Below are 47,181 nucleotides of genomic sequence, written 5' to 3'. Positions count from 1 at the left end.
TTCAGACGTGTGCTCTTCCGATCTCCGCAGACGCTGATTGCGGCCGGCTTCGTCCTGCTTGTGACCTCGCTTGACCGGGAGGAGTTTCCCGCCGATACGATCCTCAAGCTCTACCGCATGCGCTGGCGCATCGAACTCGCCCTCAAGCGTCTGAAGAGCCTGATCGGGCTGCGCTCTCCTCCCGCAAAAGACCCAAGGATCGCAAAGCCTTGGATCCTTGCCCACTTCCTCATCGCGCTTGTGACCGAACCCCTCTCGCAGGAGTTGGGTGTCTCTCCCCCTTGAGCGACGGGCGCCCGCTNAATCTCCATGCCTTGCGATATCGCTGGCGCGAACCACCACGAAAGCGCAAATTTCAGTCCATGCCAAAGCTATCTTAGCGCCTATGCCCTTTACGGGCCGCCGAACATGGAGAGCCTGTTCCAGAGCGTCCAGAACGAAGCTGGTTGCGCCGTCCGGCTCACCCACAGCCGACGATCCTTCGCGCATAGGTGTCGATGACAAAGGCGACATAGACGGAGCAAGCTCAGACGCTCACGTGACGTGATCGTGCGGGCGCTGAAGAACTAACGGGCGCATGGCTTCCTCGACTGGCTGCGGCGCTACGTGCCGACCGGCAACGAGGCGCGCCCCAGGGCGCGGCCCCCAGGTGCAGCAGACGAGCAATGCCTATCGTCTGTCGCTCCCGGCTCGCGCCAGGCAGTTTCTTGGCCGCTTCGGCATGATCCCTCCCCCGCCCGACGATCACGTACAGGCCGAGGCCGAGCGCATGGCCGAGACCGAGGCGCACCGCGCAAGCCTTCCGATGGACGAACTGGCCCTGTTCGACGTGGGCGATAACCCCTTGGGACAGGCGCTTGCCCGCGTTGCGAGATCGATGAAACAACATGAGTCCGCCAAGCAGACTGAATCCCCATCTGGTTTTATAAAAGATAGGAAAGAATAAGCGGACGCCGCTATTCGGGCCGCTATCGCGTCCCTGCGGCGGTTCCGGCCCGCGTTAAGTGCGGGGCCGGCGCGGCACTCTCACAGCCAAAATTCAAACGCCCAGCGTACGATCCAAAGAGAGGCCTCCATGTCTCCCGCCAATCCGGCCGAAAAAATCTATGCCGCGCTACATCGAGCGTTCGATTTCTTCAACGATCTGCTGTTTGGTGGCGAGCTGCCGCCCTGCCTGGTGACCTTGCAGCGCAAGAACAAAAGCCTATGGCTATTTCGCCGGCAGCCGGTTCGGATCGAAGGACGGCACGGAGATCACCGACGAAATCGCGTTGTATCCGTCACACTTCAAAAACCGCACCGACGAGCAAAGCCTTTCCACCCTCGCCCATGAGATGACGCACCTTTGGCAGCACCATTTCGGCAAGCCCTCGCGGGCTGGCTACCACAACAAGGAATGGGCGGCGAAAATGCATGCGATCGGCCGGCATCCGTCCGACACCGGCCGCCCAGGTGGAAAGGAAACCGGACAATCGTGCAGCCGCGCTCGATGATGTAATGGCTATGCCCGCGCTTTTGCCGAGCTGGCCGCGCAGTCAGACTTTTCCACTCTCTATATCGAGCTTTGCAACGATGCCGAGGCGCGGAAGAAGCGCAAGGCAAAGTCCGCCAGCAATCCCGCTACACCTGCCCCTCATGTGATCAGCACGCTTGGGCAAAACTCGGCGCGAAGCTGATTTGCGGTGACTGCGACGAGCCGATGTCGGCCGATTAGGAGAGGATGCTTAATATCTTATCAATGCATACATGCTTTCATGTTGTCACGAAAGCATGTATGCTTATATGATGCATGAAAAAGGATGCAAACATAATTATAGTAGCATTCTGCACACAAAAGGGCGGGACCGGGAAAACGACAAACGCCACGTCGCTTGCCGTCGCAGCTAACTGCCGGCAAGAAATCCGCGTTGCTCGACCTCGACCCACAGACGAACGCCGTCAATTGGTTTGACCGGCGGGAAGGAGAAGGGCCGGACGTTGCCTCGATCCAACCCGGCGCTATCCGCCGATCACTCGACGCCTATCGCAGCCTTGGCATGAAGTGGGTGTTTATCGACCCCCCCGGCAAGATGGACAGCGCCTCGACCGAAGCGGCCAAGCATGCTGAAATGGTGCTGATCCCGACCCAGGCGCAGATATATGCGATCGACACCTTGGAGCCGTTAAAGCGGCTTCTCGACATGGCCGGCAACCCACCCACTTTCGTGGTGCTGAATCTCGTGCATCCGAACGCCGGAGGCCGGGCGGCCGATGATGCCGCCGCGATCGCGGAGCGATTCAATCTATCGGTCGCGTCCATCCATCAATCGCGCCTTAACAGGCTGCTGCAAAAGTCTGATCGTTGCTGATCTCGATTTTTTGACGGAAGTTTTCTGTTGTCTGCGCGATTTTCGCGGCGGGTTGCAGCGCTGAGATTGCTGCGCGAGTTGCGGTCCTTTCTGCTGACGGTTATGCGATCTGCCCTTTCAGGAGCTTTGGGAAGCGATCAGATTGTAGGCGATGACCGCAAAGGTGAAGACGGCCTCCACTCTTGGCTGCCCTCGCAATTTGGTTTTGGCCAATCCGCCCGGCTTCTTCACCCAGCCGAATATCTCCTCGATGCGTTTGCGGATGCGCTGGCTGATCACATAGCCGGCATGGCGCGTGGTGCGCCCGTCGATAGCGGTCTTGCGCACCGTGCCCGCGCTTGAGACCGTGCCTTGTATGGCGATGTGCGGAGTGACTTGGCGCTGGCGCAGGTCGCCAACGAAATCCATGACGTCATAGGCCTTGTCGGCGCCCAGCGTGATGCGATGTTTGCCTTGCCGCCGGTCGAGCATGACAAGCGTGGCTTCCCGCTCGGCCTTGCCGGTGGCGTGCGTCAACGTTGCATCGACCGCCAGCCCGTTGCGGTTCTCCATCAGCACATGGCCCATGAAGCACAGGCGGCTCGGATGGCCGTCCGCCTTGCGGTAGAGCCGGGCGTCGGGATCGGTCCGTGGAGGCATGTGTCTGATCGAGCGCTTCTCCTTGCGGAAGTTGCGCTCGCCATTGCGCCCTGGCCCTGGCGGATTGCCCGAACCATCCTTCGGGCGGAAGCTCTTCATCGAAGCCCAGGCATCGATCAGCGTGCCGTCCACCGAAAAATGCTCGCAGCCTGTTAAAGCCTATGAGGACGACATCCAGACGACCAAGCACTTCATCGCACAACTGCCGGATCGCCCGCAGAGGATGATCCAAACGGAATGCGCTTCTCTAACGGAACATATTGAAAAGGCTTCCCGGTCCTTCACTACGACCCCGCATCGCAAATCACTCCCGTTGTCAGACGAAAGTGAATCATAAAACAAAGCCAAATGCGACTTTTGCAGCGAACTGATGGGCCTCAAGCGGGTGAGCAAGCTTCTGTCGAGCGTTCTCTACGCGTTCGCCAAGAGCGAACGCGACAGCATCGACGATGCGGAGTTGGAGGCCCTGCGCACTATCGGGGCGAACTGGCTTGCTGCATCGAGCGAGCTGGTCGGGCAAGCCATTGAGGAAGGTGATTTTGAAGGAGATCGAGCATGACGACGACGAAGCCTAGCCGCCTTGCGCGCGAAATTGCGGAAATGGCGAGCGCGCAGCATCGCCTCGGGATCATGGACGAGGCGATCTATGAGAAGATCACGGCGCGGCACCTTAGAGAGAAGGCCCTGCCGACCGAAACGCCGATTACGGGTGCGGAGGTGCGGGCCGTGCGCGAGCGGGCACACCTTAGCCAAGCTGCGTTCGGACGTTATCTCAATGTGACGCCCGGCTATGTGTCTCAGTTCGAGCGTGGCGAGGCACAGGCCAAGGGCCGGCGCTGGCCTTGTTGAACGTCATTCGCCGGCGAGGCATTGAGGCGCTGCATTAATAGAGCGATGAAAACATGCTTGCAGGCAAGCATGTAACCATCAGCCCCCGGCCGCCCCTACGGCCCCAGATTGAGAGAGCGGGCCGGCCGGGGGCTAGTCGTCGCGCAAGCGACCCGCCCGAGCGCGCCGTAGAGAGCCGCACTCAGAAGTCCCGGCGCTAGCCGGGCCGCGTCTATCCGCAAACTGCCCGCACGATCCGGCCGGTTGCGGGTTCGGGTTCGACGGTGAGACGCGCGTTGCTGTAATTTTGGATGACGGGTTGACCTGGTGCGATCTGGCGCACGATAGCGGCCCCGGTCAGCCGCTTGGCCTCGTCGTCCGTTAACCTGGGCCGGCCGACGAGGCGTTGTGCTGCCTCGGGATTGCAGATGCCCGTTTCGGCCGTGACTGTAGGGCTGGGCCGGAGTGCAGGCCGTCAGCGCCAGAGCGACAAGGGCAGGTGACAGGGCCCTCAAGCAGCATCGAACAGCCCCCTGAATTCGGGATCGGCGTAATAGGCGAGCTTGCCGGCGACGATCGGGCGTTGCCCGGCGAGGAACAGCAGCTCGATGCCTTGGTGCAGGTTGCGGATCTCATCGGGCGTCAGCAGCGGGCGGCCGACATGCTGTTCGGCGTAGGAGATCCCCGTCTTTTCGGCATCGAGGGCGCGGCCCATGCTTTCAAAGGCGACGGTCGTGGAACGCAGCCTGGCACGCGGGCGCAGCCAGAGCATGGGGATGGAACGATAGGAGACGCCATGACGGACAACGACGACAGGAAAGGGATTCGAGCCGAAGGCATCACCCGACGACGCCGTCGATCCCGCCCAAGCGTTCGAGGCGTTGCGGCAGACGGTCGAAGACCTCGCCGGCGATCTCACGCGGGAAATGACCACGATCCGCAAGGGCGTGGAAGCGGCGTTCGAGGAGTTTGAGCGATTCCAGCAGCCGACCGACTACGGCCCGGACCTGGGCCGCATCGTGCAGCAGCTCGCCGTTGTCGGTGAACACCTAAAGGCGGTCGAGCAGTCGCCTATTCTCAAGCGCAGCGCGGAGCATTATGCGGCAATGCTCGAGCGCAGCGGCGAGAGCCTGATCCGCACGGCCGCACAGCAGCTCGAGCGCCAGGCAACCGACCTCGAGCGCACGGCCAACAATCTCGCCCGTCATGTCGCCGACGCGCGCGAGCGCCAGCAACAGGATCGTTGGTTATGGGGCGTGGGAGCTGCCGCCTTGGTCTCCGGCGTGCTGTTGACGCTGTTCGCCCCGCGTATACTCCCCGGATCAACGGATATGGCCGTGGCCTCAACCGTCATGAACGCGGAGCGCTGGCAAGCCGGAATCTCCCTGATGCAGTCAGGAAACCCCGGAGGCTGGCGCAGCATTGTCGATGCCAGCAACCTCGTGCGCACCAATCAGGAGGCGCTTGCTGCGTGCGCTGAAGCGGTCGCCAAGGGGAAGAAGGATCAGAAATGCACGATCACTGTTTCAGCGCTGAAACAGTGATCGTGGCCGCAGAAAATTGGATTGGCGGGCAAGGGCATGATCTGCTCGGGCCGCAGTGATCCCCGCACCTTGGGACACGATGGCCCGTGGTTTTTGCGTGTCCGATCGATCCCGTTGATCGTTTGATCACCGTAGAACGACAAATCTTTCACCAACCAGCAAATCCCTATTGTTGTGCGTAGTCAGCGAGAAAATGCCAATTCCTGCGTTGATAGACGGATGATTAGCGCAAAGCATCCCGTTGACTGGTGGCCGATTTGTCTGACCGGATGCATCATCCGGCGACTTGCTCCAAGCCCGACTTGAACAATAGCGGCGGAACAAGCTGGCAACTGGCTCTGTAAGCTTTTGCTTTTTTGATGCGGGTGTTCTTCGTGCAGGATTTGTAGCGAAAACATCCACGGTTTACTTATTGTTTCGATCGATCATCTTTAGTGATTCTCTCTGTACAATCCCGGCATGTTCGTCGTGGAGAAAGCGCGCGAGGCCATCGCTACCTATATCTCGCCGAAAGCGTGCGCGAGGGCGGCCGGGTGCGCCGCGGCTGATCCGGCCGCTGGGACGGAAGGATCAGCTGCAGGCCAGCGGCGAGCTCCTCACCGAGCTGCGCGACAAGATCTGGGCATGCTACGCCGTCGACATCCAGCAGGAGATCCAAAACCTCAATGCCCCGATCGATTAAACGAAATCAGCAGCGATGACCTCGCAGGAACCCCTAAACAACCCACGGCACCGAATACGCGCACTTTCTGGCGACCGCTAACAAACGCCAGGATCACGCCCCTGCAGGAGGCAAGCGCATCACCACCCGAACCCACGTGAAAGGTCAAGTCGGGTCCGTCTTCCAAGCCGCCGGCGTCGCCCTGCCGCAAAACATCCGCGAAAAGGCCGTTTGAGCGGCGGCCAAAACCCGCAAAAGTAGTGCAAACACCCGTTCGCGCTCCTGCAACGCATTGAGCCCACAGTGCTTTTAAGAATCTCACTGTTGAAGTGAAGTAGGGCCAAGGACCGGGGGGGGGGTCCATGAGGCCGATCCGCCGAAGCGAAGATCTCGAGCTGTTCGGGCGTCAGCCTGGCGTGCAGCGCGGCGATCGCCTCCTTCAGCTTGCCGGCCGACACCGCGCGTCTGGTGATGTCGTCGGCCAGCTTTTCCTGGAAGGCGAGGGGATCGCGCGGTGGGTGGTTGGCGTTGCCATCGGGGCCAAGCTTTCCGGCATCGGGGCCGGCCGCGCCGGGACTACCCGAGCCATGATCGGGCCGTGGCGGCGTCAGCGTTGCCTGTTATAGTCCGCGCCAGGCGTCGAGTTGCTCGGCCCTGATCCCGATGCGGGTCTGCCGGATCTACGCCGCACGGCGTGCCGTCTTGAGGAGATAAAAAGCATCGTTGATAACAAATCCGTCGAGACCTGTGGCCCGGGCATACGTCAGCAAATCGCTTGCACGATTGATGAAGCCGGTGCCATTGAAGTTCAGTGACGTGTTGCAAAGAACACCGACCCCGCTTTTCGCCTTGAACGAGGTCAGCAGCTGAAAGAGGCGCGAGTTCTGCTCCCGAGAAACTGTCTGGGCCCGTGCTGTTCCATCGACATGCGTGACGGCTTTCAACCTGCTATCGAGAACTTTCTGGAAAAAAAGCATGTACGGCGACGGGCGTGCCAAGTCGAAGTGGAGCGCGACGTCCTGCTCCAGGCAAACCGGTGCGATCGGGCGGAAACCCTCCCGGTTCTTGATGCAGTTTAAGCGCTCATGGGTTTCTTTTGAGAAAGGCGCGGCGAGAATTGACCGGTTGCCGAGCGCCCGTGGCCCGATTTCGCAATTCCCCTGTACCCAGCCGATAACCTTATCGTCGAGCAACGCCGAGACGACTTGGCCGTAGTCCAGCGGATGGACCTCTAGTTCGGTCTGGTCGAGCTCGTCAAATATGAAAGGCTGGCCTGAATAGACGTTCCATTTGATTTTAGCATTGCCGGTGAAATGCCGCATCGCGTCGACTGCGGTCCCGATTGCTGAGCCCGCATCATTTGTGCATGGAGAAATGAATACATCGGAAAAAAGGTTTGTTTCGACCCATCGGCGGTTCCACTCACAATTTAACCCGCACCCGCCGGCAATCAGCAGCGGGAATCCCTTTGTCAGGTTCTTTTTCGCAAAGGTGTAGAACGAATCGAAGATGGCGTCCGAAAATCGCTTAGCCAGGGTGGTGAACTTCTGATGGGTTACGCCAATATCGTAGTAGGGCGAATTCCGCAATTCCTCCTTGCTCAGCCACTGCGTAATATGGTCGCGCGGAAGCAAGAAGTCGATCAGAGCCTGCTCGTCCAGGTCGGGCTTTCCGGTCTGCCCGTAGGCGCAAAGCGCCATTACTTTACCAGGGTCTTCATAGCGCAATCGTCCTTTAGGCAATGTGAATTTCGGATCTGCCAGCGCATAGAGGAAAGAATATTTGTCGCCAGGGCCCGGCATCACTTTTCCTAAATGCACGACCTGCAGGCGCTCATCAATTTCGTAGAAATCGCCGAGCACCCCTTCCCAGATCAGCACATAACAGGCCATTCCGGCGGGAAATGGCGACATGCCGTAGGCGCCCCAGAGGTGGGAGCGCTCGTGCGTAGAGGAATAGAAATGCACCCTCGTGCCGAAGATTGTCTTCTCACCGACAATCTCCGATCCTGCGGCTATCCCGCAGTAGTCTGCCGCATCGGAGACGTGGCGCGCGAATCCTGTCCTCTCCCACCCACCGACAGCAAACACATCCGGAATGGCGTCCAGCCTGCCAGCGGCGTCGAGGACCGTTGTCGGGGTGATGGTCGAAAATCTGGGAAAGCTATCCTTCTCAGCCTCGTATGAATAGATGAGTTCTGCGGATGATGCATCCAGTACTGCAATCGTGCCATCATGGTGCGGTTTGAAAGAAATTATCCTCATGCATCAAACTCCTACGAACTAGGCAAAACTATACGGGTTAAGACAAGATATTCTTCCTTCACAAGATCACCATAGCACATATTTCCATTTTGATAAAAAAGTTGTATTAAGATACGACTTTAAATATAAAGAGTGTATGTTTCGAATATAACAGGAACATTTCCATTAATTGACAATTTCGAATTCTTTTGCCTCTGACTCAAAGGGGAAGCGTTTCGAATATCCTGTTGCACGCGTGCTGCACGCGCAGCTTTTGCCTCTGTTAAGAGCCTGAATCAAAAAGGTGGGAGCAAAATCATGGCTTTGGCAAGTGGCATTGGGAGCGCGCGCATGTGGGCGACGAGAATCTAGCGGCTTCGAATCAGGTCTGAATTTAGTTTCGGTTCAATCAGCAACTACCAATTGTTGTAGGTGCAACTGGAAAAATCTAGGCGCCGCAACAGCTTCAGGATACATAAACGATGGTGTCTCGCCCCACACCGCCCGCTTCTGACTCTCTCCGGCCCGATTACAAATCCAAAAGCTGGAACGGCATTTCAGTCTAGTATACCGATAGCCTAGATGGTGGTGGCCTCGATTTTGCTGACGATTACCTCGACCTTTTCAATTGCTTCAAAGACAGACCTCGCCTTCAGCGTATGTTTTAATGGTGTAGTGGTCCTGGATTTATTGGATATTAGATGTTGGCTAACAATATTTGCAAGAGTCTGTGTCTTGCCGGTTTTCATCAGCCTGCCATTGATATGCCGCACAATATACTACCCGCACGAGTAACATCGAAGATCGTGTGACAGTTTATCAAGGAGACGGTCTTCTGGCATTGCCAGAGTGGGTGAAATTTGACCTCGTCGTTGGCAATCCGCCCCAATATGTTGAGCGCAATATGGCTGAGTACAGCATTAACATGGAGCCGCGTATATAATAGACGACAAGTGGCTTTTGCATCGTGAATTTTTTTCGGGAATACGCAAGCATCTTGAGCGTGATGGCCTCATAGTTTTGTTTCAAAATGGCAAGGGCTCACATGTCGGTACTTTCAGACCTATGATCGAATCGTCGGGGCTTAAGATATCCGGACGGCACAGTGGTCGCGGCAATTTAACGCCCTATACTGGTATGTATTCATCATGCGCGATGATTCGAAAGCGCAGTTGCGGATGCGCACTAGGGCAACGATTCTGAACTAAAATTGGGGTGACAGGCTGCCCTTCCCAAATCTTCTGTTCGAGTGGCGACTGCAGCGACCCAGGCCGGGACGAACTCTTCGATCACTGTCACAAAGGGAGGCAACGGCCGCGCGCTCACCACGTGCTTGTCGAGAGCGCCTGGGCCTATAGGCATCCGCCCAAGATCGGCAAGCCGAAGCTATACCGGTTGGAGCAGGCGCCGCTGAAGGTGCGAGAGATCGCATGGAAGGCCTAGCTATAGCTAAGCTAGACCGTGCCGACGATCAGGCCGAGGCCGCCCGCCGCCGTCGCCACGCCTGCCAGTCGCACAGGCCAGCGAAAACGCTGGCCCGACAACAACCCAAGCCAATACCGGCGCCGTGCAGGAGTGCCGTAGCAAGGGCAAAGCCGGCGAGATATTCGAGGCCGCCCGCCGTCTCCGGGATCTCGGTGCCATGCGCGTGACCGTGGAAAACCGCAAAGAGGCCGATGATGCCCGCCCCTGTAGCCACAGGCAAGTCTACCGCAGCGGCGATCAGCAGGCCTAGCGCCACGATCGAGGCGAGGATGGCGGGCTCGGCGAAGGGAACGGGCACACCGGCAACCCCCATCACGCCGCCCGCAAGCATCAAGCCGACGAAGGCCGCCGGCCAGGCCCATAGCGCACGTCCGCCCTTCAGCGCCGCCCACAGACCGACCGCGACCATCACCGTGACGTGGTCAAGCCCGAAGAGCGGATGCGCAAAGCCGGCCGCCAACGAATTAGTTGAGCCGACCCCGATATGGGACAATGCCGGCTTGCATGCAGCTGTAAGCATAATTGCCACGAAGGCTAGTCCGTTGGATTTGCTTCTGGTCATCGGATTTTCCATGGATGTTACAAACCTGTGCGCACTTGTCGTAAGCTTTTTAACTAATCATGCTCGGAATGGTGCGTGCCAGGGGTATGCGGATGATGGTAGCCCATTTGATGCATTTGATTGTGGAGGCGCCGATAAGCCGATTGGAGCATGAGCCGCATCTCCTTGTAGCGCTTGGCCTCGGCGCGGGTTCCGATTGTGTCGATGTAGGCAATCGAGCCTTCGATCTGGTCCAGGATTGTGAGCGCGTCGGCTGCGGCAAATAACCGAGAGCCCTCGACATCGATCATGACTGCCGACGAGTGAGCGGCGATCATCTCCGGTTTGTCGTCGTATTTCGCGCGAACAAGCAACGCGATCCAGGAGCTTTTCTCAAAACGCACCGACCAACTTCCGGCATCCTGCCACGGTTTGAGGGTACGGCTTTCTCTGACCTCGCCATTGACGATGAGGTCGATCCTGGTCATCGGCACGATCACACTTGCGAGATTCCAACTGATGTTGACCGTTCCACCCGACGAGGAAAGGCCAATGCGGCCGCCCATGGGTTTTCCGTCAACATTAAGATCCAGCAGAGGGCCATATGTCACAAACGTATGGCCTGCTCGAACAGCGTCCATCCACGTTTCGTGGGAAAACTCCCGATGACCGGGGATTCTTGCGTAGGTACGGGTCAATCCTACGGCAAACTCAGCCGACATCTTGTCTGTGCCAGCCACCGCTGGGATATGGTAACCGTTGTTCAGGTAGCGATACCAGTCGGAGAGAGAGTAGGCGTCGATGCCACTGTAATAGTCAATAAACGACATCATTTCGACGGCGTCCGCTTCCCCCAGCACGATCGTTGCGGCGCCTTCCATCCGAGGATCGGGAAAGTGGGGCAGGACGACGAGGCCGCCCTGCTTCTTACATTGCCGCGCCCATTCAGTGATGAGAACATTGACCGTGTCGCCGACGGCTGATTCATCAGGGCCGCCCGCGGCAAGGGGAACAATCATGTTGCCGGAATAGCCGAGCAGGGAGATGTGACCAAGAACGCGTTGTCGGTTCTCGGTGCCGATGCGGACAAGAAACTCGCCGTCACCACCGGCGGCTCTGCTTCCAAAGGTTGTCCTGCCGTCAAAATCCCCGACATTGGACATCATCTCTCCCCATTGGCTCGCCAAGAGATTAATGACGTTTACGCCTTCAGCGGCGCCCTCCAGCATGGCCGTTGCGGGAGCCAGAAAATGGACGTGCGTATCGGCGGTGACCCAGCCTTCTTCGCGCCAATGAAGGACCTTCTCGAGCTCTACGGTAATAAGCTCTGTTTCTCGAGTGATATGGAACTTCCTTCGGATCGGCTTGACTTCAAATCCCTTCGTGATCTCCATGTAAACGTCACCCAGCGGCAATTCGATCGTCGTCTGTCCTGAGATGTAGGTCGACAGATGCAGGCCTTGCCAATGCTCGGTGCTGTAGTTCTCGAACCATCGCGGATTTGGGTTGCGGTTCCCATTTGTCGGAGCAAGGTACTCACCCGCCGGGCCATGCACGTGAAGCTTTACGGGGACGGGCTTATTCGTTCGCTCCTCGACGACGCGCAGGATCACGGATTGATTGGCCGGCAGGATACTCTGCAGAATTGGTTCGTTCTGCAACACACTGTCTTCAACGTCAGAAATGGAAATAGTTCTATCCGCAAGGTGGAAACATGCATCGGGATGCGCCGCATATTCGACGACTATTTCGGTCGGGCTCGCTTCCGGTTGCAGGTTTTGACGCGTCTTTTCCCAATGCTCCATAGGATAGACGAGCCGTGGGCTTGCGGAGATAACCTGCCCGAGATCGAGTTGGATCTGACTGAAGAGACCATGCTGATCGAGCGTCGAATCGAAGCTCGCTTCGGGTGGCATGGTGAGCAGCGCTTTCTTGCGCTTTTCCCAACGGAGCGGCATTGAACGGCTATCGCCTGCGGAAACTCCGGAGATAATCAGACTGCCGGAGACAGGCTCGAACCTGATGGCCTCCACGGCTTTATCCGAATGCGGATTTTCGAAGGCCCAGACGAAATTCATCCATGGTCCCTCTTCGAACAGCGCCTGCTGCTGGCGTATCCCCCACCCGATGGGCCACCGATAATCAGCCGCATTGCTTATCGGCTTTGGCTGGTCGGCCTCACTGAGTGCAAGCGGGCGAGGTTTTCTAGCCGCAACGGCCTGAGTGCAATGCTCGCCCCACCGAAAGAGCAGCGATCCGACCTGATGTCGCCGCCGGATCTCCACCCTTTCCTCGGAGCCATCATCATAGATCAGGACGTAGTTCGCCGCGTGCTCGTTTAGCTGGCCGATTCCTCGCATGGGAGAGATCAGCCCATTTTGATCGGGGGAAAGCCGACGAACATCAGAGGCGTGCATGAATACGAACCATCGAGCTGCAGTCGGCGAGATCTTGACTGTAAGCGGCTGATCCTTGAGAAGAACCGGGCGTCCGATTTCAAACGGAATGCCCCAGGCGACGCACGAGCCGGAATGCGCGAACGGAGCTGCCTGCGCCAGCTCGGCCGATACGTCTTGATGGGCTGCAAGCTCCTCGAATGTGAAGTTGCCATCAAAGCTGACGGGCCGGAACAGCGGCGAAGCTGGGCCGTCTCGATGCATGCTCATAGTTGATCCTCTAGATGCCCGGTAACGACCAGCTAAGCCCCTAAAAGATTTTTCTTTAATTCTTTACGCGGTCGCTGAGTGTTACCAATTGTGCGATTAATATGTGTCTTCGATTCGAAGTTAATCATATCGATATTGCTAGCTGCCCCTCGACAGCGGACCAGCTCAGAACCCCATCGTAAAGGTAGTAGATGTCAATGAGTGGCTTGCGCTAATAATGCGAATTGGCCGCGGAAAATCGGCGTTTTCTCGTTCTTTGCGCACATTTTCCCCAATTTTCGCCGTGATGCTGAGATGCTGTCGCGCAATTCCTGAAACCTGCGACGGATCGGTGACCCTGAAAATCAGGGGGGGTTTGGTGTCGCATGTCTTTGTCGCAAGTGGTAACTATTCTGTGACATAACTTGCGACAGGAATCCCCCGCCATGATAATCGGCTATGCTCGCGTCTCCACCCAGGGCCAAGACCTCGACCAGCAGCGCGCGGCGCTTTGGCGCGGCCGGCTGCATTCGCCTCTTTGAGGAAAAGGTTTCGGGGGCGAAGCGCGATCGGCCCGAGCTGTTGAAGATGCTCGATCATTTGCGCGCCGGCGACGTGGTGACGGTCACCATGCTAGACCGCCTCGCCCGATCGACGCGCGATCTTCTCGACATTGCCGAGCGCATCAGGGAGGCCGAGGCCGAGTTGCGATCCTTGGCCGAGCCGTGGGCCGATACGACCACGCCGGCCGGCCGCATGGTGTTGACCGTGTTCGCTGGCATTGCGGATTTTGAGCGATCCTTGATCGCGGAGCGCACCAGCGCCGGCCGGATCGCGGCCAGGGCGCGCGGGGTGCGGTTCGGCCCCTCCCCTGCCCTATCGGCTGATCAGGTTGCGCATGCTCGCCAGCTCATCGCCCAGGACAAGCCCGTGGCCGAGGTTGCGCGGCTCCTGAAGGTGCATCGCGCGACCCTCTATCGGGCAATTGCTGACGCGGCGGCCGCGCCTCTCTGATTTTCCGAGGGAAGGACCGTCGAGCCGTCACGATTCGGACGGTTTTTGTTTGTTTCCGACATCCAAACAGCCGAGACCACCGCCAAAGCCATGGGATTTCAGTCCTTTGGCGATATGGGGTTGAAGAATCGGAGAAAACGAAGATTCTTCTAACCCATGAGTCGCCAAGTCTTGCCAGTTAAAGAGAAGGTTGCTGCCCATAGGGCGCGCCACGTCGCGGCTGGCCGGCAGTTGGTGAACACCTACCTTCCCGCCGAGCTGATCGAACAGATCGATCAGACAAAGGAAGCTGAGGGGGTGCGTGGCCGCACTCCCATCATCGAGGCTGCATTGAGGTTCTATTTCGAGAAAAAGCACGAGGGCATAAAATGAAAAACCCCTAGCCGTTAGCAGCGGCGAGGGGTTTTCGGATTCCGGAAAAGGCCATGTTGGGACCGCCTGAACAGCCCCAACATAGTCGAGAGCGAGCCACCCTGCAAGACTTGCGTCTTGCAGGAACGTCGAATCTTTGTCCGCTGTCCGTGCCCTCCTAGACGGAGGACGAAGGAACGATGTTTGAACAAATTGGGGCGGTGCTCGCAGGGGCACCGGCCGAACGGGAGCGCACGCCCGTTCGGCGGCATTCCCGCGCGGTTGCGAAGGGGTATTCTGGCGACGGACGAACCGCCAGGAGGTGCGCACAATCCTCTTGGCCGTCAAGCGTTACGAGCTGGCCCAGCGCCAGCCAGGCGCGCGCAGCGGGCCGCTCGGATCGGTGGCGATCGAAGTGCTAGAGCTGTTCGCCAATCTGGTAGATTTCAGGACCGGCCGGCTCGATCCGGCGATAGACACGCTCATGGGCCAGTCCAGGTCGCGACGTAGGTGAAGTCGGAGACCCACAGCATATTCGGCGCCGGGGCATGGAACTGGCGATTAACGTGATCGAGAGGGCAAGGTGCGGCCTGACCTGCGCACTGACAATTTCCTCCATCTGAGATTAGAGTCCGAGCCTTGATTGAAGGACGGACTGATGAAGAGAAAGCGGTTTACAGAAGAGCAGATCATCACGGTTCTGCGCGAGCATGAGGCGGGTGCAAAGGCGGGCGACCTGGCGCGCAAGCATCGGATCGCCGAGGCACGCTGTATAACTGGAAGGCCAAGTATGGCGGGATGGACGTCTCTGACGCCAAGCGGCTGAAGGCTCTGGAAGACGAGAACGCCAAGCTGAAGAAGCTGCTCGCCGACCAGTTGCTCGAAGCCTCGGCATTGCGCGAGCTTCTGTCAAAAAATGTATGGTCCGCCCCGTCCGTGCAAGGGTTCGCGACATCGCCGATGACGATTCCAGTTGCATAAATGTATCCGGCCTCTCGCGAGTGGGCTGCTGTTGCAGCCAGGCCATGATGAGATCCGCGCACGCCGTTCCCAATAAATGGTTCGGGCACGAAGCCCGCTTTTCTGCACAGGGCTTACGGCATGCTGATCCACTGTTTCGTCATCATTATTCCCGAGCCTTGCAATCGAGCCGGAAGTGTCAGGCGAATGCAGGATCCCTGCGTTCGTAGAGCGCTCCCGGCTTGGTCAGAACAACCCAGACAATACGTGCCATCTTGGCGGCGAGTGCGACAACGGCCTTGTTCGGATGCATTCGGCTCTGCAGCCCATCGAGCCAGCTTCCAAGGCGACCCCGGGTTCGATCCAGATGTCTGAAGCAGGATCGCGCGCCATGAACGAGGAGCTTGCGGACGTAGCGGTTCCCGCGCTTGCTGATGCCGAGGAGCTTCTGCTTGCCCCCGGTCGAGTGTTCCCGCGGGACAAGGCCCAGCCATGCAGCCAGATCGCGGGCCTTCTGGAACTGGCGTCCGTTGCCGACGGCCGCAAGAAGGGCGGTGGCGCCCAGTGCTCCGATGCCGGGGATCGTCATGAGCCGGCGGGCAACATCTTCTCGATCTGCAATCGCAGCTATCTCCCTCGTCACGTCCTGAATGCGCTGCTCTAACTGGTGCAGGTCGGCGAACAGATCGGTGAGCAGTTTGCGCATCGCCGGCGATAGGTCGTTCGACGCATCGTTGAGAACCAGCGGCAGGTCGAGCTTGAACAGGCCTGCTCCCTGCCTCAATGCAATGCCGTATTCCAGGCAGAATGCCCGCATCTGATTGATCAGACGCGTTCGCGTGCCGATCATCTGATCGCGAACTCGATGTAGAGCCTGGAGGTCAGCCTGTTCTTCGCTCTTCATGGTGGCGAACCGCATTGTTGGTCTCGTGGCCGCTTCTGCGATGGCCCCGGCATCAATGATGTCGCTATTGTTCGACTTCACGTAGGGCTTCACGAACTGCGCCGGGATCGAGCGAACTTTGTGCCCCAGCGCATGCAGTTTCCTGGCGATCCATTGTGATCCTGCGCACGACTCCATCCCGACGATCGCAGGCGCTGCTCGTTCAAAGAACAGCAGCAGCGTATCGCGTCGGAAGCGAGCGCGCTGGACCGGCTCGCCGCCGCTGTCCAAGCCGACGACGTGGAAGATGTTCTTGCCGATATCGACTCCATAGACTGCCGCAGGGCGCGGCGCGTTGCGTGGGGACATTGCAACCTCCTTTGGTGTAACTGCCCAGATGATGCTGCGTGAGGACGGGGCGGACAATCCCATTAATGGTAGGGCCTGCCCGCCGCCAGGCGCGAAGCCGTCGCGCATCTGCAGGCCGTCATGGGCCTATCGGAGCGTCGGGCCTGTTCCTTTGTCGACGCCGATCGTAGGATGATCCGCTACCAGTTTCGCCGAGCGCCGAGACGGAGCTGCGTGGTCGGCTGCGTGACCTCGCCAACGAGCGGGCCGACGCTTTGGCTATCGACGGCTGTTCATCCTGCTCAGGCGCCAGGGCGAGACATCGGGGATCAACCGTATCTATCGTCTTTACCGCGAGGAAGGACTGACGGTGCGCAAGCGTCGGGCGCGACGACGAGCCGTCGGCACGCGGGCGCCGATCCTAGTCGAGGCAAAGCCGAATGCGCGCTGGTCGGTGGGTTTCGTGCATGACCAGTTCGCCTGCGGCCGGCGCTTCCGCGTGCTCAACATCGTCGACGACGTGACGCGCGAATGTTTGGCCGCGATCCCGAACACCTCAATCTCCGGCCCTCGGGTTGCCCGTGAACTGACGGGACTGATCGCTCACCGCGGCAAGCCGCGCATGATCGTCTCCGACCATGGCAGCGAGTTCACCTCGAACGCCATCCTCGCACGGTCGAAGGATCACGGGATCGAATGGCACTACATCGCGCCAGGCAAGCCGATGCAGACGGTTATGTCGAATCTCTCAACGGTCGCATGCGCGACGAGCTCTTGAACGAGAGCCTGTTCTTCGGCCTCGACCACGCTCGCAGCGCCATCGCCGAATGGCGGGAGGACTACAATCCTGTTTTTCATAACACCCATCTGTCTATGTCGTTGAAGTGAATAGGTTTTGCTGATCTGGATGCGATCCCGTGGGGTATTTTGGGTTTTGCCGCGCGCGATGAACGATGCGCTGTGCCGCAGGCTCGCCAAGCGTTGATCGGCTGAAGACCCATGGACCATTCGGCAGAGGATGAACGCCTTCGATCTCGCCCGCCTCGGCGGCGAGCCTGAGGGTCTTCGGTGCAACGCCGAGAAGGCGCGCCGCCTTGTTCAGGTTAAGCCATGGCTCTTTGCCGTCCGCCGCTGGCCGGAAGACAGGGATCTTATAATGCGACCTGTGCGCGGTGACCCGTTCGCGTGTCCATCGACTTCCGTGACCGGTCACCAGTCCATTGCGGTTGAGGATGCCAGCAATCAGATCATCATTGGCGATGAGCACCAGTTGGCGGACGGCCGCGATGATATCGCCGGACGTGCTGTTGCGCTGTCCACGGCGCCGCTTCGGCAGGCGCAGTTCAGTATGGACGCCGCCAACCCAATGGATCAGAAGAACGATCTCTGACGCTTCGTCATCGATATCGGCGACCACCTCCCGGATGACGGTGCGAACGATGCGCTTCTTGAGCCTTGCATCCGTCGTCGGCGCCGCCCATACAGCCTTGAGATCGGCGGCGAGCGCGGTGACGTGTATTGGCGACAGAAGTGATGGCTCCGATGTCGAGGCATCATGCGCGGCAATCCTGCTCTCGATCTCGCCGACATGCGTAAGCGCCCGGTTCCATCGCAACTCCAGTTCCGCCGCGACCAGCCGGTTCTGCGGATCGATGGCGTCGTATTGCCGGAACGCCCGATCGGCGTTGTAGCGTGCCGCCTCGCGATCGCGCATCAGAGCATCGCGGACCTGATCGCCGCGACTGGCCGCTTGCGCTTCGGCCTCGACGGCCGCGGCTATCGCTACCGGCTCGACAACCCGCAGAAGAGCTTCCTCGATGGCGTCGACGCGTAGTCCACCGAAGGCGATGCAACGCGGCTCGCCATTGTCAAGAAGACCACGCCAGCAGGAATAGCGCGGAATGTTGTGCTTGGTTCCCGTGTAGCGGACCGTCAGCTTGCGGCCGCAGCGCCGGCAGCGGACAAGGCCGGCGAGCAGAGCGTCGCCATGCTTGGGCGCCCCGTGATGCCGGCTCGTGGGCACGTTGTCGCTCACCATCTTGCGGATCGCGCTTCCGCCCTTTCCCAGCTGACGTAGCCTTCGTGTGCACCCGGGATCAGCGCCAGCCATTCATCACGCGCCTTACGGCGGCTTCGCGAACGAATGGCTGTTGCATCATATCCCGACGCAGCACGAGTCTTACCATAGGCGTAGGCGCCGCCGTAGATCGGGTTCTCGATCATTCGGTGGATGGTCGCATAGCTTCGCCAGCGCCAGACCACATCAGCGCTTGGCAGGCAAATCCAGCCCATGTTCGAGGAACCAGAGCAGGGCCTGGCGGCACTGCCGAGTTCCGCCACCTTGTCAAACACAAGGGTGATGGCCTCCTGCATGCGACGGTCGGGATCCTTCTCCAGCCGGTCGCCGACCTTCACGAAGCCGACCGGGGAAGCGACGACGAGTTCACCGCGCCGGGCCTTCTCATAGCGGGCCGACAAGGAGCGCTGACGCAGAAGATCGAGCTCATACTCGTTGAGACTGCCCTTCAATCCCAGCAGCAGCCGGTCATTGCCCTGGCGCGGTGTGTAGACCGTCCCCTGGTCGATCAGCACGGTATCGACGACGCGGCACATCTCGATGAGCTGCTGCCAGTCGCGGCTGTTGCGGGCGAAGCGCGATACCTCCCGCGCCGCAACCGCCCCAACCTTGCCGAGACAGACTGCTGCGACCGTCCGATCGAAGCCCGCTCGGGCCACACCGCCAGCAGCAGAGCGGCCGAGATCGTCATCGACCGTCTCGATGCAAGACCAGCCGAGCGCGACCAGGCGATCGCGCATCGCATACTGCAGGGCGCTGCTCTCACGATTGTGCAGAACCTGATGGGCCGAGGACTGCCGCACATAAAGGATCGCCTTTCGCTCCAGATGGTGGGGCCGGATCTCCTCATGCATCATGGCGTGCCTCCTCCCGTGGAACGGCGCGCTCGCCGTCGACGTGGTTGAGGATCAGGCGCACCATCAGCTTTGTCAGCGTCAGGCGCGTCTCTTCCGGCAGCGCCTGCCATGGTGGCATCTGCGCGGTCTCCGCATCGTGCGGGTTGGAGAACAGATCGAACTGATATGTCGTGGGCTGGCGCGGCATGGACCTCTCCCCGATTCGCGTCGTGAGGATCCGATGCTGCGCCCGAATCCTCCAATTGCGATGGGGTGTGGGAATTGGCCGTCGCGTCCTGCAGCAGTGTCACCAAGACGCCAAGCGTTCTGGGATCGACATGTGGGGCAGCGGCAATGCGCCACGCGGTGCAGACCGCGCGATCAAACATCCAGGCCGGAACCTCCAGCCACCGATCGGAGGCGTGGCCAGAGAGACTGCAGCGGAAAACCTCCCGGTCAGCCTTCTCGATCACCTCATGAACGTGAACACAACGCCCGGCCCAGGAATGCGACGGATAAAGAAACTTGCGTTCCTCGGTCCCGTGGGCGTTCTCTCGTCGATTGTACAACACCGCGAGGCCCCATTCCTCGCTCGGCTACCAGACCCGGCGGCATACGCCGAGGACATCACCGCAACCAGCTCCGGCGCTGTGCTGATGGAAGGCTCCGCGCCTCCGCCGTGCTCAACCCGCGCCAAGAGGCGTAACAAAAACGGCCAAGGCTCTAATCGCCATGGATGACAGTTCAGTGGCAGGTCAGCTCCTCGCCCATGCGGCCCCGCCAGCGCGTCATCGAGGAGCGGTCGAACGGCAGCTCATGGCGGAAGAACGCTCGCCGCACAGATACTGGAAACACGGGTTCTCGATTCAGCGCGCGCACAGCACCTCGTCCGACAGATTGAAGGTGTAATTGAGGATGGCGAGCCCAGCCATCAGCCGCGTCGGCAGCGGCGGCATGCCCGGCCCGTCGCAATAGACCTCGCCGAAGCGCGCTTCCAGCACCGGCCAGTCGATGGTGCGGGCCAGCCGCACCATCTCGTGGTACATGTTGAGGATCCGACCAAGGCGGGCGCGGAACAGATCCTGTTCTCCTGTCTCGAGCCGCTCGCGTGGTCTGCCCATCACCTAGCGCCGATTCACTGCGATGAAACCAGTGAATCGCGCTTCGCGTGACGAAATCGAAAACTGGAATTTCAAGAAAACTATCAAAAATTGGCCGCTACCTGTAATTCCAAAATCTGCAAATCGGCCGCATCCCTTATGGGATATCCGCAGCTTCCGAATTCTTCACGGTCAACTAAATCCCGATCGACTGCGATATCCGAGGACCGAGCGCTGCCCGCGACGAGTCCAACCTCCGGCCACCGCCCAGAACCTCTGGAAAATCGCCAAACCCACCCGATGCCAGAATCACAAGGCCAGCGTATAGGGAACCAGATGCCATCCGACACCTCGCGATTATTGAAGCAACGCTTGATTCGGAGCCGACTTTTTCGACCATATTAGAGAGTTGCCGACGCCAGGTATTCAAGCGCGGCCAAGATTGCTTTTGTTGCTGACCTTAAGGAAGCCTAGTCAAAAGGTTTCCTCGTCGAAAGCCCCCAAAGGTTGCTCCGTGTATACGCTCATGGGGTAGGCGTTTGTTCTCAGGCTGGCCAAAGGTCATGCAGCACTCTTGGAGTGGCGGCCTTGGCCTCTTCTAGCTCTGCTGCAGACAAACGGTCGGCCAATTGGCCGAGGACCGAGCGAGCAACCTCTTCCGGATCCACCGCCGGGTCGCAGAGGACGCTGTCGTGGATCCGGTCGAGAAACGAATTGCGGTTTCTGGCTCTAGCGCGGCGGCCGGGATGCCAACCCTCGTAGTAAAAGCCGCGCAGTAAGGCTGGCAGCTGCGCGCCCATGTATACAGCCTCGTCGCGATCCAGACAGTCGCGCAGGGCATGCAGCGTCGCAATCAAGGCTTGGAAAACCCGCTCGCGATCATGCCAGCGAAGTCTCCACGCCAGATCGCTGATCCAATTCAGCGTTGCTTGCAATGCATAGTTTAGATCACGGCTCACGTACATAAGCATTCTCCTGTCCTTAAAGGTTTGTCAGGATCAGATTAGTCGCCATTAAGTGTCGAAATGCGGTTTGTCGGCCTTGAGGCAGACCAACCTGGTCAGGAGGGCCTAGCGCTGCAAGAAAACGGATGGACGTGGCTGAGAGATGATGCCGTTGGTGCCGATGTCCCTGGCAGTCGCGGACTAAATTCCAAAGACAAAACCTAACCCCGGAATTCGCTCGGATCTGCGAACTACGACCGCAGGGTCCGCGGATACGCTCATTTGTGCGGGGCCCGTCGCGGCCTGGAGAAGTACTCCTCGTTCCATCCCGGATTGGTCGCTTCGCTTCCCAAATCCGGATTCATCGCCTCAGCGCAGCGATGGCGCTGTAGACTCGCCTGAAAAGCACCGCTGGATCTCGTGCGGCCACAACTCAAACAATATGACAGCATCAGCGCGCTTTATGCCGAGGCGCATAGCCGCTGCGCAATGTGGACGACGGTGGGACGGCGGGGCGGTCTAGATTGTAGGAGTGTTCTTCCGCCCTACCACACCGAGGGGGCGCCGGGTCGTTGCGATAGTTTGCGCACGCTTGAGAAAACCGAACACTTACTGCAAGTCTCGTGCGCGTCCGGCGCCATGCCCTGTTTCGACTGACTCGAAGTTGCGCAGCATCATTTCCGCAACACTGAAGGTGTGCCGCCCTTGCGGCGAAGTCAGGCGAGCGTCGGTATCGGGATAGATAAAGAAGGGAAGCGAAATTCGGTCACTCACTCCACTGTGGGCGACCTGATGCGGCGTACTCTTGAAGCGATCGTCGCTCAAGGCCTGAAGCATGTCGCCCAAATTGACTACGAGACTGTCGGGCAGGCTCGGCACTGGCATCCAACGCTCGCGGAACCACACTTGCAAGGACCGGGTGGGGAGTTCCTCCTGCAGCAACAGCGTGAAGAAGCCACCGTCGGTGTGCTTGGCACACGTGCCGCCGCGAGCTGGATACCGGATCACGCGTTGCAAGAGTGTCGGCGGGCTGAAATGGCTTCGGAACCAGCCCTGTTCCATACCGATCAGGTCGGCAAGCGCGGTTCCAAGCAGCGGGACAACTCCGCTGAGCACGGTAGCCTGCAAAGCAAGCAGGCTTCGGGCGAAACCAGGAGCCAACGCCTCATCCGGAAAGCGCGTGATTCCAGCAAACGGACGCCGGTCGCCTTCGTTGTCAATTCCGAGATCGAACAATTCCTTTGGATCGCGGCCGGCCTCGGGATGGAGTATTTCGCCGTGCAACGGACTGTATCCACGGGCGATAGTAGGATACATGCCTTGAGAGGCGTGACCATAGCGTTCCTTGATCGCCTCTGGCAACGCGAAAAACCGCCGGGAAGCCTCGATGGCTTGTGCGATCTGTTCCTTCGGGACGCCGTGCTCGACAAGGTAAAAGAATCCGTACTCCTCGCAGGCCATTTGCAAGCGCTGTTGCTCTTTACGTTTCGTTGCATCGGCTGCCAGTTTCGCCAGTGAAATTTGTGGTAGCGTGGTCATATTCGCTTCTCCGTTGGTGCTTTGGCCCTTGTGGGGCTCTGGAAAGCTTAGAAGTTGGCGTCCTTGTCCGCGGTGTATCTCGGCATGGATATAGCTTCACCATGCACGAATATATCTATCGAATTGCGTGCAATGGCAATACGGGATATATTATTAATATGTGGATTCATTGTTACATCTCGTCCGGCCGCTGTTAAATCTCTGCAAGAAAAATTTCCCATTGGTACACTGAAAGTAATGCTTGTCTTATATAGTTTCTATAAATGATCTACGAAAGCCTGCTTGACATGCTCCGAAAATCGGCCGGAACTCGTTCGAATTTGCCGCCGACCGCGCAAATTGAAGTGAAAAACGGGACCGTATGATTAGAGTTTTGTGCGCGCGCGCCTTTGCCGGAAGACGAACCCGCCACACCCCGCCGATGAGCCGCTGATTACCTCTTCCCCAGGCATTGCGGCCGGCGCGCTCGGAAAGGCGACGATCCCGGAGCGGATCTCCTGCGCGGGGGGCGCACACGCCTTCGGTCGTTTGCGCCGGCAATGTCGTCACGCTCGTCGAGGCGATCCCCAGTCTCAAGAGGGTGATCGCGGCATAACTTGCCTGCTCAGCGCCAGGGATATCCCTGCACTGTTGGCATCCTCCAGCACCATTGGAGTCTGCCTCGAATGTGATGACCATCCCATCCTCGGAGGATGAGGCGTGCCGCAGAGCCCGCAGATCCTCGGATTTGCCTCAGGCCTAAATTAATCGCCTATGCCTTACCTTGACAGGCCGATCTGAGGTCTCTGGGTTTAACTTCTTTGTCGCGCCGAATTAAACGATGCGGTCGCAAAACACTTTCAACATCACTGTTGATATTGAAAGAACGCTACGGTGATTGAAGAATACAGACTCGTTTCCTCTATGTTGCACTCGCATGATGATGGCGAAACATAACTTTAAGTTGAAATAACTTCGCAAGCCGCAATGAGATGGTAGAGCTGAGGCGATGCAGAGCTGCCCAGGACGGCGCGCAGAGCCGAAGCTTACAACCCCGGCCGTTTTGCGCGCCAGTAACACCCTCCTGTGCAAATGGCTGTGGAGCAGAGACGATGCAACACCGGCGGATTAGCGGCATCGAGGAGATACCTACCCTTTCTCCAAGAGAAAAGGAATGCATCCTATGGACGGCGAAAGGGAAGTCGTCGTGGGAAATCGGGCACATAATGGGTATATCTGTAAATACCGTTAACTTTCACATAAAAAATGTTATGAAAAAGATGGATACTGTTAGTAGAACAGCAGCGGCAGTAAAAGCGCTTCAATCTGGAATTATCAAATTGTAAAAGGTCAGCCGAAAATCTTTCACAAGGAATCTCATGCCTAAGTCGCGATCATTATGCTACGCAGAAAGGTACGCACTCTTGCAATTCGGCGATTTTAACATCGGTTTGGCCAGGAATTTTCTTGGACTTGCATCTGTCGGAGCGGTGGGAGCACTAATCTTCGGTCCATTTCGGAACGGTCCAAGTCGAGCCGCGGTGCACTGCACACTGACGCAGGTAAATGCCCGATCGATGTAGGAGAAAAGTATTCGTCGGCTAGATCACCTCGCGCATTGCTTCTGCCTTGCTTAACATTACCTCGCGATGCGTGTTCGGCTCGGCACCGGGAACGTGGAGCGCCGGGTAGCGCGGACAGGTAATTGGTAAATCGTGTCGTAGACCGGCAGCACCTGAAACGCCAAGGGCTTCATGATAGTGTCGGTCTGAAACAGTCCGAGGGCGGCTGTGACTAAAGGGGACCCCCCCCTCGCGTTCGACCGATGTGACACATGTCGGCGGGAGCCGCTCGGTCGTTACGACGTCCAACTTCAGGTCCACCAGAGAACAAGATCCGGGCGAGCAAACCCGAAAAAGCTGTTCAACACCAGGCGACGCTTTCCGTTGCCCGATTGACCGGTGACCCCGTGAACGAAACCGCCATCGATCAAGCCGATATCCCCCGCCCTGAGCTGGAAGTCGCGACAAGGAACGCCCTCGAGATAGGCTGCCGAATAGGGATAGCCCGTAGTCTCCACACCTTGCGACTTTCGGTCCTTGACTGTCGGCTTGTGGCTCCAGAGCCGCAGATTGCCACCTTCCTCGGGCATGCTGGGATAGAAGTTGAGTGCTGCGACGGTATTGTGCGCCACCGCAGAAAGCTCGTAATCGTTCCCAGCACATAACACTTGAGCGACGTCGTCGTGGGGGTTCAAGGAGAACGTGCCGCTGCCAGACCAACTGAGAGCGCGAGAAACATTAGCCTGACCATGCTCCGAACGGGCCAGCCGCAATTCAATGCCCTGTTTGCGAAGGTCGCGCTTCAACGCGTCGAACAATGCTCGGACCGGATCAACCAGATTCTCAAAAAGCGCGTCGACGTACGGTCGCGCAGTTTCCGCCTCTGCGAAATAGGTGGCTGCATCCTTCCTGTAGTGGGATGCGCCGACATATTGTCCGGGAACGCCATCCTTACGCTCCTTGAGACCGGGACTGCCACTGAAGTTCGCGGTGATCTCCTCGGCTATTTCGGTGCTGAATGCTTGCCTGATGTGCAGAGCGGTGATCTCACCTTTCAGGACTGAGATGATGTCCGCAGTGCTGATCGAGCCGGTTCGTTCTCTAATCGCAACAGGCGAGGTGGCTGGGGCTTGGGATACTTGATTGGTCTCCATTGGCTTGCTCCTTTAGTGCGTGATCAAGGATGGCGATGCCATGATCGAGTTCGTCATCGGTGATGGTTATCGGCGGGAGGACTTTGATGACGTCGCGATTTGGTCCTGAAGATTCGATCAGCAGGCCATTTTCGAACGCGACATCGTGCACACGGCCGACAACGGCCTGCGAACGGCACTTGAGGCCGGCCATCAGACCGCGACCGCGCTTTTGTTCGATGCACTTGGGAAATTTCGCAACAAGGCTGTCCAGCTGTCTTTGCAGTTTGGCAGCTGTCCGCTCAACGCCTTTAGTAAACTGTCCGTCGGACCACATTTTGCACATCGCTCCTGCAGTCACGAAGGCGAGATTGTTGCCTCTGAAAGTCCCGCTATGTTCTCCGGGTTTCCATATGTCTATTTCGGGGCGAATGAGAACAATCGAGAACGGACTACCTGAACCGCTTAGGGACTTCGACAGGCACACGATGTCGGGTTCGATTTTCGCGAACTCGAACGAGAAGAAATCGCCCGTTCGTCCCGAACCTGCCTGAATGTCGTCGACGATCAAAACCACGCCGTGCTTACGGCAAATCCGCTGAATTTCTGTAAGCCAAGCTGCGGATGCGGCGTTCATGCCGCCTTCTGCCTGGATGGTCTCCAGGATGATTGCGGCGGGCTTTTCTATGCCGCTCCCTGGGTCGCCCAATACGAAGTCTATGTAGCCCGCGGAATCGAAATCTTGGTTCGGATATCCGTCATAAGGGACACGGATCACATCGTGGCGAGCGACGCCGCCCAGATCCCTAGTTGACGCCGAACCCGATACCGCCAGAGAGCCAAGCGACATGCCATGGAACGCGTTCGAGAAGGCCATTACGCTAGGGCGGCCGGTATATTTTCGCGCCAGGGCCAGCGCCGCCTCGTTTGCGTTTGTGCCGGTCGGCCCAGGAAATTGTATTTTGTAAGAGAGGCCTCTGGGCTTCAGGATCGAATCAACAAACGCTTCAATAAAGTCACGCTTCGCAGCCGTATACATGTCGAGCGACAGAAGGATGTTCTCGCCGACGAGATATTCGATTGCCGGTGCAATAATATTCGGGTTGTTGTGTCCGTAGTTGAGGGCGCCCGACCCTACGAGGAAATCGATATATGGGTTGCCGGCCTCGTCCCAGATTGTCGCCCCAAGGGCTCTCGTAAAGACCGCGGGAAACGATCGCCCATAGCGACGAACGTTAGACTCATGAGCTGCAAAAACGTCGCTGTTCATTTCAGGGTCCCTCTGCATGTCGTGCCGCGTTCAACGAGCAAGTGATTAAATGCGTTTGATCGGTTGCGGTTGTTTTCAGTTTCACTGAAGATCGGAACGGTCCAGGCGGAACTTTGGACGGTCGTGACCTCCCAGGAATGTGTCCGTAATGCCGACACTCTCCTCAAAAAGGTCCGCGCCAAAAGGGAGACCGGACTCGCGCGGCAGCTCAACTGCACTGACGCCGTCGGAACCTCCCCCGCTTCACGTTGCTCTGCATGGCGATATCTCTCGTCTATGCGTTGGAACGAACTCAGTTCTAGAGTTTTGGAGCAGGCGGCGATACTACGGCATCTGGTAGTTGACTTATCCGCTCAGCGCCCGCGAAAGGGCCTATCAATAAATCATAGGCTTGCGCTGGCGGCGCCTCATGTGTACAGCGCTTCTGCCATACAGCAGCATGTTAAGGTGGCCTTCGGCAGCAACACGAACCGTCGTGCCCGGCCGGTAGCGTAGCTCGGCGGTAGGGAAGCCGCTCGCGAGCGCGCCCTCAACAGCGCTCTAGCGAGCGTGCGACGTAGCGGCGATCATCGACGTTCTTTGATGTCGGGGCCGCTTTCGGACCGCTTCTGAAGCGTCTCGACCAACTCTGCCTGAACGAGGATTAGGGTCTCGAAAAGCCCACAGCGGAGGATATTGTGGGATCAGACTAAGCCGGTTCTCCCCCCTCTTAAGTGTGCCAGACAGCTTGGTGCTGGGAGATGCGACCACCGGATCTGTCGAAGCCGCGTAAAAATAGGGGACTACTCCATCGACCGGATTTACGCGAGGCAGATGGAGGCGGCCTGCCTTATGCAGTCTCAGGAGGATCGACATTCGCTCGCGTTTTCAGGCGGTTTGCCGACCTCCAGTCAGCATGCGGACGCCTTTGGATGGGCATATTCGCACATCCTACAAAGCAGAAAGCCATCCGTCCCATCCATGCGGTCGATGATTTGGCTAAAAACTGGCCCGTCAAAAAGATCTGCGTATTCGTCGCGCAGAAGATTGCCCAATACGTGTCGCCGTTCAAAATCCATGCAGCAGAGCGTAACGTCACCGTTTGGGAGAAGAACATTTCGATACTGCCGTCCGTCAACGCATGTCAGCGCGCCGACGACTGGCTGCCGTGGTTCGACGATCTTCGGATTGACGCTTCCACCCCTGCTGCTCAGAGGCCGCGCGCGAACTAGCGCTTCGGCGGGGATTATCTCGGCGATATCCGGATGGACCTCGCCCAGGACTATAAACCGAATCGAGGCGATGTCTGCGTCGACCACTTGACGAATCAAAGCGAGATACTTGTCTCCGACAAGACGGCTATTCATGTATGCGCCATCATCGGGAACATGGACCACGAATACCCTTGAGCGCAGCGCCTGCAAGCGGTGTAGATCCCGCCCCTTCATTCCTACAAGCGTCGTGAAAATCCGGATGCCATGGCCTCTGGCGTAAGCGTGCTCGACCATTTCGGTGCAATCCGGATTGAGCCAAGGCTCGGAGTATCCGGCGAAACTAATGTCGACGGAAGTTGGTACGCGCGCCAGACATCGCTTGAAATCTTCAAGACGAAGATGCTTCACATGAGAAACCGCCCTTTGCCGATGGGCGAACTTGTCCTGCGGACAATAAGAACATCCGACGATGCAGCCGGTGGTCGTCGTTATTTCTAAAACCCTGCCGCCGGGAACGGCAGAGCCCAGTTCCTGTAAGATCATCGGATATTCCTCCACTCTTCTTGGGTATTGGCCAATCACGAACTCCATAATACTACAACTTACTTGGTTAAATCCATGGAAATTGTTTCGGCAGCCACATTGATTTATTTCTCCTGTATATTTACCTGTCAACTTGGTCTAATATGCCACGATGATACTCTAAGCGAACTGATTTCCTCAGCAAACGATCCATCGATCAAAATTTCCAGATCAACTCAGTCAGCTTCGCGTTTAGCGGCTAATTAACCGCGGGCGCCCTCGGTTTGCTGGGCGGCCCTGGAACCAACTTTGGGCGCATCGCCGGCACGCAGGACGGCGAAATCGCAAGCTGTCGAGCGTCAGCCGTTGCGGAAGGAAGGTGTAACTGAAACCGTTAATGGCCGGCCCGCCGCCGAGGTGCGCGTAGAGCACCCTCGATCCCTCTTGAAAGCAGCCTTTCTGGACGAGGTCGATCATCCCTTGCATCGATTTGCCCTCGTAGACGGGATCGATAATTAGACCCTCGAGCCGCGCACACAGGCGGATGGCCTCCTGGTTTCCTCGGACGGAAGGCCGTACAGGGAGACGCGTACCCCTCGAGCAACACCGCGTCATCCTCGATGATTTCCGTGCCAAGGTCGACGAGCTTCGCAGTATACCGGGCAATGTTTAGCACCTGCGCCCTGGTTTGGGCGGGGGTGGCAGAAGCTCGATACCGAGGAGATTGGGCTGTCGACCGTCCTTGGCAAATCCACGAGCATGCCGGCGTGCGTCGAGCCCGTGACCGTGCAAACGACAATGTAGTCGAAGGCAAACCCAAGCTGTTTCTCCTGGGCGCGCACCTCCTCCGCGAACCCGACGTACCCAAGCCCGCCATATTTCTGAACTGAGGCCCCTGCCGCGCACCTCTGCTCCCATAATCCGGCTCAAGAGAATGTTGCCGACCCGGTCGTAGACGGTGTCCTCATGGGGTACCCCGCTCTCCTGACCCAGGAGACATTTCATGCCGATCTTGCCGACGACCGCGGCGACCATCCGCGTGTGGTTGGACTGCACGCCGCCGATGGAGACAAGCTTATCGGCATTTGACGCGATCGCGTCGGGAATGATGTATTCGAGCTTGCGCGGCTTGTTTCCGCCCTGCCCCCCAGATGCTGGGAGAGGCGGTCGAGCTCTCGAAGGGCGTGGGCCCAAAGGTGAGCGATAGCGTTCGAACTTTTGCAGCATTGTCTCTCCGGAACGCGATGGAGCTGAATTAGCCATGCACGAGTCACTTTAGAGGCGTCTTTGATTTGCGTCGTCTGTGTTATCCGACGCCCAAAAGTACGCCATTGAGGGTTGCAACCGCACGCCGGCATACTGCGAGCGGCTACCAATATGGCATTCACGAACTGCCTCTCCTGGATTAAACCAGAGTGACCTGATCGCGGTCGCCATCGACTTCTCAAGCAAAGTATTCCTTCGAATATCTTCTCAATATTTATTCCAAAGTGGTGCCAGCTTGAGCACTGACCTTGTCATGGCACCTCAAGGCAGCAGCAGCGATATGGCCAGCATTTGATCGCGCTGGAGCAAATCTGCGGATTCATTCGTCACCTCATTAAGGTCTGGCGTCTCGGATCCAACTTCCTTGGGACTGCCGAAATGCTCAGCCCTCTGGCCAACTCGGCTATCGCAGCCAGACCGCCAGATCAGAAAGAGCACGCTTGCGAAATACGCCAGCTGAAGGAGCAGGGAACAAGCCAGGGTGGTGACGACTACTGTGCCGATTGAATGAGATGCGAAGTAGACAGTCAGTGCGGTGCTGCACAGCACCACCCCTAGGACTCGACAAAACATTCTAAAGGGCAACGCCGTTCTCCTGGTTTTGTCTCCTCAGATCACGCTGCGACCTGATCGGCCGCAACATGGGTCTGGCAGTTCTTCGGGCAGACGCGGGCGCAGGCCCCGCAGCCAATGCAGCGGCCAGCATGATCCACGACCATGATCATGCGATTGAGCTCGCCATCGAAATCGTCGTCTTCGCCGTCGCAGGCGCCGAGGATTTCACCCGCGTCATCGACGCCGTAAAGATGCATGACCTCGCGAGAGCAGACTTTGAAACAGCGGCCGCAGCCGATGCAGGTCGTGCCGTCTATAGCGGTGAGATATTCCGGCACCCATCCGGAGCCGTCGCGGGTGATAAATGTGTTCGTCATCGTAACTTCTTCATTGCAGCGAGCGCTCTCTTGGCACCATCCAACTCGGAAAAAACCGCCGACTTTCCTGAGCAACTTCCTCTATCTCAGTCCATTTTCCCGGGAGATCCTCTGCAAGGTCGCAATTGCATCTTGGCAAAGCGCGCAGCTGAAGCCTTCGGACTTTCTTCGCCATCTCGTCTAGCTTTCACATAAATCCTTCCTCGAAATCGGTTTCTTCACGCCCGTGCCACGTCGGGCTAAGCTTCGATGGCTGAAGTCGAATCGTCGACCAGTTTCGTACCGGCCTCCTCGATCTTCCTGGAACGTCTCGAAGCCGAACCCATGGACGTCTGGACAGAAAGACGAGTTGCCCGACCATGAAAAGGACGGCCCGAAGTCCTTACGGTTTCATCTCCACGATTGGCGATGTCACCGGGCGGAGACGCTCTGCAATGGCAAGCCCGACGGCGGTGTAAAACAAATCGAGCCTCCACAGCACGTCCGGATCGGGGTAGCCCATGCCACGGATCGCTTGGCGCTTTCCTGGTGATGATGAAGTCGGCCAGCAGCGTGGCGTCAGATTTGCCTTCCCATAAGCAGTAGGACTCCTGAGCACGGATCATCCGCACCAGGCATTTGACGAACGGGGTCGCAAGGGCCGCCTCGTCCTCGTTGACAGCTAGGCTGACCGCGGCATCAGACATTTCGCCTTTTGCTCATTTCAGTCCTCTTCCTCGAAGCACGATGTCTTTTTTCTGGGGCGCCTACTTCGGGCACACTTGCGCAGCCGATGCTTGGCTCGGCCCCGCTGATTCCACGCAATTGATGTCCCTCGGGCCGACCTTGAACACGTCCTTGACTGCGACGTCTTCCACGCGAATTCGCGTCGAAGATCGCTTCCGCCGCAACGCGGGAGGCCATGAAGATTCGAGCCTCCATCCTGCTGCAAACGATGGACCAAGTGCTGCATGGACCTCCTTCCTGCGGGCACGCCAGGGAAATGGACGAATCGGCCAGTAAGCCATTTCGACCAATTACCCTTTTTTATCTTTCTTCCTCGGCCGACCGCGATTTGGCACCTTGGGGAAACTGTTTTGCGGAGCCGCAAAGAGAGCGCCGCAACAAGCCTTCGCACCCCTGTACCTGGCGAGGGCCTGCAGCAAATCCGGCAGATGCTGCTCTTTCAATTCGGCTGGGATAGGCTCCGGGCCGTCCAGCGACGTCAGTGCCAGTTCGACCAACTCGATCGCGCGATCATTGTTGCCGTTCTCGTGATAGTACCGGGCGACCGCGGGATAGGACCGGAACTTAGGACTGTCGCCTGGCGGGGGATTTAGCGCCAGGATGTGTTCGGACAGCTCCTTGCCCATCGCGAAGCGCTCAGCAGGGGGAAGGCGCGAATGGTCATTGGCCGGATGGAAAAGTTGGTCTAGCGCCGAAACCATCCAATCCTCGGAATTTTTGTCGATCGCGTCCCGAGCCAATTGGCGCATCGCGGGCAAGCCGGTCCACATGTCTTGCATTTTTTGAAGCAACAGATGCGCATGGGCCAGGCGGAAATTGAGGTCGTCCGGCATCAAGGCAATGCCCTCTTCGATAGCCCAGAGCGCCGTCTTCCAATCTTCCAACTTCACCGCCGCCCAGAACCTGTCATCGATCGGCTTCTTCAACGCTTGTCCGCGCGCCAGGGGTTCGCTTGTTGCGATCCGCTGCTGATCGGCCGCTTTCGCTTTGTTGCTGGTACGCCAGCTGCCGTTGAGCACTTTCGGCAAAACCTCACCTAGTTGGCTCGGATGACCGATAAAGGCGATGCAGCCGTCTCGGTCGACTACGAACGAGGTCGGAACCCCGACGCAAAAGCTGGGTTCCCTCCAAAGCTTCTTCATTTCGCCTGTGAAGTCGAACGCAATCCGATGATTCAGATCCGGGCACTTTTCGGCCAACCACGCGTCCAACTTGGTCCGGGCCTCGACGGCCGTTGGAACGTCTTCATCAGCCGCGATCCCGACGATCTCGAGTCCGCTGTACTTGTATTTCTCCTGTAGCTGCATCAGCTCGAGCATCTCCGCCGCACGTAGTTCGCACCAAGTTGCCCGAAATTCGACGATATAGACTTTGCCGCGCTGGAAGGTCGCAAGGGGCTCGCCACGCAGCCAGTCCTCCACTTTGATTGAAGGAGCCGGTGACCCCATCTGCAACACCAAGTCGCTCTCCAAAGCTGTTGCCAAAGGTCGCGTGACCTTATGCGCGAGCTTGTTCCCCTTTTGAGACGGAGCACGCGGGTTCGAGGAAGGGAGAGCATCGCTCGTCTTGCGCATCTGCGTGCAGTCAGCCTCAGTCAGTGTTGCTGAATCTCAATTCGCAAAGGCCGTGCCAACGCGCTCAGCGTGCAGTAAACGCTTGATTGTATTTAAAAAAGCTCCTGGGCGACTAGAGCCGGTTGTACTAGTCGCGACATGTTTTCTGCCATTGTCAGGTCTTGGACACGCATCACCCGCTTCGCGTCGGCACAGAAGCGTGGCCACGGACGTCTCGACATATAGGGACGAACAGATGGACATCATGACTGCGTTGGCTAGCGCCAGCCACGTCATCACCGTCCGCCTCAAGGCTTGCTTGAGCTTCTTCCCGTTCCGGTCGCTCAGCGGAACGCCATTGCGATTGCAGGGGCCGCTCCCTCCGAGCATCGCCTCTGCCCTACCTCTTCCGCTTTGCGCTTGAATTCCTGGCTCGCAACGCCAGAGTTTCACGAAGAAGCCGGTTATGTTCGGCTGCGGGTCGAGTACCGTCATCGTCAGATGTGATTGTGGCGAAGAGGGCCAGGATGAATGCCGGCCTGTGCCGGGCCGGTGAACTCTCACCGGTCCTACTTTTGTTGTTCTGTGTCCCTTGGCAGGACCTACAAGGACCACATGGTGCGATGTGAGCGCTGTCGGAATTGACCGGCCTCAAGGCCGCTCGGTCGCCACGCGGTGGGCCGGGCAGTATGAAAACGCCGAAGATGCGGCCGCCCCCGTCGCTGACCCGGCTACCATCCCAGGGCGATGACACGTGATTGATGCCACCGTTCGCGCCGAGGGCCGGCAAGAGCCCGACTGTCGGACTCGAAGGTCGGTGCCTTTGCCCGCTGCACGGTCGTTGCCGTCTTCCGTTCCCCGCCAATGGTGAAGGAAATCGTGATAACGCCCATACGATGAGGCTATGGTTCGAACGCAGCCTGCCGCGCTGAAACGACTATCTTTCTCGACCCGACGCCGGCTCGAGTATCGCTGGTTTGAGCGCATTGAGGAGGCTTGGGCCTCTGCCCGGCCATTGTATGCGGCGTTACAGGTTGGCTCGGCGAGCAGACACCGAGCGCGTTAGAGGCGTCCGGGAATGTTCTTCGCGACGGCGCTCGCAAGTTGCTCGCGAAACCTGCTCGTTTGCGGCGACCTTCCTGCGACTTGGTATCAGGGTAGGTGACCAGCGGAGTAGAGCTTGGAACAGCGTCGGTGCCACTTCAGAACCCGTCAGCGGGCCAAAAACAGCGGCAATGGCGGCTTGCCAACTATCCATCTTGTCACGCTACCGAAGAGCCGCTCGCGCAGCCGGCGGCTGCCATAAGCGCCCATGACGATCACGTCGGCAGACGTGTCGATTGCGTGCTGCGCTAGCACCGTGGCTACCGGTTTGCCGCGGCTCGCCAGCCGGTCGACCCAAACCCTAGCACCGTGCCGAGTGAGATAGGCAGCGATATCGGCTCCCGGCTCGGCGCCGTTTCCGGTGCAGGTCGCCTCCGGATCGACGACTGCGACACGAACTTCCTCAGCACCGGATAGCAGATCCAGCGCTTCCCGAACCGAACGGGACGCCTCGACTCGCGAATCCCAGCCGACCAGGACGCGCCGTGGGGACAGAGTCGCCTCAGCGCCCTCCGGGACGACAAGCACCGGCTTTCCCGTATCGAACAAGCTGCCGTTGATAACAAGGGGTCCGAGACTAGTCTCGTTGAGAAGTGCGGGGCCGACGATTGTCAGGTCGGTGCAGAGCGCCCGCTGCCGCACCGCGTCACCGACGCCAGCCTTGTCGCAGTGTTCGGTGTCGACATCATAGCAGCGCCACGTGGCTCTCAGCACTTTGTGAATTTCCCTCAATGTCTTTTCCAGGTTGACCATGTCCTGTGAAAATTCCCGTGCGGCAATGTGGTGTGCGCGATGTCTAGACCACTCGGCGATGCCACCGCCCAACGGCGGAGGGGACCCAATAAGCGGAGGCGACATCAGGAGCGGCGGAGGCGATATAATTAATACGGAAAGATACGCGCCGACCTCGGCGCACAAGCGAGCAGCTATTGCCACGTCCTGATCGGAATGGTCAGCTCCCGTCACACTGAGTATTTTCTTGAAGGCCATCTGACTGCTTCCCCTGAGATGTCGCGCCCGTAGCGCGTTTTCGAACCGCAAGACTTGCCTTCCAACGAAGATGGAGAGTGGCACACCGTCCGTTCGCGATTCAGTCGTCCAGCTTCTCGAGCGAGTAGCCCGCAGACCTGACGGTATGAATGACGCTACCTGGCGAGGCCGCCTTCAGCGCCTTTCTGATCCGGCTGATATGGACGTCGACAGTGCGTTCACCGACATGGATATTGTCCGGCCAGGCCGCGTCGATCAGCTCGTCTCGGCTGAAGACCTTGCCGGGAGCCTCAAGAAATTGCCGCAGCAGGTTGAATTCGAGAGGTCCGAGATGGATGTCGTGGCCATTACCTCGAACCCGGTGAGCATCGAGCTTCATCTCGAGGCTGCCGCAACAGAGCCAGCTGCCGTCTTTTATCCCGTTTGAACCCGGCTGTGGCAGCGCCAACTTCGTGCGTAGACAGTCAAGCAGCTTGGCTGGTGCGAAGGGCCGCACAAAGCTCTCGTCAACACCTGCCTTCAAGAGATCGAGGTGCTGGTTCTCGGCGCCGGGCGCGATCAACGCAATGACGGGCAGACGGCCGGTCCGGGGCTCCCCCTTGAACCGGGCGCAGATTGTGGAGCCTGCCGCGCTTGCTGGCGCGCAGTCCAGGACTACCGCCTGGAGCTCCCGTTGATCGGCCAATGCAAGTGCTTCCTTCACGCCGCCTGCCGGCTCACTCGTGAAGCCGTCCACCCCCAGAATGTGGCTGAGGAACAGATACAACTCGGCATCTTGCGAACAGATCAGTACCACTGGCTTCATCAGCGCTACCCCAAGAGCCATATCGGCCTCGACCGCCTCGATTGAGAGGGCTCGCATGTCCTCAAGGCCTGACATGATGCCCTCTATCGAAAATCGGCTCCATCACGCCCGCGCCACCTCGGGATAAGCCTCAATGGCTGCGGTGCCATCGCCGGCCAGTTGGGTACCGGCCGCGGCGAGTTTCCAGAACGTCTCGAAGCCGAACCGATGGACGTCGCGCAGGGTCTTGGACAGAACGACCAGTCGCCCGGCCGTGAAGAGCACGCGCCCGAAGCCCTCGTGGCTTATCTCCATCATCGGCGATGCCATCAGGCCGGAGCGTTCCTCAATCGCAAGCCCGACGGCGGTGTAGAACTTATCGAGCCTCCACAGCACGTCCGGATCGGGATCGCCGACGATTGGAATTGCACGGCGCTGTTCCCTGGTGATGATGAAGTCGCCCAGCAGCTCGGCGTCCGATTTGCCTTCCCATGACCCGTGGGAATCATTGGCACGGATCAGCCGCACGAGGCATTTGACGAACGGGGCGGCAAGGGCCGCCTCGTCCTCGGTGGCGGCAGTGCTAACAGCGGCTTCAAACATTTCGCCCACTCCTCATTTCAGCTTTCGCCCTCGAAGGAGGGTTTCTGTTCAGCGACACCTGCCTGCGCCAGCACCTTGCGCAGCCAAGGGGGAGGACACGTCCTGAGCATCATCTGCGTGCGCAACAGCACCTCTTGGATGGTCTGGGGCTGCGGCACTTTGATCGGATGGATCTTTGCGGAAACAAGTTTGGCTGCCGAAGGTCCGCCGATCGCCAGACAAAACAGGAGATGACAGCCCTTTAGCGCCTCCACCTTCGGGGTGATGCGGTCGTAGCCCTCAGTTCGGTGCTTCCCGCTCTCGTCGGAAACATCATCGAAGGCCACGGCTTCCACGAGATTCCACTCCTCGCGCATCACGTCGTAGACAGCAAAGCGCCTGGCCGACCCGAAATGGGCGTTGAGGTTCTTCATGTCCTGCGTGGCGATGGCCACGCGCAATGCGCCGGCTTGGCATTCCGGCGTCGGTGCGTGAACCTGGTCAGTGACGAGCGAGAGGCGACGGACGGAGCTCATCTGGGGTTTCTCGCTTACGGAGGGGATCAAGCGCCTCAGGCGTCGGCGCTCGCCCGTTTGCTTGAAAAATGTTGGCAACCTCGAAGATCAGGTCGCGGGTCCCCTGGTAGAGGATTGTGAGCTTGTGCTGGGCACCGAGCCGGTCGAAGATCGGGAAGCCGACCCGCATGAGCGGGATGCCGAGGCGCTGCGCCGACTGGCGGCCGTGGGAATGAGTAACGAGAAGATCAGCGCCGGCGCCAAGAGCTTCCAAATCGCCGAGATCGCCGATTTGAACCGACTGCGCCGGTACTTCCTCCACAATTTTCGACTTAGCGGCCGTTGTGACCGCCGCCGCGATTTCGGAGCCCATGCCGATGAAGAAGCTCGCGAGTTGGTAGAGTTGGTCTGGTTCAGCAGCGATCGCAATTTTCTTGCCTCCAAAGTGGAAATGTCCGTCGAGCAACGCGTCCTGCAACTGCGACCGCTGACGGCGCACCCCAGACGGTGCCGCCGCGCCCGAAACCGTAGACAGCAACGAGACGAACCGGTCGGCGTCCCTCAATCCAGTCAACGACCGGAACAGCACGTAAGAAACCCCGGTCATCCCCTGCAGCACCTCGGCCGGGCGGCGCATATGCTCGCCGATGACAATGCATCGCTCGGCCGTGCCTAGCTCGCGGATATCTTTGACGCTGGTGCCGCCATAGGTGGTCGTGACCCAACGGTCGGGCACCGTACCGTCGAGCGAGCCGGAGACGTCCGGCAAAATCACCGGCTTCAGTCCAAAGCTCTCAACCATCTCACGCAAATGCTCGATGTCAGCCACAGTGAGGTTCCAGCCAGGCAGGATCACGATCTTTTTCGATTGCCGGGCCTGCTCGCCGGACCGTGTAATCCCTTCGATCATCGCGGTGACAGCTTTGGCCCAGCCCTCTTCGATCGCGCCATCGAAATCCGGTGTGTTGGCCAGCACCACCTCCGTACCCGCGAGTTCTTTGGTACGCTTCAGCCTGATATTGGCGATATCTCCTGCGCAGTCGTCGCCCCGGGTTTCCACAAGTGCGGTCGTGCAAACCCCGATCAGCGTTGGCTTTATGCGGGCCTTGAGGTTGAGGATAGCCTCTTCCAGATGGTCTGGCCCGCCGAGGATCGTTGCCACCTCGTCCATCGCGGTTGTCTGCAACTGAATGGCTTCCTTGAAATGTCGCACCAAGAGCACGAGCGCGAAGCTGGTGCACCCCTGGCTGCCGTGGAACAACGGCATCGCGCCGTAGACGCCAAGAAAGGCCAAGGCGGCACCCAATGGCTGCGATGACTTCAGCGGATTGACCGCCGCCGCTTTGGTCTGGGGAAGGATGCGGACTATCGGCTTTCCTCGACACTCGCCGAAATCGTTGGCCGTCGTGCCCGCGAATTCCTGGACAGCATGCAAGGTCAGGGTCTCGCTTCTCGTGAGCGGCCGTTCCTCCCTCACCGTAGGCTGGCAATCCCATGGTGCCGGCTCCCGCACCTGCGCCCAGATCGGATTGTGAATGGCGATGTCGATCTGGCGTACGAGTTCCACCATGCCGTCATAGCCGGCGTAAGGGTGTTGGCGCTCCTGGTTGATATCGAGCCAGGGTGTCTTGGCCTTCAGAGCGACGAATTGCGTTCGCCCGCCCGACAGCAGGATATCCGCCTTGCGTTCTGAGAGCATGGCGTAGAGCTCGCGCGGCGCCATCTGCTCAAATATGTGGTTGTCGTCGTTGAGCATCTGCTTGATGCGCGCCTTGTCTTCGACGGTCGACTTCTTGACAGAGGTTCCGACGATCTCGATCCCGATCTCCATCAGCGCATGGACGACCGACCAGGACTTCACGCCGCCGGTGTTAAGTAGCACGCGCTTGCCTGCGAGCCTCGGCTGGTAGGCCGCTAGCCTCTTCCAAGCGATCGCCTCTTCCTCTGCAATCAATACCTCGGTGCGGCCGAGGATCTCCGGATCGGCACCCTTCTTCACGAGCAGCTGAGACATTTGTCGGAGCGCTTCAGACGTGGCGCTGATGCCGTAGAAGGAGCCCTCGAAAAACGGGATGCCCCAGCGCTGCTCCATCTTGCGGGCGAGATTGATGAGCGCGGTCGAGCACACCACCATAGCCGCCCGGGCGCGGTGCGCGCAGGCAATGTCGAAGTAACGCGCGTCACCCGGAATGCTGGCGCGCACCCGGATCCCGAGCCGATCCAGCAGCGGCTTCACCAGCCAGAATTCGCCCGAGAGGTTGAATTCGCCAAGAATGTTGATATCGTAAGGGCCGGCATCGTCGGGCTCGATCGTGCCGATGACATGCTCGAGCAACGCCTCGCCGGCAAGCTTGTTGCCGAGATTCTTGGAGCCGACGAAGCCCGGCGCATTGACCGGTACAACGGCCAAGCCGTACTTTTCCGCCGCGCGCTTGCAGACGGCCTCGATGTCGTCGCCGATCAGCGCCGTCACGCAGGTCGGATAAACGAAGATCGCCGGCGGCCCATACGCTTCCTTGATCTCGAGGATCGCTTTGAAAAGCTTCCGCTCGCCCTGCCCCATCACAACATCGAGTTCGGTGAGGTCGGTCGTGAAGCTTGTGCGCCACAGGGCTGGCCCGGACGAAGCCGCACCGCGGTTGTCCCAGGAATTGCCCTCGCAGGCGAGCGGCGCATGGATCAAATGCGCAACGTCGGTGATCGGCTGCAGCACGATCTTGGCGCCATCGAAGGCACAGCCGCCGGCCGCCGCCCCAGGGGTCAGTGGCTTCGAACAGCCCTCCTTGCGCGCCTTGGCATCCTTGCCACGGTTCTTTTCGCAGCCAGGCTCGTTGAAGACATCCTGGATTTTGGCTCTGAGCAAGGACATTGCGTCGGTCTCCAAAGTCCCTCGGGAAGACGACCGGCCAAAGCCGACGTCAAGCTTAGCGGGTGAGGTCATACGAATAGTCCGTCACGCCCGTCTCGCTTGTCTCGCGATCGAGCTTGTCGAAGATCTTGTCGAGGATCGTCGTCAGCACGCGCAACCCGCCTTGGTAGCCCATCAGCGCAAACCGATGGTGATGGTGGCGATCGAAGATCGGAAACGTCAGCCGGATCAGCGGCGTGCCCGTGTCGCGTTCCAGATACTTGCCATAGGAGTTGCCGATCAGCAGGTCCACCGGCTCGGTGAAGAGCAGCGAGCGCATCGCCCAGAGGTCCTTGCCCGCCCAGACTTGAGCATCCTTGCCGAAGGGCGATGATGCAAGCAGTTCCTTCAACTCCGCTTCCCATGCCGACGTGCCGTTGGTGGCGAGGCAATGGGTCGGCTCGCCGCCCGTCTCCATGATGAAGCGGGCCATGGCGTAGACAAAGTCCGGATCGCCGTAAATGGCGTATTTCTTACCGTGCAGCCACGATTGGCTGTCCGCCATGGCGTCGACAAGTCGGCCCCGCTCGAGGCGAATTGCCTCCGGGATTTGCTTACCGGAAATCGCGGAAACCTCCATCAGGAAGTCGTCAGTCGCCTTTACACCGAGCGGGTAATGGAACGAGGCCGTCGCCTGCCCCACCCCCTCGCAATACTCTAGTGTTTTTCGGCTGTTGTAATGCTGCAGCGACAGCGTCGCCTCGGCGTTGAGTGCCTTCCTCACGTCTTCGATCTTCGTGCCGCCGTCATACATGCGGTATTCGCCGTCGGACGGCGTGTCGAACTGGTCAGAGGCGTCTTGGATCAAGGTATAGGACACGCCTATCAGGTCGAGCAGGCGCTTGAGTTCCCGGTTGTTGCCAACACAGAATCCGTCGAAGCCCGGAATGACGTTGATGGTCCCCTCGGCTTCCGTTCGCTCCTCGCCTTTCCAGAAATGCTCCAAAATCCCCTTGAGCGTGACGTCGTAGCCATCGACATGACTGCCGACAAAGGCCGGCGTATGGGCGAAGGGGACGTCGAAGTCGCGCGGGACCGAGCCTTCGTCCTTGGCGTTCTCGATGAAGCTGTGCAGGTCATCGCCAATGACCTCCGCCATACAAGTGGTCGAGACGGCGATCATCTTCGGGTCGTAGAGTTGGTACGTGTTGGCGAGCCCGTCGACCAGGTTCTTCAGGCCGCCGAACACTGCCGCGTCCTCGGTCATCGAGGAGGAAACCGCCGAAGCAGGCTCCTTGAAATGGCGCGACAGGTGCGAGCGGTAATAGGCGACGCAGCCCTGGCTGCCGTGGACGAAGGACATGGTTCGCTCGAAGCCTGCCGCCGCGAACACCGCGCCGAGCGGCTGGCAGGCCTTGGCGGGGTTCACGACAAGCGCTTCGCGAGCAAGGTTCTTTTCGCGGTATTCCCACGTCTTGGTGAATTCGCGTTGGTCGGTAACGACCTGGTCCGGGTGCGGACATTCGAAATTCAGCCTCTTCTCGGCAAGCATCTGCCTGTATTCCGGCTCGCGGAACAGGGGCGCGTGGTCGAGAACTTTTTCAGCCGACTGCGGCATGGGTGGTTACCTCTTTCCATCTGGCCCGCCATACGGCGGCACAGGGACGTCGAAAGTTTCAGGTCTCCCGCGGACAAGCGGCCACAGGCGTTCACGGCCTCCCGGTTTCCGGGAGGCCAGGCTCTTCATTCGGCCGCAATCGCCGCCGACGGCTCGGCTTTTTTCTTCCAGGGGGCGTCGTAGAGGCCCCAGACCGGGTTGTTGATGGCCAGATCCATGTCGCGGGCGAAAATGGCGAAGCCGTCGTAGCCGTGATACGGGCCTGAATAATCCCAGGAATGCATTTGACGGAACGGTATGCCCATCTTCTGGACCGGGTACTTCTCTTTGATGCCGGAGCCCACGAGATCAGGGCGGATCCCCTCGATGAACTTCTCCAACTCGTAACCAGTCACGTCGTCATAGATCAGCGTGCCCTTCTTCACGTAGTGGCCGGTGCGCTGATAGTCGTCGTTATGGCCAAATTCGTAGCCAGTGCCCACGATCACCATGCCCAGGTCCTCGTATGCCGTGACGACGTGACGGGGGCGCAGCCCGCCGACATAGAGCATCACCGTCCTGCCTTCGAGGCGCGGGCGGTACTTGGCTATGACCCCTTCGACCAGCGGCCGGTATTTGGCGATGACCGCCTCGGCCTTGGCCTCGATTTCCGGCCCGAAGTGCTTGGCTATCTTGCGCAGAGAGGCTTCGGTCTGGGAGGGGCCGAAGAAATTGTACTCCATCCAGGCGATGCCATACTTTTCCTCCATGTGCCGGCAGATGTAGTTCATCGACCTGTAGCAATGGATGAGATTTAGCTTCGCCTTTGGCGCTCGCTCTATTTCGGCCAGCGTAGCGTCGCCCGACCAGTTGCCGACCACGCGCAGACCCATCTCCTCGAGCAGGATGCGCGAAGCCCAGGCGTCGCCGCCGATATTATAGTCGCCGACCACATTGACATCGTATGGGCCGGCTTCGAACTCGACGTCCTTCTTCTCGAACACCCAGTCGCGGATCGCGTCGTTGGCGATGTGGTGGCCGAGGGATTGCGAGACGCCGCGGAAGCCCTCGCAGCGCACCGGCACGATTGTCTTTTCGTGCTGCTTGGCCTTGTTGCGGGACACAGCTTCGGTGTCGTCGCCAATCAAGCCGATCGGGCATTCGGACTGCACAGTCATGCCCTTGTTCAGCGGAAACAGTTCCTCGATCTCATCGATGATCCGTTCCAGCTTCTTGTCGCCGCCGAAAACAATGTCCTTCTCCTGGAAATCGGAGGTGAACTGCATCGTGACGAACGTGTCGATGCCGGTCGTGCCGACGTAGTAGTTGCGGCGTTGAGACCAGGAATATTGCCCGCAGCCGACCGGGCCGTGCGAGATATGGACCATATCCTTGACTGGACCCCACACCACGCCTTTCGAGCCGGCATAGGCGCAGCCGCGAATCGTCATCACGCCGGGGATGGACTTGATGTTCGATTTGACCTCGCATTCGGAAAGGACCTCGCTTTCCTCGCCAGCCTCGTCGCCGCTCTTTGCGACGCTGAGGTGCTTTTTGCGGCGCTTCGCCGACTTGTCGGGATATTGGGACAGCACCTCCTCGATAAGCTTCGCATGGAGGGCACCGTCATTCTCGTATTCCAGGCTCATGGGACCCCTTTCAAGGTTCAGGGTGACGCCTCACCGACGAGGCGCTGTTCTTTGAAAGGCGCACCAGGTCAGGCGGCGCCTCATGTCGGCAGCGGTCGCTACTGCGCGGCCGCCTTAGCCGCTTCCTTGACCTGAAGCTCGGCAAGCATCTGCTCGTCCGTCTTCATGATGCCGAAGTCGAGCAGCATGTCCTCGAGCTCCTCCATGGTGATCGGGGTGGGGATGGTGCCCTGGCCCGAATTCCCGTGGATCTTCTCGGCCAGCGCCCTGTATTCCCCGGCCTGCTTGGAGTCCGGCGCATACTGGATCACAGACATCTTCCTGAGCTCGGCGTGCTGGACGATGTTGTCGCGCGGCACGAAGTGGATAAGCTTGGAATTGAGCCTGGAAGCCAGCGCTTCGGCGAGGTCGAGCTCGCGGTCCGTTTGGCGCTCGTTGCAAATCAGGCCGCCGAGCCGCACGCCGCCCGAATGGGCGTATTTCAGGATACCCTTGGCGATGTTGTTGGCGGCGTAGAGCGCCATCATCTCGCCGGACATGACGATATAGATTTCCTGGGCCTTGTTCTCGCGGATCGGCATCGCGAAACCGCCACACACCACATCCCCGAGCACGTCGTAGGAGACATAGTCGACGTCGTCGTAGGCGCCGTTCTCCTCGAGGAAGTTGATCGAGGTGATCACGCCGCGGCCGGCGCAGCCGACACCCGGCTCGGGTCCGCCCGACTCCACGCATTTGATGCCTTTGTACCCGACCTTGAGCACGTCCGCGAGTTCCAGGTCTTCCACCGAACCTTCCTCTGCCGCGAGATGCAGGACGGTATCCTGCGCCTTCGCGTTCAGGATCAGGCGGGTGGAGTCGGCTTTGGGGTCGCAGCCGACGATGAGGATTCTTTGCCCGAGGTCGACAAGGGCGGCGAGCGTATTTTGGGAGGTGGTGGACTTGCCGATGCCGCCCTTGCCGTAAAAGGCGATCTGACGCAAACCTGACATGTAGCTTTCCTTCCTTCGTTCCATTCATCGCGGCTGCCGCGACATGAATGCCGGTCGGGCAGCTGTAGCCGCCTCGCACCTAAGGATCTCAAGACTCGTGCCAATTTGGCTGGTCGAGCCGAAGGATAATTTTATCGTTGATTTACAGGGGTTTAGCTTGAGTTCCAAGAAAGGATTGTCGGAACAGCCCGTGTAGCGGACGCGACATTGCCGACACAAAGCGTCGGATCGCGATCCTCAGTCACCGCATTCGTTTGAACCGCATCGTTATGTTGAAGTGGACGAACAGCAGCTCGATCCTGTTGGGTGAATTGCGGGATGCTGTCTGTTCCGGCGAGTTGACGTGCTTGCTCACGCGTGTCCTCGTGGACACTCCGCGGAATGTTGTGCCACGCTGGCATACCTTCGATCCACGGCCATCCATAGGGCCGCGGGCGGAAAGTTCCGCTATATCAGCAACCCGAGGGGACTTGGCTCACTTATCGGCGCAGGAGTTCAGTATCGGCCTCATCGCCTTCACATGTTCGTCCATCCGCTCGAGCACTTTCGCTGCGACAACGTCGCGTTCAGGCAGATGCCACCAGTACTCGTTGACGAGTTTGACCGTCTCGACCACTGCCTTTAGGATTGCCAGCTCCGGAAGCCTTGCGCGGTTCGCAAATGCTTTCCATCGCGGTGCTGCTAGCGCCTTGAACGAGCGCTCTCTTCCAAGCGACAGCGCCATGGCGTCGGCGGGAATATATGGAACGGTGGAGAGGAGGTCGTAGAGTGGTGCAAGCGCCGGCTTGTCGCCGTTTCCGAGATAGATCAAAGACCAATTCTTCAGGTGCATGTCGCCATTGCCGGTGATGACGCTCAGTGCCAGGCGGCGGACGAAAACGAGAGCCGCCGTAGGCGAGACGGCCACGCAAAGAGCCATGGCTATGTCGTGATAAGCGGCCCCTCATATTTGCGCGAGGGGTAGACACCGAAGACCTGAGCGAAATCCTCGATGTGTATCCTCTCGCCACCGGCGCCGCGATCGAAGCGTTTGACGAGAAGGACCTTGCCCTCCGACAGCGTATTGAATTCTTCGGAAACGCCCTCAAAATCGGACTTCTCGACCAGTTCGCATTCAGGAACCTCCATGCCGATTGCTGCTGCCAGCGCCAGGTTGGCGAATTCGTTCTCGGAAACGCCCGGAAACGCCGTCGAAGGGAACTTGGCAATGTACCGGCCCTGCTCGTCGTCCATCGGCAAGGTAAGGCCGCCGCCTTCCAATGTTCTTCATGAGCGACAGCTTCATCTGCACGGCGGCAAGCGAGAACCGTGCCTTGGAGTGATCCTTTGAGCCATCCTTCGAAACTGCTATCGCGCCGTCACTGGGCAACGCCCGTACGGCTCCCGGCAGATCGGCGCCCAGTGCCGCTAAAGATCGAAATCATTGCCTGGCCGCACATTGCCTTCGTGATGCCTTTCCATCGCCTCCCGCAATTTCTCTCCGGCAGGAGGTTCGCGAAGAAAGCGGGCAAGGCGCTTGGCAGAGGCTTTGGATCTTTCCGCAATCCTCCCGTCGCTGCCCGAACGACAGGCTGAGAACCGGAAAGCCGCCTGTCGCGCGGTAGGCGTCATCGAAGTTGAACGCATTGAAATCGCCCGGCGTCCTGACGATTGTGCGAATCTTCACTGCATTCAAGAGCACGTCCAGCGACGGGATCGTCTTAGGTTCGCGAAAGACTGGAGCCATGATCGTCATCGTCAGGTTGAGAAACAAAGGCGGGTCGATCGTCATCATCGTGCGGACGCAATAGAGCCTGGACAGCCGACACCATGGCTTGCGGAACCAGCATCATTTCCAGACCGAGCGCGCGAGCGATATTCATGAGCGTAGTCGCACGCGCGGCTGCGGCTCCCTTTTCGATGTCGCGATATCGGGGACGGGATATACCCGCCAAATCAGCGACCTGCTTCTGCGTCATCGCAGCGGCCAACCTCACCTGCCTGAAAAGCCCAGCGATTTCCCGTAGAATTTCCGATTCAGAGTCCATTATGCTACCTATACGATCTATTCCAATGCGCGATGGTACGAAAAGGTATCTCATCCAGCGACAAGTCAATACTTTCATGATCTGTTTGCGTATCATACGTGAAGAAAATGATCTGGAAAGAGATCAATCCTCCTCTCTCCCTTTAGCGCCGCGCGGCAACGTCGTTCCTCCGAGAACTGAACCGCACCGGGTTTTCCGGAGGCCGTTTCGTTTGAGTCACGCGGCCATGGCTGTGTCATCCAGCATGGCGTAGTAGCGTTCCTCGGCTTCGGCCGGCGGGATGTTGCCGATGGGCTCCAGCAGCCGGCGATTGTTGAACCAATCGACCCAACCGAGCTAGCGAACTCGACGGCTTCGAAGTTGCGCCATGGTCCGCGTCGATGGATCACCTCGGCCTTGTAAAGGCCTTTGATCGTTTCGGCGAGAGCATTGTCGTAGCTGTCGCCGACGCTGCCTACCGAAGGCTCGACGCCGGCCTCCGCCAGGCGCTCGGTGTATCTGATAGAGACGTATTGGGCGGCCTCTATCGCCGTGATGGATGAGCCTGCCCCCCTTTACGGCATAGGCGCTAAAATAGGTATTGCCCTGCGGAATCGGGTGTGATTCTACACTGCGATGACACACGAATCGCTTGTTGATGACGGCTGGGCCGAGACGATTGAGCTTCTCGGCGGCGAAGATTTGCTCACGCAGAGCGCCCGCGAGACGAAGGCGTTCCTGCGCCCGCGGGGCGTCAGGTCGGCGAGCGACCTGTTGCGCCTGACACTGGATTACTGCCTTGGCAAGGTTGGCATGCGGGCGTCGTGGCCTGGGCGGCGGCGAGCGGGATTGCCGACATTTCGGACGTGGCGTTGCTTGGCCGGCTGCGCAATGCAGGACCATGGCTGCAGCAGTTGTTGGGCACCTTTTGAAGCGCGAGGATGCAGGTTTGGCCAAAGGCCGACTGGTTCGCATCCTCGATGCGACAGCGG

33 protein-coding genes and 14 pseudogenes are annotated in these 47,181 nt (G+C 58.9%); 15 read left to right on the top strand and 32 right to left on the bottom strand.

Annotation, left to right across the window (positions count from 1 at the left end; translation table 11 throughout):
• The first annotated feature begins 649 nt into the window (after positions 1-649).
• From X726_RS01000000167580 to X726_RS01000000167570, 3 genes are all read left to right on the top strand, one after another.
• Positions 650-946 carry a hypothetical protein gene (locus X726_RS01000000167580; protein ID WP_348626781.1) on the top strand — a complete coding sequence of 99 codons (297 nt, stop codon included), beginning with the start codon at positions 650-652 and terminating at the stop codon, positions 944-946.
• Positions 947-1,075: 129 nt separating this feature from the next.
• A complete protein-coding gene (locus tag X726_RS1000000171310; protein ID WP_198037385.1) occupies positions 1,076-1,333 on the top strand; it encodes a hypothetical protein in 258 nt (85 codons plus the stop codon).
• A 574-nt stretch (positions 1,334-1,907) separates the two neighbouring features.
• The gene (locus tag X726_RS01000000167570; protein ID WP_023672842.1) at positions 1,908-2,348 is read left to right on the top strand and encodes a chromosome partitioning protein ParA; all 441 of its coding nucleotides are present in this window, start codon (positions 1,908-1,910) and stop codon (positions 2,346-2,348) included.
• Positions 2,349-2,465: 117 nt separating this feature from the next.
• Here the strand turns inward: X726_RS01000000167570 and X726_RS141960 are convergent.
• A pseudogene (locus X726_RS141960) lies at positions 2,466-3,131 on the bottom strand (IS5 family transposase); the annotation flags it as partial.
• 226 nt (positions 3,132-3,357) lie between these two features.
• Between X726_RS141960 and X726_RS141965 the strand changes: the two are divergent.
• Together X726_RS141965 and X726_RS04870 are read left to right on the top strand one after the other, a co-directional pair.
• On the top strand, positions 3,358-3,546 hold the full coding sequence (locus tag X726_RS141965) for a hypothetical protein (RefSeq protein WP_023672840.1): 189 nt from the start codon (positions 3,358-3,360) through the stop codon (positions 3,544-3,546).
• Positions 3,543-3,836 (top strand): helix-turn-helix domain-containing protein, encoded by a 294-nt coding sequence (locus tag X726_RS04870; RefSeq protein WP_023672839.1) that lies wholly within the window; start codon positions 3,543-3,545, stop codon positions 3,834-3,836. Before X726_RS141965 ends, X726_RS04870 begins: the two co-directional genes overlap by 4 nt.
• Before the next feature lie 490 nt (positions 3,837-4,326).
• On the opposite strand, the pseudogene X726_RS141970 reads toward X726_RS04870, so the two are convergent.
• A pseudogene (locus X726_RS141970) lies at positions 4,327-4,548 on the bottom strand (type IV secretory system conjugative DNA transfer family protein); the annotation flags it as partial.
• Positions 4,549-4,693: 145 nt separating this feature from the next.
• Here X726_RS141970 and X726_RS141975 point away from each other — a divergent pair.
• A pseudogene (locus X726_RS141975) lies at positions 4,694-5,359 on the top strand (DUF6118 family protein); the annotation flags it as partial.
• 1,023 nt (positions 5,360-6,382) lie between these two features.
• On the top strand, positions 6,383-6,646 hold the full coding sequence (locus X726_RS1000000170805; RefSeq protein ID WP_023672835.1) for a hypothetical protein: 264 nt from the start codon (positions 6,383-6,385) through the stop codon (positions 6,644-6,646).
• Positions 6,647-6,700: 54 nt separating this feature from the next.
• On the opposite strand, the gene X726_RS141985 is transcribed toward X726_RS1000000170805, so the two are convergent.
• On the bottom strand, positions 6,701-8,284 hold the full coding sequence (locus X726_RS141985) for a carbamoyltransferase C-terminal domain-containing protein (RefSeq protein ID WP_023672834.1): 1,584 nt from the start codon (positions 8,282-8,284) through the stop codon (positions 6,701-6,703).
• A 1,273-nt stretch (positions 8,285-9,557) separates the two neighbouring features.
• Here X726_RS141985 and X726_RS1000000171300 point away from each other — a divergent pair.
• Positions 9,558-9,703, top strand: a pseudogene (locus X726_RS1000000171300) (IS110 family transposase); the annotation flags it as partial.
• Positions 9,704-9,717: 14 nt separating this feature from the next.
• Here the strand turns inward: X726_RS1000000171300 and X726_RS04895 are convergent.
• Together X726_RS04895 and X726_RS01000000167565 are read right to left on the bottom strand one after the other, a co-directional pair.
• Positions 9,718-10,310 (bottom strand): annotated as a pseudogene (locus X726_RS04895) (HupE/UreJ family protein).
• A 53-nt stretch (positions 10,311-10,363) separates the two neighbouring features.
• Positions 10,364-12,955 carry a CehA/McbA family metallohydrolase gene (locus X726_RS01000000167565; protein ID WP_023672831.1) on the bottom strand — a complete coding sequence of 864 codons (2,592 nt, stop codon included), beginning with the start codon at positions 12,953-12,955 and terminating at the stop codon, positions 10,364-10,366.
• Between the two features lie 425 nt (positions 12,956-13,380).
• Here X726_RS01000000167565 and X726_RS04900 point away from each other — a divergent pair.
• The 4 genes and pseudogenes from X726_RS04900 to X726_RS01000000167555 all read left to right on the top strand — a co-directional run.
• Positions 13,381-13,948: pseudogene (locus X726_RS04900) on the top strand (recombinase family protein).
• A 156-nt stretch (positions 13,949-14,104) separates the two neighbouring features.
• Positions 14,105-14,320: a ribbon-helix-helix protein, CopG family gene (locus X726_RS141990; protein ID WP_023672829.1), complete on the top strand. Its 216-nt coding sequence runs from the start codon at positions 14,105-14,107 to the stop codon at positions 14,318-14,320.
• A gap of 301 nt (positions 14,321-14,621) precedes the next feature.
• Positions 14,622-14,813, top strand: coding sequence for a hypothetical protein (locus X726_RS1000000172030; protein WP_023672828.1), 192 nt, complete (start codon positions 14,622-14,624; stop codon positions 14,811-14,813).
• A 144-nt stretch (positions 14,814-14,957) separates the two neighbouring features.
• Positions 14,958-15,214: pseudogene (locus tag X726_RS01000000167555) on the top strand (transposase); the annotation flags it as partial.
• 244 nt (positions 15,215-15,458) lie between these two features.
• Here X726_RS01000000167555 and X726_RS141995 read toward each other — a convergent pair.
• A complete protein-coding gene (locus tag X726_RS141995; RefSeq protein WP_023672826.1) occupies positions 15,459-16,511 on the bottom strand; it encodes an IS110 family transposase in 1,053 nt (350 codons plus the stop codon).
• A gap of 78 nt (positions 16,512-16,589) precedes the next feature.
• Between X726_RS141995 and X726_RS1000000170800 the strand changes: the two are divergent.
• A pseudogene (locus X726_RS1000000170800) lies at positions 16,590-17,336 on the top strand (IS3 family transposase); the annotation flags it as partial.
• Positions 17,337-17,361: 25 nt separating this feature from the next.
• Here X726_RS1000000170800 and X726_RS1000000172025 read toward each other — a convergent pair.
• The 6 genes and pseudogenes from X726_RS1000000172025 to X726_RS142015 form a co-directional block, all read right to left on the bottom strand.
• Complete coding sequence (locus X726_RS1000000172025) at positions 17,362-18,528, bottom strand: recombinase zinc beta ribbon domain-containing protein (RefSeq protein ID WP_023672823.1); 1,167 nt, start codon at positions 18,526-18,528, stop codon at positions 17,362-17,364.
• The gene (locus tag X726_RS1000000172020; protein ID WP_023672822.1) at positions 18,522-19,424 is read right to left on the bottom strand and encodes a recombinase family protein; all 903 of its coding nucleotides are present in this window, start codon (positions 19,422-19,424) and stop codon (positions 18,522-18,524) included. Before X726_RS1000000172020 ends, X726_RS1000000172025 begins: the two co-directional genes overlap by 7 nt.
• The gene (locus X726_RS142000) at positions 19,414-19,611 is read right to left on the bottom strand and encodes a hypothetical protein (protein ID WP_023672821.1); all 198 of its coding nucleotides are present in this window, start codon (positions 19,609-19,611) and stop codon (positions 19,414-19,416) included. Before X726_RS142000 ends, X726_RS1000000172020 begins: the two co-directional genes overlap by 11 nt.
• 551 nt (positions 19,612-20,162) lie before the next feature.
• Positions 20,163-20,524, bottom strand: a pseudogene (locus X726_RS142005) (transposase); the annotation flags it as partial.
• 524 nt (positions 20,525-21,048) lie between these two features.
• Positions 21,049-21,468 (bottom strand): DUF2267 domain-containing protein, encoded by a 420-nt coding sequence (locus X726_RS142010; protein WP_031215447.1) that lies wholly within the window; start codon positions 21,466-21,468, stop codon positions 21,049-21,051.
• Positions 21,469-22,056: 588 nt separating this feature from the next.
• Positions 22,057-22,986: a 2-oxoglutarate and iron-dependent oxygenase domain-containing protein gene (locus tag X726_RS142015; protein ID WP_031215446.1), complete on the bottom strand. Its 930-nt coding sequence runs from the start codon at positions 22,984-22,986 to the stop codon at positions 22,057-22,059.
• A gap of 971 nt (positions 22,987-23,957) precedes the next feature.
• Between X726_RS142015 and X726_RS1000000169800 the strand changes: the two genes are divergently transcribed.
• A complete protein-coding gene (locus tag X726_RS1000000169800) occupies positions 23,958-24,311 on the top strand; it encodes a helix-turn-helix transcriptional regulator (protein WP_084630913.1) in 354 nt (117 codons plus the stop codon).
• A gap of 527 nt (positions 24,312-24,838) precedes the next feature.
• On the opposite strand, the gene X726_RS142020 is transcribed toward X726_RS1000000169800, so the two are convergent.
• Both X726_RS142020 and ectB read right to left on the bottom strand, forming a co-directional pair.
• Positions 24,839-25,681, bottom strand: a complete 843-nt coding sequence (locus X726_RS142020) for a hypothetical protein (protein ID WP_023672817.1) — start codon at positions 25,679-25,681, stop codon at positions 24,839-24,841.
• Positions 25,629-26,930: a diaminobutyrate--2-oxoglutarate transaminase gene (gene ectB / locus X726_RS142025; RefSeq protein WP_033001996.1), complete on the bottom strand. Its 1,302-nt coding sequence runs from the start codon at positions 26,928-26,930 to the stop codon at positions 25,629-25,631. The genes X726_RS142020 and ectB overlap by 53 nt, the downstream gene beginning before the upstream one ends.
• 575 nt (positions 26,931-27,505) lie before the next feature.
• Between ectB and X726_RS1000000172015 the strand changes: the two are divergent.
• Positions 27,506-27,574: pseudogene (locus X726_RS1000000172015) on the top strand (6-carboxytetrahydropterin synthase QueD); the annotation flags it as partial.
• A gap of 246 nt (positions 27,575-27,820) precedes the next feature.
• On the opposite strand, the gene X726_RS142030 reads toward X726_RS1000000172015, so the two are convergent.
• The 18 genes and pseudogenes from X726_RS142030 to X726_RS1000000169770 all read right to left on the bottom strand — a co-directional run.
• Positions 27,821-28,666 carry a radical SAM/SPASM domain-containing protein gene (locus X726_RS142030; protein WP_031215443.1) on the bottom strand — a complete coding sequence of 282 codons (846 nt, stop codon included), beginning with the start codon at positions 28,664-28,666 and terminating at the stop codon, positions 27,821-27,823.
• A gap of 360 nt (positions 28,667-29,026) precedes the next feature.
• Positions 29,027-29,785: pseudogene (locus tag X726_RS1000000169790) on the bottom strand (pyridoxal-phosphate dependent enzyme); the annotation flags it as partial.
• A 387-nt stretch (positions 29,786-30,172) separates the two neighbouring features.
• Positions 30,173-30,484: an exopolysaccharide production repressor protein gene (locus X726_RS1000000169785; RefSeq protein ID WP_245272168.1), complete on the bottom strand. Its 312-nt coding sequence runs from the start codon at positions 30,482-30,484 to the stop codon at positions 30,173-30,175.
• A gap of 41 nt (positions 30,485-30,525) precedes the next feature.
• Positions 30,526-30,843 (bottom strand): ferredoxin III, nif-specific, encoded by a 318-nt coding sequence (fdxB, locus tag X726_RS142035; RefSeq protein WP_023672812.1) that lies wholly within the window; start codon positions 30,841-30,843, stop codon positions 30,526-30,528.
• Between the two features lie 10 nt (positions 30,844-30,853).
• Positions 30,854-31,018, bottom strand: coding sequence for a CCE_0567 family metalloprotein (locus X726_RS1000000169780; RefSeq protein ID WP_348626780.1), 165 nt, complete (start codon positions 31,016-31,018; stop codon positions 30,854-30,856).
• A gap of 64 nt (positions 31,019-31,082) precedes the next feature.
• A pseudogene (locus X726_RS01000000167540) lies at positions 31,083-31,529 on the bottom strand (DUF269 domain-containing protein).
• Positions 31,530-31,859: 330 nt separating this feature from the next.
• Positions 31,860-33,029: a TlpA disulfide reductase family protein gene (locus X726_RS142040; RefSeq protein ID WP_031215441.1), complete on the bottom strand. Its 1,170-nt coding sequence runs from the start codon at positions 33,027-33,029 to the stop codon at positions 31,860-31,862.
• Positions 33,030-34,334: 1,305 nt separating this feature from the next.
• Positions 34,335-35,216: a universal stress protein gene (locus X726_RS142045; protein WP_023672809.1), complete on the bottom strand. Its 882-nt coding sequence runs from the start codon at positions 35,214-35,216 to the stop codon at positions 34,335-34,337.
• 100 nt (positions 35,217-35,316) lie between these two features.
• On the bottom strand, positions 35,317-36,096 hold the full coding sequence (locus tag X726_RS142050) for a response regulator transcription factor (protein WP_023672808.1): 780 nt from the start codon (positions 36,094-36,096) through the stop codon (positions 35,317-35,319).
• A gap of 27 nt (positions 36,097-36,123) precedes the next feature.
• On the bottom strand, positions 36,124-36,603 hold the full coding sequence (locus X726_RS142055) for a NifX-associated nitrogen fixation protein (protein WP_023672807.1): 480 nt from the start codon (positions 36,601-36,603) through the stop codon (positions 36,124-36,126).
• Between the two features lie 17 nt (positions 36,604-36,620).
• Positions 36,621-37,118 (bottom strand): nitrogen fixation protein NifX, encoded by a 498-nt coding sequence (nifX, locus tag X726_RS142060; protein WP_023672806.1) that lies wholly within the window; start codon positions 37,116-37,118, stop codon positions 36,621-36,623.
• Positions 37,084-39,966 carry a bifunctional nitrogenase iron-molybdenum cofactor biosynthesis protein NifEN gene (locus X726_RS1000000169775; protein ID WP_084630909.1) on the bottom strand — a complete coding sequence of 961 codons (2,883 nt, stop codon included), beginning with the start codon at positions 39,964-39,966 and terminating at the stop codon, positions 37,084-37,086. Before X726_RS1000000169775 ends, nifX begins: the two co-directional genes overlap by 35 nt.
• Positions 39,967-40,021: 55 nt before the next feature.
• On the bottom strand, positions 40,022-41,563 hold the full coding sequence (nifK, locus tag X726_RS142065; RefSeq protein WP_023672804.1) for a nitrogenase molybdenum-iron protein subunit beta: 1,542 nt from the start codon (positions 41,561-41,563) through the stop codon (positions 40,022-40,024).
• Between the two features lie 125 nt (positions 41,564-41,688).
• Positions 41,689-43,191 (bottom strand): nitrogenase molybdenum-iron protein alpha chain, encoded by a 1,503-nt coding sequence (nifD, locus tag X726_RS142070; protein ID WP_023672803.1) that lies wholly within the window; start codon positions 43,189-43,191, stop codon positions 41,689-41,691.
• 98 nt (positions 43,192-43,289) lie between these two features.
• A complete protein-coding gene (gene nifH / locus X726_RS142075; RefSeq protein WP_023706403.1) occupies positions 43,290-44,183 on the bottom strand; it encodes a nitrogenase iron protein in 894 nt (297 codons plus the stop codon).
• A 475-nt stretch (positions 44,184-44,658) separates the two neighbouring features.
• Positions 44,659-45,909: pseudogene (locus X726_RS01000000167535) on the bottom strand (HipA domain-containing protein).
• On the bottom strand, positions 45,884-46,210 hold the full coding sequence (locus X726_RS0136405) for a helix-turn-helix transcriptional regulator (protein WP_031215439.1): 327 nt from the start codon (positions 46,208-46,210) through the stop codon (positions 45,884-45,886). Before X726_RS0136405 ends, X726_RS01000000167535 begins: the two are co-directional and overlap by 26 nt.
• Positions 46,211-46,426: 216 nt before the next feature.
• Positions 46,427-46,753, bottom strand: a pseudogene (locus tag X726_RS1000000169770) (integrase core domain-containing protein); the annotation flags it as partial.
• Between the last annotated feature and the right edge of the window lie 428 nt (positions 46,754-47,181).

Source organism: Mesorhizobium sp. LSJC285A00, from assembly GCF_000503155.1.
Classification (GTDB): Bacteria; Pseudomonadota; Alphaproteobacteria; order Rhizobiales; family Rhizobiaceae; genus Mesorhizobium.
This window is presented reverse-complemented; position numbering and strand designations above follow the sequence as displayed.

Bases quoted from the DNA above. Each gene is read 5' to 3' on its own strand.
- X726_RS0136405 (WP_031215439.1), bottom strand. From the start codon at position 46,210: ATGGACTCTGAATCGGAAATTCTACGGGAAATCGCTGGGCTTTTCAGG.
- X726_RS142045 (WP_023672809.1), bottom strand. From the start codon at position 35,216: ATGGCCTTCAAGAAAATACTCAGTGTGACGGGAGCTGACCATTCCGAT.
- X726_RS1000000172025 (WP_023672823.1), bottom strand. From the start codon at position 18,528: ATGGTGAGCGACAACGTGCCCACGAGCCGGCATCACGGGGCGCCCAAG.
- X726_RS04870 (WP_023672839.1), top strand. From the start codon at position 3,543: ATGACGACGACGAAGCCTAGCCGCCTTGCGCGCGAAATTGCGGAAATG.
- X726_RS142030 (WP_031215443.1), bottom strand. From the start codon at position 28,666: ATGATCTTACAGGAACTGGGCTCTGCCGTTCCCGGCGGCAGGGTTTTA.
- X726_RS1000000169800 (WP_084630913.1), top strand. From the start codon at position 23,958: ATGGTAGAGCTGAGGCGATGCAGAGCTGCCCAGGACGGCGCGCAGAGC.
- X726_RS1000000169785 (WP_245272168.1), bottom strand. From the start codon at position 30,484: ATGTTTTGTCGAGTCCTAGGGGTGGTGCTGTGCAGCACCGCACTGACT.
- X726_RS142020 (WP_023672817.1), bottom strand. From the start codon at position 25,681: ATGGAGACCAATCAAGTATCCCAAGCCCCAGCCACCTCGCCTGTTGCG.
- nifK (WP_023672804.1), bottom strand. From the start codon at position 41,563: ATGCCGCAGTCGGCTGAAAAAGTTCTCGACCACGCGCCCCTGTTCCGC.
- X726_RS141995 (WP_023672826.1), bottom strand. From the start codon at position 16,511: ATGTCCCCACGCAACGCGCCGCGCCCTGCGGCAGTCTATGGAGTCGAT.
- nifX (WP_023672806.1), bottom strand. From the start codon at position 37,118: ATGAGCTCCGTCCGTCGCCTCTCGCTCGTCACTGACCAGGTTCACGCA.
- X726_RS142055 (WP_023672807.1), bottom strand. From the start codon at position 36,603: ATGTTTGAAGCCGCTGTTAGCACTGCCGCCACCGAGGACGAGGCGGCC.
- X726_RS142050 (WP_023672808.1), bottom strand. From the start codon at position 36,096: ATGTCAGGCCTTGAGGACATGCGAGCCCTCTCAATCGAGGCGGTCGAG.
- X726_RS1000000170805 (WP_023672835.1), top strand. From the start codon at position 6,383: ATGAGGCCGATCCGCCGAAGCGAAGATCTCGAGCTGTTCGGGCGTCAG.
- X726_RS1000000169780 (WP_348626780.1), bottom strand. From the start codon at position 31,018: ATGGCGAAGAAAGTCCGAAGGCTTCAGCTGCGCGCTTTGCCAAGATGC.
- X726_RS141985 (WP_023672834.1), bottom strand. From the start codon at position 8,284: ATGAGGATAATTTCTTTCAAACCGCACCATGATGGCACGATTGCAGTA.
- X726_RS1000000172020 (WP_023672822.1), bottom strand. From the start codon at position 19,424: ATGATGCATGAGGAGATCCGGCCCCACCATCTGGAGCGAAAGGCGATC.
- X726_RS1000000171310 (WP_198037385.1), top strand. From the start codon at position 1,076: ATGTCTCCCGCCAATCCGGCCGAAAAAATCTATGCCGCGCTACATCGA.
- X726_RS141965 (WP_023672840.1), top strand. From the start codon at position 3,358: ATGGGCCTCAAGCGGGTGAGCAAGCTTCTGTCGAGCGTTCTCTACGCG.
- fdxB (WP_023672812.1), bottom strand. From the start codon at position 30,843: ATGACGAACACATTTATCACCCGCGACGGCTCCGGATGGGTGCCGGAA.
- X726_RS1000000169775 (WP_084630909.1), bottom strand. From the start codon at position 39,966: ATGTCCTTGCTCAGAGCCAAAATCCAGGATGTCTTCAACGAGCCTGGC.
- X726_RS142010 (WP_031215447.1), bottom strand. From the start codon at position 21,468: ATGTACGTGAGCCGTGATCTAAACTATGCATTGCAAGCAACGCTGAAT.
- X726_RS141990 (WP_023672829.1), top strand. From the start codon at position 14,105: ATGAGTCGCCAAGTCTTGCCAGTTAAAGAGAAGGTTGCTGCCCATAGG.
- ectB (WP_033001996.1), bottom strand. From the start codon at position 26,930: ATGAACAGCGACGTTTTTGCAGCTCATGAGTCTAACGTTCGTCGCTAT.
- X726_RS142000 (WP_023672821.1), bottom strand. From the start codon at position 19,611: ATGCCGCGCCAGCCCACGACATATCAGTTCGATCTGTTCTCCAACCCG.
- nifH (WP_023706403.1), bottom strand. From the start codon at position 44,183: ATGTCAGGTTTGCGTCAGATCGCCTTTTACGGCAAGGGCGGCATCGGC.
- X726_RS142015 (WP_031215446.1), bottom strand. From the start codon at position 22,986: ATGACCACGCTACCACAAATTTCACTGGCGAAACTGGCAGCCGATGCA.
- nifD (WP_023672803.1), bottom strand. From the start codon at position 43,191: ATGAGCCTGGAATACGAGAATGACGGTGCCCTCCATGCGAAGCTTATC.
- X726_RS01000000167565 (WP_023672831.1), bottom strand. From the start codon at position 12,955: ATGAGCATGCATCGAGACGGCCCAGCTTCGCCGCTGTTCCGGCCCGTC.